Raw genomic sequence first — 57,671 nt, forward strand, 5'->3', positions numbered from 1 at the left:
GGACGACCTCGATCACGCCGTCGTTTGCCACACGATAGAACACTATATGGCGTGGGCTTTTGACCGTCCCATGAAGGTGTTTGGCTTGCTGGCGTGAATAGACGAGGTGATAGCTGCGAAGACCCGGTGCAAGCTCATCGCGCTTGTGGCTGCCAATGCGATTAGGTGTGTCGGCAAGCGCTTGCAGCGCCGCGAGGATCAGCGCCTGGTAGCGCTGTCGTGCTTGATCGCCGAACTGCGTCTGGGAGTGCCGGAGGATGTCGACAATGTCGGTGCGCGCCGGGTTGGAAATCCGACACTGCGGCATGCTCAGTGTTTCTCTCTCGCGGGGAGGGTTGCCTCAAGGCTCAAGCCCTCGAGGTAGTGCTCCAGATCCCCTCCGTTCACCCGAGTAAAGCGCCCGTGCTCAAGATCCATGATGCCGATCGAGGTGGCCTGACGCAGTGCCTCAATTTTGGCGTCGTCTTCGGCGATGCGCTGTTCCAATAGCCGCAAACCTTCCCGCATCACTTCGCTGGCATTCTGATAGCGGCCAGACTGCACCAGGTCATGGATAACCTGTTCCTGGTGAGGGGTGAGCACAACGTTTCGCGTTGCCATAGTGAACTCCAACCTTCGGTAAACACTTTCTTTCGATCATTGGCATATTATGCCATTTTGCTTGTGAACACATGGTGTGAGGTTGGACCTGACGAATTGCGTCGTATGGGGTCATCCTTCGCTCCGAACCGCGTGCTGACCCGACTGCATGCGCACAAAGTCAAAAAAGGCTGTCGCAGGGGGGACGTCGTAGACAGCTTGATTTGTGTGGACCTTGGACCTTCAGTTTGGCCAAGCCTTGTTTAATGTGTCCGGCGTTCTCCCCGATCGTTTGCAGCGCACTGCGGACGTTGTCGCCGGTCTCCGTCGCACCCTGGCGCTCGGCCCTCAAGGTCAACTCCATTACGGCCGTATCTAAGGCGAGCTGGTTTTGGTACAGGCGGTCAAGGATATCAGCTAGATAATATTCAGTAGGCTTTGTTTCAACTCCAATGAAAGAGTTGAAAGCTTAGCAGTGGGGAGGGCGGACGTCCTAAGGCACGCGCTAGGTAAGTGCACGAACTGGCTTGGGGTAGGTGATAACGACCCGAAGCAATCCTTAGGGAAAGTATAGAAAATCCAGAGGCGGTTCATGCGCTGTCGTGCGACGAAGCTCTGTTGATGAAGATGGCTTGTGAAGTCGTCTGGCTGCCCCCATCTTGAGTGCAAGACAATCACAGGCGTGGAATATAACGTTGAAGCTCAACGATGTAATTAAAGACTGTATAACCCTAAAGCTCGATGGCCGCGCGACTGATGGCGCGATACAAGTCTTCGGTGGCAATTTCCTTTCCGAACAAAAACCGGTATTGCCGATTGAGGTTCGGAGCAAGGAAACGCTGTTGTGGATGATGGAAGGGGCAGACGACGTTCATATTTACGTGGTCTCGGGAGTCTTTCATTTCAACGCCCTCTACAAACCGGCCGACAGGTTTCCTGCGGCGAGAATTTATTACCTAAAGACCGGAAACTTGCTCGACGTCGGCATCATTGGGGTATTTCTTGAGAGAAACGGATTTACCCTCAAACCGATCAACGACGCTGGTTTTTCCAAGGTTATCGAAGATCGTGACTATCCTCAGCGCTTCAGCAACTGGCGCCAGGAGCGCGACAGTGAGACCAGCTCATTTGAAGGGCTTTTTAAGGGTCGTCGCAAAAATACGGCGGTGGACGGAGCGATCTGGCTTTCGTCCAATGGCAAGTGTTTGGTGTGCGGAGCAGAAACAGACCGGGTGTCAACGACCACGGTACAGGGAGGCGCAGGTCTGTTGATCGGATTGCAACTTTGCTCGACACATGAAGCAGAGGCGCAAGAGCAATCAACGTTGCTGAACTACGTCGCTAAGCATCTGGGTGGGATGGTGATGTTCGACAATTTTCAGCAAGTAAGCGTGAGTGAGGCACTGGAACTGGCGTGCGAAGTCCTCAAAACGGAACTCGACTGCACTGTTGAGAAAGTGCAGGACCAAGCCATCACGGCCCGAAGGCCTTCCGGGGTGGCCGTTATCGTCAGGTACGTATCGCCCATGAATTACGCTTACAACGTTCAAGCGCCTGACGGAACGAATTTGTCGCGAGTCGACTCGGCGAACCATCATAAGGTGCCCTACGGCCCAGACCATCTCCATCCTGACCTGAGAAAGTCCAAGAAGAAGATCGTCGAGTCGAGCTTTACCTATGGGAACGTTGGGATGGATGTGAAGCTGATCAGAAAGATGATCCTGGACGCCGAATCTAAATTGATGGTTTTGAGCGAATGATCTGTACGTTGGCCTCGCGCGCGAATCAAGCAGCATTTTGATCGCCGTCAGCGAACGGTCAGCGAATTCGAGCAGACTACGGGCGGGGTAGGTCGGACTCCGATCGAACCTTGATTTTACCCCGATTTCCCGTGGAGGAAAGCTTCCAATCACTGTTTGAGCGCCCGAGGGTTCAGTTACAGAAGCGCTCCGCCGCGGGACTAAATGAGCGAATTTCCGGCTGTCAGTATTCTTACACGAGCGCCTGTAGGCTTGGGTATGGGGGCCAGATGCAAGCGTCCGCATTCGCCCCCAAAGCGGACGGTTGCGAAATGCAGAAATTGTCCGTCACCAGAAGTTATTGCCTACTCATGACATAAGCGGATACAAGATTTAGGGCTGGTTCGACACGAAACGAGGCTTTCTTACGCTAGCAGTGGCAATCTTCTACTTTCGGAGTGTTGCAGTCGGACTACAAGCGGCTTACTTTCAAACAGGCAAGATGCTTCACCAAGAGTTGAGGATTTTCCATACATCGGTTTTTGGTATATTGGACCACTTAGAAGGAGTTAGCTTGTGGCTATTAAGCTCAAACGCAGTAATTTGCAAGAAGAAAAATACACCTATACTTGGAAGCGTGACAACGGTGATGGCAAATACATCGGCCCCGCCGATAGAAACAAAGTCGACAAGGATGAAGGTTACGAGGTTTTGGAGTTTATCGAGAACCTGATGAATGCCCACTCTAAGACTACGTTGGCTCAAGTGCATGCTGCCGAAGACGCTTTGCATAAACCCTTGCTGAGTAAAGTCGTGTTACGCACAGAGCTTAATGCGGCGGTGAAAAAAGCGCTGGGCTGGTAAGCAGCGCGTTGGGGCGCCAATCGAATCGGCGTCCCGACGTTTCAAAGAAGTCCTCAAGTGTTCTATTAGCCAACCTTAGCTACGGCGATAGTAATGGCGCCACGCTCTGCTAATCCAAGCCACAGCGATGATAGGCATTAGCGGTAGCATCAGCGCTGGCCAATTAACAGGCGCGACACACATCAGCATCGTGGCACACGTGTGAAAATTCCTAAGCCCATCTACAGCGTAAATAGCTCAAGATGGTACTGTCGAAATCCTTCACCACGGATGATCCGAAGTACCTGCGCATCGCTTATCAGTGCACCGGCAAGTGGCACCGTCAAGGTCAACGGCCAGGAGCCCTATACGTGGTTGCGCCATGTACTTGGGCGACTGTCGCAGACTTCGTCGGTTGAAGATTATGAAGTCTTGCTGCCGTGGAACTGCTCGCCGGAGATGTCACGGTAAACCGTTAACCCACTGTTGAGCAGGTGGGAATTATGGATCGCCCAACAAGCTGCCGGATTAACACGACAGCCACATAATAGAATGGCTTGTTTTGCGATCTGGTGGTAAGCACCCGATCAATCCAGGTTGAATCCCATCTGTCCATCGGTTACCTGGTATGAGTTCTCACCGGTGCTGATCTCAGATTCCCAATGTTCTAGCGACTGGAAGCGCACAGGGTTCGTCAGCTTTTGAATCCGACCCTCAGCAACTGATTGCTTGAGCCAATCAATGATCTGTTTCTTGGATATGCCCCAGCGCTCGTTCAGCTCTTCTGCAGTTGCTGGGCTATCAAGGTATGCCATTTTTTTCAGGAAGAATTGATAAAAACTCAGCTCGCCAAGGGCGGTTGCTTGAGGTGAAGTCGAGTTCAAATTCTGACTGCTCGTAACTTTAATCTTGGAGAGTTGCTTTGGCGCGTCTTCTCCAGTGGTATCTGGTCTGAGGGGGGCTTTTTTCGAGTTCAAAACTTCATGGCCAGCAAGTGCTAACCCGGAAACCTGATCTGGTTCAGGTTCAGGCTTGACTTGAGCACTCAGGCTATGCACGTCCACATTGGCCGCTGCTGATTCCAGCCATTGCGCGCCTTCCGACACCAACGCGTAATTCCCAGAGTCCGGGTTTACATCCTGCTTAACCCACAAGGGTACCCACGCTTTTTTCAGGTTTTCGATGGCACCGTTCCAAGTTCCGCCTTTGGTTTCAGAGCGAACTACCACTGCAGCCTGGCTCAGACAGTAAATGTACTTGTTCCGGGCCATTGCGTTGCCGGCGTTGAATCCTGCCTCGGGAAAAAATGGTGAGACCAGCACTAGCTTGTTGTTCATCAACCCATTGCGCCATTTGCTGGCTAACGTTGCTGTCAGAAGGCTATCAGCCATAATGCCGATGACTGTTCCTTCCTGTTTCAATCCGCCCTGCATCGCAGCCTCATCAACGCCCCGTGCGCCACCTGATACCACGGACATGCCGGCCATTGCGATGCGCTCTCCGAGAGAGGAGGCGTAAGCAAGGTCGGCATCATCCGCCTTGCGTGCACCGACGACACCAATTCCACGTTGATTCAGCAGTAACGGATTTCCGCAACCGAAAAGTACCGGTGGCGCACTGTTGCGTAGGTGATGCTTGAGCGCCTTGGGATAGTCAGCGTCAGACCGAGTCAGCACCCACAATCCAGCCCGGGTCCACTTCTCCAGCGCCAGGGCCAGAGCATGGCCGCGCTCAAGCAATTGCTCAACGCGGTGCAGGGATATCTTGTCATCCTGCCACCCCTCAAGCACCGCGTGTGGCTCAGCCGTCACCAAGTCTGCTGGCGTCTTCCCCTGAGCATTGAGCCATTGGGCAAATCGGCCCCATTCCGTTGGGGAGAGCGGTTTGGCACCACCTGCAGATTTTGAGAAGTAAGACGTCAACAGGAGGATTGACTGAGTATTGGTATTTATCATGCGTTGCTTGCCGTAGATGAGATTGCCAGCGGAAAGACGTGGTCGCTGCCCGCTTGTTTGAGCAGTGCAGCAATGACGGTCATCGTCCAGCCTGAGTCGATCATGTCATCAACCAGCAGCACCGGCCCAGCGGGAATGTTCGCGTTGACGGCGAACACACCGTCTAGGTTACGGCACTGGTGGAAGCGATTGTTCTGCCACTTCTGTGGCTCGTTTTCTCTCACCTTAATTACACAGTTGACGAAGGGAATTCCTAATGCATTCGCCAAGCGCTGAGCAAAGTCAGGTACCAACATTGGATGCCCTAGGGACGGCACGCAGCACAACCAGGTAGGACCGGGATTTGGCTGCCAGCGCGACCGGATCATTTCCGCCATGGCTGTAACCAGAGCATCGTCAAAGTAGCCACGCTCCTTACCGTCAGCCGCTAGTTCTCCCCAGCCTCCATCACGCCACTGCGACAGTACTCGACCTTCGGCCGCCTGAAGGTTGGGAGGGAGGTTGGTTGGGAAACCGTAGAGCTCAAAGCCTCCCTTGGCGATCTGCTTTCTGGGCTTTATCGGAAATTCGGCCTGGCGAATAAAGGTCGCCGCTTGATGTACCAATCTGGGGTCTACCTTACTTGATACCAGCTCTCTGGTCAGGCAGCGCTCGCATTTCCCGCAAGCATCATTTTCCGGATCATCCAATGCGTGTCGTAGGAACGCCATCAGGCAACTTGGTTCATTCAAGTATGCTTGAACCTGTTGCCATTCATGCTCGCGCAGCTCGGTAAGCCTGTTGATACGGTTTTCATCCAATTCGTAATGGATTGGAGTGCGTAGCCACTTACTTTCGTGTTTGATGAGCGGCGCTGGGCTTTCGACACTCAGAAACTTGAGGATTTTTTCTATCTGACCATGGGAAAGGTTGCTGTGCTCTTCCAGCTCACGAATCGTTAGCCCATTGGACTTATCCAAGACCCGGAGTAAATGATTGACTTGCTTAGCAGGCGGGAAAGCTGCACGTCGGAAAAACGCATGAATTTGCTCGTCTTCCTCCCCCGACATGAGCAGGCCCAGAGAGTAATCGATGGCCCGTCCTGCCCGGCCGACCTGCTGGTAGTACGCAACAATTGAGCTCGGTGCTTGATAGTGAATGACGAAGCCCAGATCGGGCTTGTCGTAGCCCATACCTAGGGCAGTGGTCGCCACCAGCACCGTGAGGTTGTTTGCAAGCAGTTCGTCTTCCAGATGCTGTCGATATTGATCGCTAGTGCCAAAGTTAGGGTGGGCTACCTCACTGTGATAGGCTGCAGCATTGATTCCATTAGCACGAAGCCAGCGGGCGACTTGCTCACTGTCGCGTTGGGTGAGCGCATAAATGATGCCCGTACCCTGTAAGGTCGGGATGGTTTGGGCTAGCCAAGCCAAGCGGCTAGCTTGATCCGGCATGACCAAATTTTGTAACGACAGACTTTCACGTGTCAGAGGGCCACGGACGATCTGGATATCTCCAAACTGGGCCCGGATATCGTTTACCACCCGCGTGTTTGCAGTCGCAGTAGTGCCCAAAAGAGGCGTGTTGTCCGGCAGGAAGCGAAGAATATTGACGATACGGCGGTAATCGGGCCGGAAATCATGCCCCCAGTCAGAAATACAGTGCGCCTCGTCGATGACCATCAAACCGATACGATCCGCAATGGGCTGCAGAATTGCTTCCATAAAATCGTCGTTTGCCAGTCGTTCTGGCGAGATCAACAAGCAATCCACCCGGTTGGCTAGTACGTCCTGGCGGGCCTGTTCCCATTGCTGAGTATTGGTGGAGTTGATGGTCACGGCATTTATGCCGATCCGCCGAGCGGCCTCAATCTGGTTGCGCATTAAAGCCAGCAATGGCGAGATGATGATGGTTGGACCTTGTCCTCGATCCCGCAGTATCCGGGTACTGATGAAGTAAACAGAGCTCTTGCCCCAGCCGGTACGTTGAACGACCAACATTTTCTGGCGTTGGTTGACCAAGGCATTGATCGCCTCCCACTGGCCGTCCCTGAACGTAGCAGTTTGATTATTGATGGCGACTTTTAACAGCTTCTCAGCATCGTCCCGTTGCATAAATTAATTCCTTTTCATTATTCCTTCCCAAGATATGGTTTCCTGGGGCAGGGGAGAGCTTTCATTACGATTAGGTGGAATTTCGCTACGCCACTTAGGAACTTGGGCTGTGGAATAGCCCTATGGGCGTGTTTCCTGACCTCACTGATTACAGATGCCAGGAGCAGGGCTGACATCAGTGGCTGCTAGTCATCGCCTACCGGGGTAGTGTCTCCATCGGGCACGATGGCTTTTTTCCCCAGCTTGATGAGCTTGAACGTCACGTCTGCGGTGGCTTCAAGGTAGGCGGGCTCGCTGTCATCGAACGACGCAGCCACGATACTTTGTACCCCCTCCAGCTTGTTAAGGCATTTGAACAGGGCTCGCTGGCTCTTTGTGGCCATGGAGTGCTGCCCGGGCTCATCAAACATCAGGAAGCCAGGGTGATTGCCCTTGACGGTTTCATGTGCAGAAGTTTCATAAATTGACAGGATGTAACTCCAGATCAGACGGACAAAATCGCTCGCACTAGATTCGGATCCTATGTTGGTGCTTTCGCGTGATGTGCTGCGAGTAGATGCCTTTTTAAGTTCGCTAAACTTGCTGTTTTGAATCTCTCTCAGCTCGATTTTTTCAAGCTCCGGAAGCAGGTTGTCAATGTTGAACTTAACGTCCTTAACTGGGGCACTTTGGTAGTCGAATTCGCCCACATAAGATCTGAAGAATTTTTCAAACAGATTGTACTTTTTCAAGTCATCATCGGTATATATGTCGCTTGGTAGTTTTGCTCGAGCGTCCTGGTTGATAGCGAACTGTTTAGCGATGTCTTCCAGCTGGACAAGGTGTTCATCAATGCGCTGCGAGAACTTTCCGATATCTTCAAGATTGATTTCAACCTGAAGCTGGAGGCGCATGTTTGCCTTGGAGACAACGGATGTCGTTGTCAGGTCAGATCTCAGAGCACGAAGCCTGCTCTTCGAATCGGAAATTTGCTTTGCGAAGTGTTCATTGGCAACTGCTACCTCCCGCATCGAACGTTCAATCGCAACATTATCACGCTCAAGCATAGTGATTTGCGACTTCAGGTAGTCAATGTTTGTTTCGATGTCCATGTGCGGCATTTGCTCGGATAGATCTATAAGGGATTCACCCACGCTTTGATAGCATGCCGGACAAACGTTCTTCGAAATATTGAGGTCGAGCGAGGCACCGTACTTGACCAGCTTATGAGTGGCCTCGTTCTTGATCAGCTCATCTTCGGCTTGCTTGATATGGTGAAGATTTGCATTTTTTGAGGCCCGGTGGAGTGTGAGGTCTCCAAGCGACGACTCATAAGCCACGGTCAACCGCTGCAGGTGCTCAGTTTCGGCATCGATAGCGCGGAGTGTTTCCGCAGGAGTCGTATCCTTCCACGCAGTTTCGTCCTTTTGAAGTTTGGTTAGGGTTTGCAGTTGCGCGTGCTTGTGTTCGCCCAGGGCAATGTTGTTACCGTTGGCCATCACCTTGAAAAGCTGGACGCTACGGGGGGCAAACTCCGTGACCGGAGACTTGGGAAGGTGAGCCACCTTCACAAGATTTTTGAGGGCGTCGCTATGAATGGATTTGGTAATGTCGGCCCAAAGGTTGTGAAGCATCAGAGCTTCGACATCGAGTCTGGCTTTCTCGGTCTCCAGTTCGAAGACATTGGTACCGACCAGGTAGTCAACGACCTTTATGCGCGCATCCCGAATGCCGAAGTAGGGCAGGTTGGCAATGTAGTCTGTCCAGCCCCGTTTTTGCTCGATGGCCATCGCTGCAAAGACGTATTGCAGGTACAGCTTTCTCGGGTTGCCATTTTTGTCTGGAACCGAAGGAAGATTAAGCCCAAGGAATTTTTCAAGGTAGGTGTAGTACCCATCATTGTAGATAGCGCTGCCGGGGTCATGAAGAAACAGAAACCGACCCTCAGCAGTCTGGTCTTCAGTGAGACCGGCACATTCCTGCACCTCGATGAGGCGAGTGTCGAAACCCTCATCTTTGATTTTGCGCGTTACCGTGATGGTCTTTCCAAGTGACTCCATTTCCATGGTGACCCAGGAACGGATGATATTGCAGCGCAGGCCATCATTGTCGACATAATCTTTCAGTACGTAAGTAAGCGCTTTGTCGTTTTGGGCCCCGAGGATCTGCTCCATGCCGAGCGCATAAAGAATGCTCTGCACAATGGTACTTTTGCCCGCAGAGTTCCGGCCACGAATAATGTTGAGGTTCCGGTTAAAAAACGCGAGAAAGCCGTAAGGGCCATCGTCTGTTTCGATAGAGATTCTGATGCCTTTGATGAACACGTTTTAGTCCCATTCCTTGGATACGGTCTTAACCATATCTTCCGTAATTTTTCTACCGATAGCGATGAGTGCAGCCTTTTCGTCTGTCATCACGGTGCCGTCAGACATTATCTTCTTAACCAACTCCCGCCCCTTGTCCGTGAGAATGAAACCGGTTTTGGTGGGCTCGATCAACTGGTCGCCGCAGGCCAGCTTCAGGGCAATCGAGAGTGCTGGGTCAAATCCCCATATTGGCAAGGTGATTTCACCCAACTCTGCTGCCAAAATCATGGTGTTCACGTGGCGCTGTTCTTTGATCGCCCAGTTCATCAAGTGGAGCTTCACTAAGCTGCACTTTCCTTTATAGCCCGTTCTGTCGAGTATGAGTAAGGCTTGGCATATCTTGTACATCGGCCTGAGGTCGACAAGTACCGGCATTGGACGTGATGTGAATTTTAAGGTTGCCATTTTTACCGGAAGTCCATTTGGCAGACAGCGAGCCAGCGTGCCACGGTTCTCTTGGCGATGTCGTCCGCCATGGTCGCATCAATACTCAATAGCTTGTCATCCTTGAGGTGTTGCGTGAGGCTCGTTCGTATCGTGCTGACCAGATTGTCAGGGTCGCCGGTGAGCTCATAACTCATTTCCTCAACTCTCTCCTCAAGCCCGTGCAATGTCCGCGCGACTAGCCAGTAGGTATGTGGGTGGGAGTTGTACAACTGGTGGAAGAATGGATCATGATCCAAAAAAGCACGTCGAGTCAGTTTGAGTAGCCCCTCGAAAGCAGTTTCACCTTTATCCCCGGCGCGCAACTTGGTTTTGCGCTCCAAATTGCCTTCGTAGTCTGTCTTTTCGTCGTTCAGTTCCGGGATCTTCGGTGTTTCGCGGGCGATCGTGATTGGCGCACCCTCAATTTGGCGCACCTCATTAATCTCGTTCATGTAGTAGCCCGCGTCGTGCACATAAACGGTGAATTCTTCGTGCAAGTGCGGCAGGCCCCAGTCGCGCACCTCGTTTTGCTTTTTGACCGCGTGCACGATGAGATCTTTGTTAATGACGTCAGGTGTAATGAGATACCAGTTTTTTATTCGTGTATCGCCGAGTATCGATTGAAGACCGGTTGCATAATTTCTCAAGCTGTTCAGGTCGTTTGTTATTTTTGTGCGCTGATGAGCATAGAGCTCTTTGCGCTCATAGTGAAAGTCTGGGCAGTAGCATTGAAACGCATGACCGGTTTCTCGGGTAAATCCCTCAATGCCGAAATCACCACCTGAGGCCGGAACATGCTGATAACCCTCAGCAGTATACTTTTTTTTAAGAACGAGCTGCATCAGTGCTTCCCAACTCGGCCCGTTGAATGCCCCAATCGATGTGTTAATCAAAACTAGACCGCCCCGCCTTTTACCGGTTAATCCATTCCGAGATTGAGCTGTCGCGCGCCGTCCCGGTGTCGCTAAATTGCACTCGACGCTATCAAAATGCTGGCACAGGGTCTAGCATGCGCTCGATTTAGCAGATTATTAATACTGTTTATAAATACAGTTTTTATCGTGCAATGAACTGAAGCACATCGTGGGCAGCTGCAACACCGTTGCTGATGCCAGGCCGGGTTTGCACTTTACGTATGTCAATGAACGGAATGCTATGGCTGTTTACGTTTGCCGCGAATGTGTGACCGAGCGTTACTTGCAGGACGCACTGGATTTTCAAGTGGAAGCCCAATGCAATTTTTGCGGACGAGAACTGGACGTTGTAGAGCTGGACGAATTGGTTAACCACTGCGAGGCCGCGCTTCATGCCAGCTTCCGCTATGTCCATCAGCCTGACTCGGTACTGATCTATGATCGCGAGCCCTTCGGAGAGCACCTACACCAAGTCCTGGACAAGATGCTGAAATGCTCCGATGACCTGGTGGTGGCCATTGCCGAGGCACGTCCCGAGGCGTGGAGTGACTGGGATGACGATGATCCCTTTTTCAACGAGGGCATTTCCCCAACCTCCGAGATGTCTTCAGCCTGGGCGGAGATGGAACGCAGTTTGCGCGACGAAGCCAGGTTCGTGAACCCCACAGCGGCTCGCGTGCTTGAGGAGGTATTCGGCGGGATTGAGCAGCTCCAGATAGAAGGCTCGGCGTCTATTTTGACGATTGGCCCGGGGCTTTCGACCGATCGCTTCAAGCGGGCCCGAGTCTTCTCCAACGATGATGCCGTGGCCGGACGCGCTGTCGCATCCTGAGCGTTCCCTGGGCGCTCCTCCTCCAGGAGTAGGTGGTGCGGGTCGGATGAATGCCAGGGGCGTATCTGTATTTTATGGCGCGACCAATGTCCAGACGGCCATTGCTGAAGTTCGCCCGCCGGTGGGAAGCCTGGTGGTGTCAGCCACGTTCAGGGCGACCCGTGAGCTTCGCCTGCTGAACCTCGGCGCCTTGAACGATATCTGTCCGAATCAGGCACTGAGCTATTTTCAGCCGGAGCGCATGGAGCAGGGGCAGCGCTGTGCTTTTCCGGCAGCGTTACGCGAGCAGTTGTTGTTGCCGGTGATGCCTGAAATGGTTGACCAGGGTTATCTCATTACCCAAGCGATAGCTGATTTCTTGTCTACCCACCCGAAGCTGAACCTGGACGGCATCCTGTTTCCATCGATTCAGGTGTCCCAACATGGCGACCCCCCAGCAGGGCACAACGTGATCCTCTTCACCAAAGCGTCAGGAATGCATCGGTGTGAAGAAGCCTATGCGGCAGGTCTGGTGAGTCTCTGGGACTCTACCGAAGATGGCACCTTCTTTACCCCCCCGAGTTCTGGCCACGGAAAGATCAGCCCGACGGGGCAGTGGATGGCCTCAATCCGGGGCATACAACCCAAGCGCTACCCGCCGGCGATTGAGCTCATTCGTAGCGAGATTTCCATCCATCAGGTGAAGGGCGTGCTCTCCGATACGAAGGACACGGAAGTCGATTATCACGGCGACTCGGCTCGGTGCCACTTGAAGGGCTTCTGAGGGGAAATTGAACAGTTGTCAGATGGCCTCGAACCTATGAAAGCGCATCAAGAAACAGTCCATTGGGCAATACCTGTCGACTATCCGATCGATGATTTGGAGCGGGTCATCCCGATGCTTCAGGAAACCGATTTTCTGCTGCCGAGCTTCAAGCCGCCGTAGCTTGGTCTGTACCATCCGGTCGGTTACGTCTGGGCCCAGGGGAGGGCGTGAGTACGATCATCTTGCCGGATCGCAATGTCGCGTCCCGCATCGCTCAGTTGGCCCAAGGCAAAAAGACCGTAAACGACAAGCAGCTCAGGCCCTGTGCCGCACTGCTGTCCTTTGCACATCTGCTTGGGATCCAGTTCGAACCGGGTATAGCGTTCCATGAGCTCGCCCATCGCGCCGGCAATGCCGAAGCTGAGCAAGAACTCGGCTGGTTCAGGGCTGCCGACAATGCTCCGCCCCAGGACATGTTGAATGTGGCACTGGGTCGATGCGACGGAGTTTCGCGTACCTACGCGTCTTGCGCGGTGCAAATGCCCGACATGGCCAAGGCACTGAAACGATGGAACAGGAACTACATTGCTGCGTTGAAAGTCTTGGAGCTCGATGTGGCCAAGGGTAAAGCGCTCGACAAAATGCTTCACCTCCTGGATTGGATGGGCAGCAGCCTCATCTTCGCCGGGCCTGCAGTCATGCTCGCCTGCGTCTACCTTGGAACACACTCGCCGTCGCGTAAGAACGTGTTCAAGGACAAGAACTCAAAAGACCGTGCTGCTGCGATAGCGGGCGTGAAGAACGCGGCTTGGGACATCACCCACCTGAGCGACTTCATTCGCCTGGTCAATAAAGACCCACACCGCACAGAAGCACAGTATCTGTTCGCGAGCTTCGACACCCACCTCAGGCTGGCGACCAAGCTGCTGCTTGAGATCTCCAAGCTTGGTTACGGGGTCGACCAGATTGCAGGGCAGCTCACGCAGTGGTGGTCGGAGAAGGACGCGATGCGCATTGCTCACGAGATCAAGGCCCATCTGGATCGCATCAACAGCCCCTCGCATGTTCCCAAGACATCCGACGATCCGGACTTCATTCCCAAGATGATCGAGGCGGGCGAGCAGCGGCTGATCGCGCTTTGAATTTTTCCGCCACTGGCTGAAGTTGCTGGCTGAAGCTCGCGGCGTGAATAGTGATGCGTGAATCAGAGAGGGGTGCAAATGTACTCTTGCCGTTCATCCAGCACTTGTCGCTTTACGAGCTGATGAGAGACGCGGGAGTTGCGCAGAAACCCAAGAAGGTGTCTGTGAGTCGACGCCGGATTTGGCACCTGCGCTGTATTTGGTACTTGAGATAAATTATAGCTAAATCAAAATGTTGAGCTATTATTCGATGCCAAAGAGCGCGCTAAGGAAAATTGCGGATTTTCGTCATGCCCACCCATTTTTGCGGGCTCCTTGGCACTCAAAATCGTCTCTACCCCGCATCTTTCCTGGAGGTGCCAAAGACGGCGCTTCGAGGTGCCAAATCCACCGCCTCCTCACATGGCACCGCAAGTCTCCCCGGTGAAGGCTTCTCTGCGTGTGGTTTCTCGGACTAAACACCTAGCTCTTCTTTAATGCCTACAATCTAGCCGAGCGGCGGCATGATGCTTGGGCCTGCACCTGCTTTAGTTCTTTTGGGGCATGGGGTCAGCGGCGAGCGATATATTCGCCGGACAGCCGGCGCGAATTACATAGGAGGCGACGTGGCTATCAAAGCAGTTTTTGTGGGTATCAACTAACACCTCGCCCCCTCAATCCCGGAGCTGAGCGGGGCCCGGCGCGACGCGACGGCGTTGTGGGCCTTGTTCACCGACACCGTTCAAGGCCTGGTTGGTCGACTTCTTGTCGATGAGGCTGCCACGCATGCAGAGGTGTCGCAGGCCATCCTTGGAACGCTGTCGGCCGCAGGTCAGGAAGACGTCGTGGTCATCACATTTGCTGGCCATGGTTCTCCCGACGGTAATCTGGTCCTGTACGACACCAGTGCAGCCGATCTATCCGGTTCTGGCTTGTCAATGGCGGGCCTGGCCGAAATGATTGTTTCCGGCGAGGTAGTCCAACGTTTGCTGGAAAGCTGCTAGAGTCAGCATCAACTGCGAGTCTTCCGATCCGGTCTCAATCACAACGCGATTTGCATCAACGGTCGTGATACGGAAACGGGCGCTACGCGACGGTGTTTGCAGTTCCTTGCCTTGCGGGCGGCTGATCAATGCCCAGAAAGTGTTGTCGACTTGAATGATGTGCTGCATGGGATAATTCCTTCGTTGCTGAACGGACGCTAGCTTTAACGTGAAGCGACTTATGGAATCTTGATACCCAACGCATTCAACGATGGCGTATCCATCCGGCCATTCACGGTCAGCCCACTGTCCATCTGAAAGGCCATCAACGCACCACGTGTCGCCTTACCCATCACCCCATCAATGTTGCCTTGATAATACTGGCGCACCATCAGCGCAGTCTGCACACGTGCAACCAGATTGCTTTTCTGCTCATTGGTCGCGCGGCCCTTTGAAGTACTCGAGCTTGTCCCGCTGGTAGTGCCAGACGACTGATAAAAGCTATTGCTGTTTGAGGTGCTGCTCGAAGCACTCGGCGCGCTGTAACTCCGGGTATTGAGGGCGGGTGGGCTGTAGTAGCGAGGTGCGCTATAACCACCCGAGCCGCTGTAGTGAGAACTATGCGAACTGTGGGATCGGTGTGAACTATGCGAACGATGTGCCGCATAGATGTTGACGGTGCCTGGCGCATTGAGCGTATCGGCAAATACTGGGGGCTGTAGTTTGTCGTTGGGTTGCCAGTTCGCATCGGCGAGCGAGAAATGGCCCGCCTGTGCCAGGGTGGTACCTGCCATTGGCAGCAAACTGATCCCACTGATCAGGACTTTCCAGCGATCGAGCAATTTCACTGTGCACTCCTTGCATAGGCGCTAAAGGCCTCGGTCGATAATAGTTGTACGCCGCGGCTCTGCCAGCGGTCGGTGTGGGATTTGAAGAAGCCAGAGCAATGTTTGACGGCAGCGCATTGCTGGCAGGTATCGATGAACAGGCTCTTCCAGTCCGAGATGCTCTGACGGGCGAAACGCGAGAGGTGGGCGGGGATCAGGCACAGGGGCAAGTTGTAGATCGAAACCGGCACTCCGCGGTTGAACAGGAAATACACGGCCTGGCTCAACAACTCCTGATAGTCCAGCGGGTCAATCCACAGTTCTTCGTAGTTCTTCCTCGCCAGGCCGGTACTTTCGATACCCATCAGCGCAACATGCCGCACGAAGGGCAGGTTTCTGAATACATAGTGGGCGAGCTCTGGCAAGCGTGGTGTGGTCAGACGATTGAGCACAACGCGAATTTCGATGATCTGGTTGGCGCGCGCCAGGTTGTAAAGACCTTGCAGGGTTTCGCTGAACGCGCCTGGAGCTTGGACCACATGGTCATGGTCTTCGGCATTGTCGGCATACAGCGGGATGCCCCAGCTCAACTGAGGGTGGCCGATGGCAGAGAGCGCTGCGATCCAGCTCGGGTCCTGGAACAGACGCCCGTTGCTGAGTACATGAATGGATTTCTGTGGCAAAACGGCTTTGCACTTGGCCAGGATTTCCAGCAGCCCGTCGCGATAAAGCGTTGGTTCTCCACCGCTGATTCCCAGATTTTCTTCGCCCGGGTCCATCAGGTCAATCAGCCGTAGGTTCTCTTCGATGTGCCAGTGGTCATCGATATTTTTGGGCGGCTGCGAGCACATCAGGCAGAGGCTGTTGCAACGATCGGTCATGAACAGCAGGTTGCTGTCTGAGCCTCGCCGATAGAGCACTCGCACCAACGCGTTGCCTGGTGTAATGGCAATGATATCGCCGGGCTGCACGACATCCGCATCTTTAGGGGTGTGCAGGTGTGGTCGCGCGCTATCGAAGTAGCCGATCAATGGCTCCGGGGTCAAAAATCCAGCGACTGGTAATGAGAGCAGATGCGGGTTCCGTAGCCGCTCTTCGTTTGGCAGCCAAAGCAGCAGGTCACCGAACTCAGCACTTCCGGCACAAACAGCCAGGCCTTGTTCGATAAACTCATCCACAGAGATGACTTTGAGCAGTCTCGACTCATTCAGATGGTTGATTTCGAAGTGGGTATCTTTGCGTAGCATCACCATCAACCCCTGTAACCCGGGAATCGAACATCGCTGTAGGAACGCCTGTTCAACCAGGACAGCAGCACCCTCTGGACGTCGTCGTCACCATCGCGCAACAGGCCGAATAAATGCTTCAGCAGCCCCATGTTCTTCTTGCAGAAGCTGCTGAACACCCGGTGTCCGATCGGATCGCCTTGGCGCGCATAGTGTTCAATCGGGTCTGCTCCGCAGTAGGGAACCAATGCGCAGTCCGAACAACCAGGCAGTGACTCTGCAACACCACTTGCAAGCAATGCCTCCATGACGGGCGATGCCAGCAATTCAGGCAAGGGTTGCTGGACGGTGCCGAGTCTCAAGCCGCTTTCGCCCATCTCCAACAACATTCGGGCTTCGTCCGAGGGATAGACGTAACCGTCATAGTTGTAAACAAGCGCAGCGGTACCGGCACCGGCGGGGGAGCGCAAGTCTACGTAACCGGAGGAGAAAGGCGTGAGTACGTTCTTCAACAACAGGCTCGTATAACTCTCCGACAGGTACACGCCTTGCTTGTTGATATCCAGCAAGTAAGCCAATGCTTTCTGGTAGAAGGCAAGGTATCGCTCAATCGAGTAATCAAGGCGGCGGGTACTCTTAGTGGCGAACCCATAAGGGCTGAGCGGCCGAAGCGAGATGCTGGAGAAGCCTTGGTTTACATACTCATCAATTATCGCTTCAGGGTGTTCGAGGCTTCTCGAGGTGAGTGTGGTTAGCGCTGAAACCGCATCATGGCCAAGACGTTCACGGATCCACTGGATGCCTTTTACAGTGCGCTCGTGGGAGTCCCGCGTCGGGGTAGGACGGTTGACATTATGTAAGAGCGCCGGTCCATCGAGAGAGGTAGAAAACTGGATGTGATGCTGTTCTGCGAAGTTGAGTATTTCTTCCGTGAGGTGGTGCAGCGTGGTGGTGATGACGAACTGGATATCTCGCTGCTCGACCACGTTCCGTTCTACTACCCATTCGACAATCTGGCGCACGCGTTCGAAGCCCAGAAGTGGTTCGCCACCTTGAAATTCCACGGTCAGGGCGCGAGCATTCGATTCGAACAGGCGATCGACCGCAGCGTGTGCATCCGCTTCCGACATGTCGTGGCCGGATCCGCCCAGAGGGGCCCGCGACACCTGACAGTACTGACAGGTATGGTTACAGCGCAATGTAACCACGAACAAGTGCAGGGCAGGGCCCTGAAAAAGGAAGTCCTTGCGGCTGCGATACTGCGCGGCCATTTCGGGTAAAGGGTCGTGACGGCCTTGTTCGTAGATGAAGTGGCGAGCCAGCAGGTCTTTGTAAAAAGGCGTGCCTGCTTCAACGTTGAAGTAACTGAGGGCTCGCAACTGCTCGTCGCTCACGTGCATGTACTCACCCGTATCGGAAGTGAGCAGAATGTCACGGTCATGCCCCGTGTTCATGCGCATGAATCGAAAAGGCAGCAAGCGGTAGTGCTTGGCGTCGGATGCAATCAGTGTCACTGCAAATTCCCAGATCCAGCGAGCGCGGCTCGGGCCAGAACTTCGCGCAACCCAACTGTTTCGCGGTTGATGTGATCGCGCAGGGCGAAGTCGTTTAGATGTTGGAGAATCAGCGAGTTTGCCTGCTCCGAAGAAAGCGTCAGCGTTGTCTCTGCCGGGAAGGCCGTCAGATGAATCTGACTGGCTTCGATAGCTACTTGGATCGCGACGATATCGGCCAAGGAGTAAGCGGCACGTTGCACCACACTGAGAGGGTAGGCTGCGCTGTCAACTTTCAGCGTGACTGGCCATGTCATCGGAACCGGTCCTTAAAATCCGTTGGAAACGTGTGGATTTTGCCGGTTAATGAGGCATTGTGCTATTACAATTTTTACGCTTGTGCATTTGTCCGAGCGTGGCGGTTCCTGCGCTCGCCCGCGGCTCTGCCATCGACAACGGGTAGCGCAGGATACCGTCCGACAACTGCGGCGCCGCCCAGCGGGCATTACAAATGCCGAATGGATTAGATAAACCACCTGCCAGTCAAGCCTTAGAGGCTGTCCGGGTCGCCAAAAAACATCTGAATCCGCGACCGCAACCAACGCTCCCCCGGATCGTTATCCTGTGATCCACGCCAAGCCATATGCAGCTCAAACGTACGCGTCGGTAGCGGCGGATCCTCCGCCCGCACGCCGCCGGCAGCCGTCAGTGCATCAGCGGTGTAATCCGGCACGGTCGCAACAATGTCAGTGCCCGCGAGTAACGTGCTCAACCCATTGAACTGCGGCACGGCCAGCACCACGTGGCGCTTACGCCCGAGTTTCTCCAGCTCTTCATCAATAAAGCCACTGAGGTCACCGGCGAACGACACCAGCGCATGCGGACGTGCGCAGTAGTCATCCAGACTCAGCGGCCCTGGCACGGAGTCGGCGCGCAGCAGTTTCGGCTGGCTGCGCCGCAGCACCTTGCGCTTGGCGTTGGCCGGCAGGTCGGTGGTGTAGCTGACGCCGATGGAGATTTCGCCGGAGGCCAGCAGGCCCGGCATCAATATGTAGTTGACCCGACGCACGACGAGGACAATGCCCGGTGCTTCGGCGCGCAGGCGTTTGAGCAGCATCGGCAGCAGGGCGAATTCGACGTCGTCGGACAGGCCGATGCGAAACACCGAAGTGCTGGTGGCCGGGTCGAATTCCGCCGCGCGGCTGACAGCTGTTGAAATCGAGTCGAGCGCCGGGGAGAGCAGGGCGAAGATTTCCACCGCGCGGGCGGACGGTTCCATGCTGCGTCCGGTGCGCACGAACAACGGGTCATCGAACAGGCTGCGCAGGCGCGAGAGCGCCGCACTGATCGCCGGCTGGCCAAGAAACAGCTTCTCGGCGGCGCGGGTCACGCTGCGTTCGTGCATCAATGTTTCGAATACGATCAACAGGTTCAGGTCGACACGACGCAGGTCATTACGATTCATCTGGAGTCCTGGCAGAGTCATCAAGCTTGACGAGAGCGACCATATGAGAACAATGGCCGGCATGAATATTACGGGGAAAGGCTGGTACTCTGCACCGCTAAATTCAGCTTTACCGGGCCGGTTGCGGTATTTTTTCATCGATTTTGCCAATGCCGTTCATACTGCGGAATCAATGACAGGCATGTCGACTATTAATAGCCACTGATAGTCTTGGGTCAAAAGCCCAGATAGAGTTCAGGGCATTAGAGGTTACTTTGACGAGGTTTGCGATGTCCCGCACGATCCGTTTTCACAAGTTTGGTCCGGCCGAGGTGCTCAAATGCGAAGAGCATGCGGCCGCTCAGCCAGGTCCTGGCGAAGTGCAGGTGCGTGTCGAGGCGATCGGCATCAGCTGGTACGACATTCTCTGGCGTCAGAACCTGGCCTCGTCCCAGGCACGCCTGCCGTCCGGTCTCGGCCATGAAATGGCCGGTGTGGTGACCGCCGTCGGTGACGGTGTGGATGATCTGTCGGTGGGCGACAAGGTGGCCAGTTTTCCGGCCGAAAGCCCGAACGACTACCCGGTGTATGGCGAGCAGATCGTGCTGCCACGCACCGCGCTGACCCGCTATCCGGATGTGCTCAGCCCGGTCGAAGCCAGCGTGCATTACACACCGCTGTTGATCGCCTATTTCGCCTATGCCGATCTGGCGCGGGTCAAACCCGGGCAGTTTGCCCTGGTCACTGATGCCAGCCATTGCGCCGGTCCTTCCTTTGTCCAGCTGGGCAAGGCCATGGGTGTACGGGTGATTGCCGCGACGAAAACCTCAGAGGAACGTGAATACCTGCTGTCCCTGGGCGCCGAGAAAGTCATTGTTACCGAGGAAGAAGATCTGTTGATGCGAATCAACAAGATCACTGACAACCGTGGTGTCGATGTGGTGTTCGACGGTCTTGGTGGTCCGCAGATGTCGTTGCTCGGCGATGTGCTCGCACCGCGTGGCAGCCTCGTTCTGTATGGCCTGCAAGGCGGGAACCAGACACCTTTCCCGGCCTGCGCGGCGTTCCAGAAGAACATCCAGTTCTTCGTGCACTGTATCGGTAATTTCACCGGTAAACCCGAGTTGGGCATTGTTCAGGATCACGTCGCCTTGCAACGTGCCCTGCGTGATATCAATCAGTTGACGGCTGACCGCGTGCTGCTGCCACTCAAGACTCGGGTCTTCCCGTTCAACGATTTCGTCGAAGCACATCGCTACATGGACGAATGCCCATGCCGTGAACGGGTCGCCCTGCAGGTCGAACCCGCGTAATTCCCTCCGAACAGAGTCCGTGACCCCCACGGACTCTTGCGTTTTACCCCTCGCAAATAATCAGACATACCGAGCATGGTGCGTGGCCGGTTGTACATCTGAACCGGTTTTTGTCTGCCATCTGTATCTTCTAATCGTCATATAAGCCCTGATAATTGAATGATTACTTTCATCTCAAGGAATGAGCCATGTCTGTGCATTCTGTTTTCCGTTGCGCGTTTAATATGTTCTCTCGTGGGCGATATACCGATTTCTGTTTAATGGCCGTAGGTTATTTCCTATTGTCGTTCTGCTTTTCTTGTACTCAATATTCGTGGGACGCTGTAAGAAGTTTCCTCAGATATTTTTGTGCCCGGAAAAACTCAATGGTGGCGGGGGTTTGCGTCACCTAGGGTGGTGGCTCTACCGACTTCTTCGCGTCAAGTGTTTCAAATAACTACAAAACCATAAGTGTTAGTATTTGATCGTCTATTACTTATTGATGAATTTATTGCGCCAGCGTCATCGCTGATGCGCGATATGAATTTTTTACGCCGGGTAAAGTACTGATGAGCACGATCCATGATCAGGCAATGAACTATGTCTACCAGCAGGTATTGCAGCGTCTGTTGAGTTTCTTTTCCAGAGCCGAACGGACAGCGCTGCAATTGCTGATTCAACGGCTGGTGGTCGCCGCCGGAGGAATGGAGCGCATGGGTGACTACAAGGTCATGGTGACACCGTCCGGTACCCGTGACAGTTGCTACACCCTGGCGCTGCTGCGCGCCGCGCAGCTGAGTATCGCCGGCCGCGCACCGGCCACTTTTCAGTTGCGTGTGGCCATGTTGCGCAGGAGCGAATCGGGGGCGGCATCCAGCAATATGCACCGCAGTTTCGCTGCCCTGTTCCTGTATGACGACCCGCGTGTCGAGTTGCTGATGGTGGATCATCGTCACGTGTTGCCATTCGATCACCTGGCGCCACCTGACAAGGACAGTACGCAAGCCAATCGCACCAACCTGCTGATGATGGGGCATCGACGGGCCAGGGACGAGAAGCTCGAGTTGTGGGACGACGCCTGCCTGGCCTGGGCGGAGTTTTGCGGGCAGATCGCTCGCTGGGGCAACGGTGTTGATGCCTGGGTGGCGAGTGAGTCGTTGCGACGCCAGAAACAATTCATCGACAACCTCGATCGTGCGGTGCAAAAGGCAGGCATCGGTGCGCTACCGCCAAATACTGGGACATTCGATGAATTGTTCGCCCTGCTCGACGGGCTGGGAGGGGACTTGTACCGCGGTTTTTACGCCGAAGCCGAACGGTTGTGCTGGCGTCCCGAGGACAGTTTCGAGTCCTGCCGCCGCACCACGTTTGTCGACATTCACGACATGGCGGTGGGCAACCTGGAAGAGCGCTGGCCGCTGCTCAGCGAGTTTCTCGGGTTCCAGGCCGAGGAATGGGTGTTCCACCAGGGTGGGGGCGAATACGCCGACCCGTTGATCGAGGCCCATTTGCGCGGGCTGGAGGCCGAGTTCGTCGATGGCCGCAGCTATGAAGCCGGGTTTTCGCAACATGTTCAGCACATGCTGGTGACGATGCAGCAGCAACGGGTTCCGGAAGCGGTATGCGAGCAGATGATTGCCCGATTGGGGCAGCCACCAGCGCTTGATGAGTTGCGCGAGTCGGCGGCGAACTGCATTCAAACGACGTACGGCTTGAATGAAACCCAATGGGTCTGCCTGTTGTTCTCGCCTTTTATCAACCGTGGAGCCAGCCTCGAACGGTTCCTGCGCAGCTGTCATCCCGGCATGTTGGTGGCGATGCCCGATCTGCATCGGGCCATGCAGGGGCTGCACGGCCCGGAGCAAGTGCTGCAGTGGATGACGGATGTCAGCGGATTGCCGGTCAGGCTGATCTGTCGTCTCTACGCCATGGAGTCATTGCCGGTGCGCGGGGCAGGTCTGCACGCAACGGATACCGCACTGCAAACTGCAGGACACGATGGCATCGACGCCAGTATGGGTGACCGGTCAGCGGAACGTTGAGGTGAGTGATCAACTTTTCGCCGCATCGGTGTCAATGGTATTGGGCTCATGAAAGCAGCACGGGAGTCGGGTTTCGCTTATCAGGCCGTCTATCGCTACTTGATACGACTGATCGCGGATTCGGCCGAAGCAGGCAACCTCAGGCTGCCGTCACTGCGGCAGTTGGCAGATCGCCTGAACGTATCGATCTCGACCATTCAATACGCGTATTCGCTGCTGGAGAAAGAAGGGCGGGTCTATTCCGTCGCCAAGTCCGGGTACTACGCCCAAGCGGTTGTCGGGCTGACACCTCAGGCCGTTGGCAACGATCTGCTTGAGGCGCTTTACGTCAATGCGCGACGCCCGGGGATGCGCTTGTTGAGCGCAGAAGATCCGGTTTCAGTGCAATCGCTGGACAGTCCATTGCTGTTGCTGGAGCGCGAACTGCTGCGTCAGTACCCCCGCAAGCCGCCGTTGCTCGATCAGCCCTGCGGTGAGCTGGAGCTGCGCGCCGTCCTCGCGGCTCGCTACACCACCTCGCCGAGACAGTGCTGGCACGCCGAGGATGTCTATATCGGTGCGGATTTGCGCGGAGTACTGGAGATCCTGGTGGCTGTTCTGCAGCTCAAACACGCCACCATTCTGGTCGAGTCGCCCTGTGACTGGGTGATATTGCGATTGCTGCAGGCGGCAGAGGTGCGGGTGATCGAACTGCCGTTGCAGGCCTGTGGAGGGCTGGAACCGCAACGCCTGGAAGCACTGCTCAACACTGAAAACGTACGGTTGATTCTGCTGTCTTCGGGCTTGTCCATGCCGCGCGGTACACAGGCTCCTGCGGAAAACCGCAACATCATCGCCAGCATGCTTGCCGAACGTGGCACCTGGGTGCTGGAAAACGATTGCTACGGCGAGCTGGTTGAGGCCTTGGACGGCGAGCGTTTGCGTGATCGGCTGGATCCCGACCGGCTGTTGATCTTCTCTACATTCGAGAAAACCATCGGCATCGAGGCGCCTTACGGGTTCGTACTGTCGCGCCAATGGAAAAGCGAACTGTTGCGGCATTTTCTGATGCGCTCGTTCCGACTGTCACCCATCCGCCAGAAGGCGATTGCCCGACTGTACGCAAACGGTCGGGTTGATCAGCATCTGAATGTGCTGCGCCGGCTGCTCAAGGAGCGTCGAACCCCGATGATCCACTTGCTGCGCGAGCGCTTGGGTGATGCGCTGCAGGTTGTCGAGCCGCAGGGCGGTGCGACGGTCTGGGTGCGGGCGCTGCGTCCGGTGGAGATGCGCGATGTGTTTCAGCGCCTGCTCAGGCAACAGGTATTGATCGCGCCGGGCGAACTGTTCAGCTTGCAGGGATTGCACCGTCGTCATCTGCGCCTGAACCTGCTGGATCATGGCGAAACCGGGTTGGCCGGAGCGATCGCCTTGTTGGGTGATGCACTGCGGCTGGCACCGCTTGAATGAACGTTGAAATCTGTCGGATAGATCCCGTCGCGCTGCGGTCAAACTGCCAGTAAACTGCGCTGTATTTCCTGAACCACTCTATTTCAGAGGTTTTGCATGACTATCAGTCCTTTTGCGGGCAAACCGGCACCGGCAGAATTGTTGGTCGATATCCCGCGACTGGTAACGGCTTATTACACCGGCCAACCGGACGCTTCGATTTCCACCCAGCGTGTGGCGTTTGGTACTTCCGGTCACCGCGGCAGCTCTTTCGATCTGAGTTTCAATGAATGGCACGTTCTGGCAATCAGCCAGGCGATCTGCCTGTACCGCGAAGCCCAGGGCATCGATGGCCCGTTGTTCGTCGGTATCGACACCCATGCGCTGTCGACCCCGGCCGGCGCCAGTGCGCTGGAGGTGCTTGCGGCCAATGGCGTGACCGTGATGATCGCCGAAGGTGACGAATACACGCCGACACCTGCGGTTTCACATGCAATTCTCTGCTACAACCGTGGCCGCACCTCGGGCCTGGCCGATGGCATCGTGATTACGCCGTCGCACAACCCGCCACAAAGCGGGGGTTACAAATACAACCCTACCAACGGCGGCCCGGCCGATACCCACATCACCAAGTGGATCGAAGCCAAGGCCAACGAACTGCTGGCCAACAAACTGGCAGGTGTCAAACGCATCAGCTACGAGCAGGCGCTCAAGGCCAGTACCACCCACCGTCATGACTATCTGAACACTTACGTCGCTGACCTGATCAATGTGATCGACTTCGATGCCATCCGTGATGCCAAGCTGCGTCTGGGCGTAGACCCGTTGGGCGGAGCAGGGGTGCGCTACTGGTCGGCGATTGCCGAGCATTACCGTCTCGATCTGGATGTGGTGAACAAGCAGGTCGATCCGACTTTCCGCTTCATGACGGTCGACTGGGATGGGCAGATTCGCATGGACCCGTCGTCCAGCCATGCCATGCAAGGTTTGATCGGCCTCAAGGAACGTTACGACGTGGCCTTCGCCTGCGACCCGGATCACGATCGTCATGGCATCGTCACCCCGTCGGGTGGTCTGCTGGCACCGAACAACTATCTGGCGGTGTCCATCGACTATTTGTTCCAGAACCGTCCGCAATGGCGCGCCGACGCCGCTGTGGGTAAAACCGTGGTCAGCAGTGGCCTGATCGATCGCGTGGCCAAGCGCCTGGGGCGTCGTCTGTACGAAGTGCCGGTCGGTTTCAAATGGTTTGCCGATGGCCTGTTCGATGGCTCGCTGGGTTTTGGTGGCGAGGAGAGTGCTGGCGCTTCGTTCCTGCGCAAGGATGGCGGCGTCTGGAGCACCGACAAGGACGGTCTGATTCCGGCGTTGCTGGCGGCCGAAATGACCGCGCGTACCGGCCGTGATCCAAGCCAGGCCTATCGCGCCCTGACCGATGAACTCGGCGAACCTTTCTCGGTGCGCGTCGATGCCAAAGCCAACCCTGAGCAGAAAGCCCTGCTGAGCAAGCTGTCGCCGGAGCAAGTGACGTCGACCGAGCTGGCAGGCGAGAAGATTCAGAGCATTCTCAGCCATGCGCCGGGCAACGATCAGGCCATTGGTGGTCTGAAGGTGATGACCGAAAACGGCTGGTTCGCCGCGCGTCCTTCGGGCACCGAAGACATCTACAAGATCTACGCCGAAAGCTTCATTGGCGACGACCACCTCAAGCAACTGGTGGCTGAAGCGCAAACCCTGGTGGATGGTGCTATTTCTACGAAATAGTACTAATCACCGAAAAACTGTGGCGAGGGAGCTTGCTCCCGCTCGGCTGCGAAGCAGTCGCAAAAACAGGGACGCTTCGCGCCCCGGCGGGAGCAAGCTCCCTTGCCACAAGGTTGGCGGCCGTTAAATCACGTGTAAAAAGGGTGACCCAATTGGTCACCCTTTTTCATACCCGCAATCTAAGCCAGATCCACCAAGACGATTTCGCTGTCTTCCAGCGCCGTCACCGTGAGCACCGACTCATGCTCGACGGCAACGCCATCGCGAGCTTGTGCGCGCAAGCCATTGACTTCAATCACGCCCGTAGCGGGCACCAGATAGGCTCGGCGTCCCGTATCCAGCTGATATTCAGCAGTTTCGCCAGCCTTGAGGTTGGCCGCGACCAACCGCGCATCGCCGCGAATGCGCAGGCTTTGGTCGTCCCCATCCTTGCCGCTGGCCAGGGTCACGAAGCCTTCGCGCTGACCTTTGGGGAATGGTTTGGCACCCCATGAGGGCGGCGCGCCGGTTTCGGTTGGCAGAATCCAGATCTGGAAAATTCGGGTCTCTTTGTCTTCCAGGTTGTACTCGCTGTGAGCGATGCCGGTACCGGCGCTCATGACCTGCACGTCGCCGGCTTCAGTGCGTCCCTTGTTGCCAAGGTTGTCCTGGTGGGTAATCGCACCTTCACGCACGTAGGTGATGATTTCCATGTCGCGGTGCGGGTGCAGCGGGAATCCGGTGCCGGCGGCGATCACGTCATCGTTCCACACCCGCAGATTGCCCCAGTTCATGCGCTGCGGGTCGTAGTATTCGGCGAACGAAAAGTGGTGATGGGCATCCAACCAGCCGTGATGAGCGCCGCCCAGCGAGTTGAAAGGTCTGAGTTCAAGCATGATCGTCTCCTCAAAAGGTTCGTCATGGGGCGTAACGCCAGAGCCACGAAGCGAGACCGTCGGTTAATGACGGGCATCATCCATCAGTCAACCATCGAGAAAAAGCGTAAAAAGTGCGGCATTCTCATCGAATTCGTTGATGGGAAACCGGCTCGGAACGATCTCACCCAACTTTCAGTTCATCGCCTAAACCAATGACCTGTAAGCATTTCGCTAGAACTCACGGGCAAATACGGCCACCATAGCCGCAACAGCCTTACACACTGGAGCTCCTCAGCGTGGCGCAACACACTCCCGATCTTCCACCCGAACTTCGTCCATTGGCCGAAATGCCTTGGTTCAAGCGGCTGGCCGCGCGCTTCTTCGGCCATGGCCTGACGCGTTTGCGCGCCCAGCACCGTGCCTCTTGGCTACACGGCCAGGCTGACGGTTTTCGCAGCGGCCACACTGCGGGTGTGGAGTACGGTTTCAAGGAGGGAAAACTTGAAGGGCTGGAGGAAGGTCGCCAGGTTCTATTGATTCGTGACAGTCGCAGCACCGAGCATCGTCCGCCGAACGTCGACAACCATTTGTTCGACGACTGGCGTTTGCCACTCAGCGCCGAGCTGAAGAAACGCATGAAAGCCGACGTAGCGCGCCTGCTGCCCGCGCATGCCCAGCCAAGCCTCGCACAATGGAAGATGATCTTCAGCGACACTCCCTCGACTTCGGTGATCGCCGGGGCCGGGGCAGGCAAGTCGACCACGCTGGTGCTGCGAATCCTGTTGCTCACGCATTATCTGGGCTTTGAGCTGGATTCGATGACCGTGGTGACCTTCACCCGTGAGTCGCGCAAGGATTTCATCAATAAGCTGATCGAGATGTTCGCGCTCTGGGACCAGCCATTGAGCCTGCAACAGGCGCGGGAACTGGTGCGCACCTTTCACTCACGCATTCTGCCGATGGTACGCAGCCTGCCGGGGTTCGAACGCTTGCAGGCTTTTGAAAACCTCAGCAATCGGCCACAAGGCGCTGACGAGGAGGTCGACAGCAACCCGTTCGATCTGCGAATCAATGATGCCCAGCGCCAGCAGCTCAACGCGTGCTACCACAGGTTATTCAATCAAGATGAACGTTTCCGCCAGTTGATTCAACCGCTGGCCAAAGCTGCCTTGCAGCTCAAGGAGCTGGAGCGCGATCACCCGGACGTGCAAAAGCGCATGGCGGTGACCGAACTGGCAGCCAAACGCGACGAAGAACTGTGCGACGCCATCGAAGACCTGTGGTTTCGTGCCGGTGCCTGGCCGATCAAAGGCATCGAACCCAGCCGTCAGACCTTCGAGATCAATGGGTCGACCTTTCACTGCCATGGCTACATTCCCAGCCTTGATGCCTGGGTGGTGCTCGGTTTCGATCCCCGGGAAAACCCGCAAATCTGTCGCCCCCATTCCAAACTCAGTGTGCGCGCTGAATGGGCTGTGAAGCGCACTCTGTTTCAAGCTTTCTGTCGTAAGCCATTGATTTGGCTGGACAGTTACGAAGCATCGAAACGGGTTTTGTCGACATTGGCCGGCGACGCGAGCGCAGGTCCAGGCTTCGATTACAAGGTCAAAGGTGAACTGGTCTCGGCGCCGCTACTGGACTGTTTTGTCGCGGCGGCCGGCTTCATCGAAAACCTTGGGCTGGACGTGCCGGATGCCGTCGGCCGCATGAGTTTTGCCAAAGACGATCCCGACCGGTTTTTCTTCGAAGCGCTGAGCCTGTTCTGGCGTGCCCTTGAAGATCATCTGCTCGATCAGAAGCCGCCAGTGATGACCTACAACCGCATGTTTGCGCTGTTCAGCGAACATTCGCCGGAGAATCTCAAGCTGCTCAGCAATGAGCTGCTGCGACCGATGTCGCACCTGATGATCGACGAATTTCAGGACGTATCGCCGCAGATCGTCTCGTGGGTCCGCGCCAGCCTGGCGGAAATCCGCAGTCGTGGTCCGGCCATGCATGTCGGGCGGGGTGCGCAACGTTCGTCGTTGCTGTGCGTCGGTGACGACTGGCAATCAATCTACGGCTGGCGCGGCAGTTCGCCGAGTTACTTCATGGAGTTCAACAAGGAATTCCCGTCACCAGCCACCACGCGAGTGATGCTCAGTGACAACTATCGCAGTCACCAGCACATCATTGATGCCGCCGAACACATCGTCCGCGCAGCGCCGGCAATTCCTGGCAAGAAGGCCAAGGCCAGCGGGGCCCCCAAGGCATTGCAGCCAGTCAATGTGCTGGAACGCGATGATCAGGCTTTGGGGCAGCGCTTGGCTGAACATTACAATCGCGGCGATTCAATCTTGATGCTTTATCGAAAAAGCAGTGATAAGCCATTGATTGAACAACATATTCAGCCTGTAGTTAATGTGGATTCGAGCTTGCCGTACGAAGCCCGGCGCCTAAAGCAACTGACGTACCACAGTGCCAAGGGTCTGCAAGCCGATGCGGTGTTTCTGCTGGGTGACTGCCAGCATCTGACCAGTTCACCCTACAAGAATCAGGTGTATCGCATGGCCGGGCTGGGCAAGGCCGGCGACAGCGAGCCTTATGACTCGGCCCAGAAGGACGAGATCCTGCGGCTGGCCTACGTTGGCATCACCCGGGCGGTCAGCCATTGCTACTGGTATGTCGAGCCGCAGGACACCCAGGCAGTCAACATGCCCAGAGCGTCTGACCGCGTAGCCCAAGGCAAGGCGTTCTTCGTCGATCAGCGAAAACAGCCGCAAACCGCGTAACACGCACGCGCAAAAAAGCCCGCCGGAATTGGCGGGCTTTTTTATTAAAAACAGCAGGTTAAGCGTAACTCCTGAAGGATTCGGGAGGAATGAAAGCCTCCAGTTCATCTTCCACCGCTTCGATAATGCGCTCGACGTCTGCCGCGTTCATCACCGTGGCACACGGAATGCCGGCAATCGCGATCATGGTTTCGCCGCTGGCACGATCAAACAGACGAGCAATCATGCTGCCCGGTGCATCCATCGTCGCTTCGAAACCCATGGGATGAAAATGCCAGCGCATCAGCTGGCACGCGTTAGGGAACGTGACTTTACTGGAACCTTTGTTCATGTGTTGCCCGCCTTCTTCATCGAGCGCTTCCGTTTGCTCATGTTAGGTGGGAAGAGCCTTCATTGGCTCAACCGGTCAGTGAGGTTAAAAGTAGCATCCGCATGTGAATTTTCCGTGAGATTTTTCAGTTCATTTTGCGATTGCTTCGCATTTTTTGATGTAAGTCACGCCTTGAACAGTCATCGCCAAAAGGTCACTACGGTTTGCTCGTTGATCGTTTGGATGAAGTTGGGCAAGCTCGGTTCTTTTGCTCAGAGCCCTTTATGCACGCCGACGATGACGGCCCAGAACAGACCCCGGCCACGGCTGCCACAGTCATGCGTTACCACCTGAGCTGGAAACACCGTGATCTGGACAGCGTCATGGCGCTGTATCACCCGGACGTCCAGTACAACGATTTCTTCCAGAACCGGATCCTCGGCCTCGACGAATTGCGCGAGTACGTGCGCGTGAGCATGCCGCGAGAATCCGACGAAGCGCTGGAGCATTGCGACCGGATTCGCGTGGATGGCAACACCGCCTTCATTCAGTACGAAGTGACCCTGCGCGGCGGCGACGGGCTGGTGTCGTTCCGTTCCAGCGAAGCGATCACGGTCAAGGACGGATTGATCTGGCGGGTCAACGAATACGCTTCGCTGGTTCGCGCACAAACCAATGGCGCCGCCGCACCGAGTGAGCGCCCGGCGGTGAGTCGCCTGGGGCTGTCACCGCGCCAGATCAGTTTCATGGCCGAAGACCTGCAGCAGTACTTCGAACGCCAGCAACCGTATCTCGACCCGGAACTGGACCTGCAACGGGTGGCAAAGGAGTGCGGATACAGCCGCAATCAGATTTCCTACCTGCTCAATCAGGTGCTGGGTCAGAGCTTTTACCGCTACGTCAATCAGGCGCGCCTGCAGCACTTGCTCAAGTCGCTGGATCAGGCCACGCCACCGCTGCGTATCGACGAACTGGCGTTTGCCGCCGGTTTCAACTCGCTGTCAGCGTTCTACAGTTGTTTCCGCCAACACACCGGTCAGTCGCCGAAGGCCTACGCCAAACAAATTTCTTTGCGGGCACGCGCGCAAGACAGTCATTGAAGTCACGCACTAGGATCGACGCCATCGAAGGTTTTCAGTGGCGGAGTCTTGCATGCCGGCGTGGCGCACTATCAGTTTGTGGATGGATCAACTCGACGAGCCGTTGATTGCGCGGCCGGCGTTGGAACAGGATCTGGATGTCGACGTGGCGATCATCGGCGCTGGTTACACCGGGCTGTGGACCGCGTACTACCTGAAAAAACTCGCTCCGGGTCTGGATATCGCCATCGTCGAGGCGCAAACCGCCGGATTCGGTGCGTCCGGGCGCAATGGCGGCTGGCTGATGGGCAACCTGCTGGGCGAGGATCGACTGCTCGCCGGGCTCTCTCCAGAACAGCGCCGCGCCTCGTTTGATCTGCTGCACAGCATCCCGGATGAAGTGGAAGTTGTCCTCGAACGTGAGGGTATCAACTGCGATTACCGCAAGGGCGGGGTGCTGTACTGCGCCGCCCGTTACCCGGAGCAGGAAGCCAGCCTGCGCGAATACCTCGACAAACTGCACGCCCAGGGCCTGACCGACAACGATTACCGCTGGCTGAATCCCGAGCAACTGGCGCAACAGATTCGCGTGGCGAAACCCTACGGCGGCATCTATGCGCCGCACGTGGCGACCATTCACCCGGCGAAGTTGGTGCGCGGTCTGGCGCGTACCGTGCAGAACATGGGCGTGAAGATCTACGAAAACAGCCCCGTAACGCATTGGCAGTCCGGCAGTTTGCGCACGGCCAGGGCCAGTGTGCGCAGTCGCTGGATCGTGCCGGCGGTCGAAGGCTATTCGGTCACGCTGCCACCGTTAGGTCGCTATCAGTTGCCGGTGCAAAGCCTGATTGTCGCCACCGAACCGTTGTCGGCAGCGACCTGGGATGAAATCGGCCTCAACCGTGGCCAGGCGTTCAGCGAGTTCAGCCGTCAGGTCACCTATGGCCAGCGCAGTGCCGACAATCGCCTGATCTTCGGCGCCCGCGGCGGTTATCAGTTCGCCGGCAAGTTGCGCCATAACTTCGATCTGACCCGTGATGAAGTCGAGCTGCGGCGTTATCTGTTCGGCGAACTGTTCCCGCAACTGAAAAACGTGCAGATCACTCACGCCTGGGGCGGCAACCTCGGCATGTCGCGGCACTTCAAGCCGCACATGCTCTGTGATCGCGCCAATGGCATCGCGCTGTCCGGCGGATATGGCGGGGAGGGTGTGGGGGCCAGCAATCTCGGCGGCCGCACCCTGGCCGATCTGATTCTTGAGCGTGATACCGAACTGGTGCACCAGCCGTGGGTGCTGCCGGACGGTGGGGTCCATGCGCTGCGCGCCTGGGAGCCGGAGCCATGCCGCTGGCTCGGTTACAACGCGATCATCAAAAGTTTTGTCCACGAAGACCAGACCCTGGCCAACCCGGCCAGCGCACCGTGGCGGCGCAAGCTGGCCAGTCAGGTCGCGGGCTTCATGGAAGGTTTCATGCACTAACCGCCGTTTTCTTCACAAGACAGGTCTCACCATGAGCATTACGCAGTTCAAGAACACCGCCAGCCTGCAACTGGATGAATCCAACCCGGTCGCCGTGCCAATCGGCGAGCCGGTCGCGATTGCCTCGACCACCAGCGTCGAGCGCGATGACGGCGTCGAAACCGGCGTCTGGGAATGCACCCCGGGGCGCTGGCGCCGGCAGATCACCGCGCAGGAGTTCTGCCATTTCATTTCCGGGCGTTGCACGTTCACCCCGGACGACGGCAGCGAAACCCTGCACATACAAGGTGGCGACGCACTGATGTTGCCGGCCAACACGCTCGGCATCTGGGATATCCAGGAGACCGTGCGCAAGACCTACGTCCTTATTTTCTGATTGTTTGATCCTTTGATTGCCTGCCAACAAAAATAGCCACTACAGGAATCACCTCATGATCCAGAAAACCCTCGCTCTGGCGCCGCTGCTGCTGGTCGCCTCTATCAGTCATGCCGCCGAAACGGTGAAGATTTACAACTGGTCCGACTACATCGCGCCGGACACCACGAAAAACTTCCAGAAAGACACCGGCATCGGCGTCACCTATGACGTCTACGACAGCAACGAAACCCTCGACGGCAAGTTGATGACCGGCAAATCCGGGTACGACGTGGTGTTCCCGTCCAACCACTTCATGGCCCGACAGATCCAGGGCGGGGCGCTGAAGAAGCTCGACAAGAGCCAGTTACCGAACTGGAAGAACCTCAACCCGGTATTGCTCAAGGCCTTGCAGGTCAACGACCCGAACAACGAGCACGGCTTTCCGTATCTGTGGGGCAGCACCGGCATCGGCTACAACATCGCCAAGGTCAAAGCGGTGCTGGGTGACAACGCGCCAGTGGATTCCTGGGACCTGATCTTCAAGCCCGAATACATGGAAAAACTGCAGAAGTGCGGCGTGGCGATTCTCGATAACGGCCCGGAACTGCTGCCGGCAGCGCTGAATTACCTGGGCTTGCCGCCGCACAGCAAGAACCCCGAGGACTACAAGAAAGCCGAAGCCTTGCTGATGAAAGTGCGGCCGTATGTCAGTTACTTCCATTCCTCGAAGTACACCAGCGACCTGGCCAATGGCGATATCTGCGTGGCGGTCGGTTTTTCCGGTGACATCCTGCAAGCGGAAAACCGCGCCAAGGAGGCGAAGAACGGTATCGACATCGGCTATGCGATTCCCAAGGAAGGCGCCGCCATCTGGTTCGACATGGTCGCCATGCCCGCCGATGCACCGGACGAGAAGGCCGGTTATGCGTTCATGAACTACCTGCTGCGCCCGGAGGTGATGGCCGGCATCAGCAATTACGTGCACTACGCCAATGGCAACCAACAGGCCGACAGCCTGATCGATCCGGCGATCAAGAATGACACCAAGGTCTATCCGAGCCCGGAGATGATGGGCAAGCTGTTTGCGCTGGAGGCCATGCCGCTGAACATTGATCGGATCCGCACGCGGGTATGGAACAAGATCCGCACCGGTAGCTGAGCCAACCCCCAACCTTGTAGGAGCTGCCGAAGGCTGCGATCTTTTGATCTTGAACCCCCAAAGATCGCAGCCTCGTTCCACTCGACAGCTCCTACAGGAATAGGGGGGCAGGCCTTATTAAATAGTTGATATCAATACACTGGCATCGCACTAATAGAGTGCAGGAAAGTGAGACGTACCCATCAAAAAGCAACTTACCAATATTTAATATTTAAATAGAAAATCGTCAGACAATTGGGCGATGCCTAATCCGTTAAAACAATCTTTTGACCCCGCAGGCTTTGTTTACGGCAGTTTTGCGCAACAGTGCAATTTGATCTCAAAAAAACGCTAGACGACAGATTTCAAATTGTGTCAGGTTTCTTACGCCTTCATTGGGCGAGTGATAGGACGATCTCGCCAGGGATTGTCGCTATCTGACAAAAACTGTTCCATTGCTAAACAAGGAAGTGTGTTTATGTCGAAAGTAAAAGCTAATGCTGTTGATATCACCGCAGACACATTCGTGCCTGTCGGCGCAGCGCAATCTCTGGCTGCGACCAGCTCTGCCTGGAACCAGATCAACAGCTTCAGCCATCAATACGATCGTGGCGGCAACCTCACGGTCAATGGCAAACCCTCCTTCTCGGTGGATCAAGCCGCCACTCAACTGTTGCGCGACGGTGCCTCCTGGCACGACCTCGACAACAGCGGCAAGATCGAACTGACCTACACCTTTCTGACCGCCAAAACCGCTAACTTCAGCGGCCTCGGCGTCACCGGTTTCAGTCAGTTCAGTGCCCTGCAGAAGGCCCAGGCCGTGCTCGCCATGCAATCCTGGGCGGATGTCGCCAACGTTACGTTCACCGAAGCATCCCGCGGTGGCGACGGTCACATGACCTTCGGCAACTACAGCGGCGGCCAGGAAGGCGCGGCGGCGTTTGCGTTCCTGCCAGGTACCGAGCCAGGCTATGACGGTCAGTCCTGGTACCTGACCGGCAGTGGCTACGACGTCAACAAAACCCCGGGTCTGAACAATTACGGGCGTCAAACCCTGACCCATGAAATCGGCCACACCCTGGGCCTGTCTCACCCTGGCGACTACAACGCCGGCGAAGGCAACCCGACTTACAAGGATGCTTCCTACGGGCAAGACACCCGCGGTTACAGCCTCATGAGTTACTGGAGCGAAAGCAACACTGCCCAGAACTTCAGCAAGGGCGGTGTGGAAGCCTATGCCTCCGGCCCGCTGATGGATGACATCGCAGCGATCCAGAAGCTGTACGGCGCCAACCTGAACACCCGTGCCGGTGACACCACCTACGGCTTCAACTCCAACGCCGGGCGCGATTTCCTCAGCGCCTCGTCGTCGAGCGACAAGCTGGTGTTCTCGGTGTGGGATGCGGGCGGCAAGGACACCTTCGACTTCTCGGGTTTCACCCAGAATCAGAAGATCAACCTTAACGAAGCCTCGTTCTCCGACGTTGGCGGCATGATCGGTAACGTGTCCATCGCCAAGGGCGTGACCATCGAGAACGCCATCGGCGGTTCGGGCAACGACCTGCTGATCGGTAACAGTGCGTCCAACGAGCTGAAGGGCGGTGCCGGCAACGACATCATCTACGGCGCCGGTGGTGCGGACAAACTGTGGGGCGGTGCGGGTTCGGACACCTTCGTGTTCGCGTCCAGCTCCGACTCCAAGCCGGGTGCAGTCGATCAGATCCTCGATTTCGTCAGCGGCCTGGACAAAATCGACCTGAGCGCCATCACCAATGGTTCCGGCCTGCACTTTGTCAGCAGCTTCACCGGTTCGGCCGGCGACGCGATTCTGACCTCGTCGGGCGGCAACAGCCTGTTGTCGGTGGACTTCTCCGGGCACGGCGTGGCGGACTTCCAGGTCAGCACCGTGGGCCAGGCAGCGACCAGCGACATCGTGGCGTGATGTGAAACAGGAAAGCGGCGCTTGATGCGCCGCTTTCTTTACTTGCATCGTGTTGGCCGCTGGGCAAGGCTACGGGCCGGAGCGAATTTTCTGATGATCTATAAAGCTTTTACCTACAAGGCAATGGCGTGGCTTTCGGCGGCGCTGATCATGATTTCTGGAGAAACAACCATGGCAAGCAGCCTCAGACTTGAAGATCCATCGGTGTTTGCCGGGCAATGGCAGGCCGTATTGACTGCGACGGACGACGCCCCGCAGGCGCAGGCATTACAGGACAAGCCGTCGAACACCTGCCTGATTGATCTTGAACCGAACCAGACGCTGGGCAAGGGCACCGAATGCCTGGGGGCATGGCTTGAGCAAGCGCCGATTGGCTGGTTCCCTGATCCGGACGGCCTGTCAATTACCGGCAAGGAAGGTTCAAGAATCCAGTTCTTCAGCCGACAACGTGATGGGCTTTATCTGAGCACTTTGAAGTCGGGGCTGGTGATAACGCTCACGCGCCATACGCCACAACCGTGAACAGCGGGACCGACTGAGCAGTTGAATATAAGGTTTGATGTTGCAGTTATAAGCAACAGTTCAATGCAACGAATGGCGTTTGAAATGTTGAAAGTTGTTATTGAAGTGTAAATGCAAGTTGCAAGAACCCGTCCGATCTGCGCACGGATAATTATTGGAAGCGTCTCGCCAAAGAATGGCGGGGAAATTATTGCAGGAATAATCAATGAAGATGGCGAAGGCCCCAGCCACCGCTCCCTTATTCAAGGCTTTGGGTGACTATAAAAGCATTCTGATCAGCGTCGGGTGCTTTACCGCACTGATTAACGTGCTGATGCTGGTGCCCTCGATTTATATGCTGCAGGTCTACGACCGCGTGCTGTCTTCGCAGAACGAAACCACCCTGGCCATGTTGTCGTTGATGGTCGTCGGGTTCTTCGCGTTCATCGGCATGCTGGAAGTGGTGCGCAGTTTCATCGTGATCCGCATCGGCAGCCAACTGGAGCGCCGCTTCAACCTGCGGGTGTATCAGGCGGCGTTCGAACGCAACCTGTTCAAGGGCGAGGGCAACGCCGGGCAATCGCTGGGCGACCTGACCCACATTCGGCAATTCGTCACCGGGCCGGCCCTGTTCGCGTTTTTCGACGCACCGTGGTTCCCGGTCTATCTGTTTGTCATCTACCTGTTCAACGTCTGGCTGGGCGTGCTCGCCACGGCAGGGGCGCTGCTGCTGATCGCTCTGGCATGCCTCAACGAATACATGACCAAGAAACCACTGGGCGAAGCTGCCGGTTACTCGCAGAAGTCCAGCCAACTGGCGACCAGTCACCTGCACAATGCCGAAACCATTCAGGCCATGGGCATGCTCGGCGCGCTGCGCAAGCGCTGGTTCGGTGTGCACTCGCGGTTCCTCGGCCTGCAGAATCAGGCCAGCGACACCGGCGCGGTGATCAGCTCGATCAGTAAAACCCTGCGTCTGTGCCTGCAATCGCTGGTGCTGGGCCTCGGCGCGTTGCTGGTGATCAAGGGTGACATGACCGCCGGGATGATGATCGCCGGTTCGATCCTGATGGGCCGCGTGCTGAGCCCGATCGACCAGTTGATCGCCGTGTGGAAACAGTGGAGCGGGGCGAAGCTGGCCTATCGTCGTCTGGACTCCTTGCTGCAGGCGTTCCCGCCGAGTGACGACGCCATGGCGCTGCCGGCGCCAAAGGGCCAGATTGCCTTTGAGCAAGTCAGTGCCGGCCCTCCGGGGCAACGCGCGGCGACCCTGCACATGGTCAATTTCGCGATTGGCGCGGGCGAAGTACTGGGTGTGCTCGGTGCCTCCGGTTCCGGCAAGTCGACCCTGGCCCGGGTGCTGGTCGGCGTGTGGCCAACCCTTGGTGGCACCGTGCGTCTGGACGGTGCGGACATCCATCGCTGGAACCGCGACGAGCTCGGCCCGTATATCGGCTACCTGCCACAAGATATCGAACTGTTCAGCGGCAGCATCGCCGAGAACATCGCCCGTTTCAGCGAGGCCAACCCGGAGAAAGTCGTGGCTGCCGCGCAACAGGCCGGCGTGCACGAGATGATTCTGCGGATGCCACAAGGCTACGACACGCAACTGGGCGAGGACGGCAGTGGCTTGTCCGGCGGCCAGAAACAACGCGTCGCTCTGGCGCGCGCGATGTATGGCGATCCGAGCCTGGTGGTGCTCGATGAGCCGAACTCCAACCTCGACACCGTCGGTGAAGCCGCGCTGGCCAGCGCCATCGCCCAGCTCAAGGCCAAGGGCACCACCGTGGTTCTGGTGACGCACCGGTCTTCGGTGCTGGCCCAGGCCGACAAGTTGCTGGTGCTCAACGACGGACGCTTGCAGGCCTTCGGCAACAGTCAGGACGTACTCAAGGCGCTGTCCGGCGCCCAGGAACAACAACGGGAAAAATCTGCGCAGGCACCGGGCGGGCTCAGCATGAGCCGGCAGTACCAGCCCACGACAAGGAATTCGGGTGTATGAGCAGCGCCAGCATGAACACTGAAAACGAAGCCTCCATGGAACACGCGTACGTCACCGAGCGCCCTGAGCGCGATGCGAAATTCTTCGCCCGCATGGGCTGGATTCTGGCCATCGTCGGCGCCGGCAGTTTCTTCACCTGGGCCGCACTGGCGCCTCTGGATCAAGGCATCCCGGTGCAGGGCACCGTGGTGGTGTCGGGCAAGCGCAAGGCTGTGCAGTCAATGAGCGCCGGCGTGGTCAGCCGGATTCTGGTGCGCGAAGGCGAGATTGTGAAGCAGGGCCAGCCGCTGTTCCGCCTCGACCAGACCCAGGTCGCGGCCGACGTGCAGTCGCTGCAAGCCCAGTACCGCATGGCCTGGGCCAGCCTCGCGCGCTGGCAGGCGGAGCGCGATAACCTCAAGCAGGTGACCTTTCCGGCCGAGTTGAGCAACGACCCGGATCCGCGTCTGGCGCTGGTCCTTGAAGGCCAGCGTCAACTGTTCAGCAGCCGTCGCGAAGCGTTCTACCGCGAGCAGGCCGGTCTGCGTGCCAGCATCGAAGGTGCCACCGCGCAACTGGCGGGCATGCGCCGCGCCCGCACCGACCTCAACGCCCAGGCCGACTCGCTGCAACAGCAACTGAGCAACCTGCAGCCGCTGGCGGACAACGGCTACATTCCGCGCAACCGTTTGATGGAGTACCAGCGTCAGCTGTCGCAAGTGCAGCAGCAACTGGCGGAAAACACCGGTGAAAGCGGCCGGGTGGAGCAGGGCATCCTCGAGTCGCGCCTGAAGCTGCAACAGCATGGCGAGGAATACCAGAAGGAAGTGCGCACCCAACTGGCCGACGCGCAGCTCAAAAGCGTGACCCTGTCGGAGCAACTGACTTCGGCCGGTTTCGACCTGCAACACAGCGAGATCCTCGCCACCGCCGACGGCGTGGCGGTCAACCTCGGCGTGCACACCGAAGGCGCCGTGGTGCGTCAGGGCGAAACCCTGCTGGAGATCGTCCCGCAAGGCACCACCCTGGAAGTCGAAGGGCACTTGCCGATCAACCTGATCGACAAGGTCGGCACGCATCTGCCGGTCGATATCCTGTTCACCGCGTTCAACCAGAGCAAGACCCCGCGTGTACCGGGTGAGGTCAGCCTGATTTCCGCCGACCAGATGGTCGACGAAAAAACCGGCGTGCCATACTACGTGTTGCGCAGCAGCGTCAGTGATCAGGCGATGGAAAAACTCCACGGCCTGGTGATCAAGCCCGGTATGCCGGCGGAAATGTTCGTGCGCACGGGCGAACGTTCACTGCTCAACTACCTGTTCAAACCGCTGCTCGATCGGGCCGGCTCCGCGTTGACCGAAGAATAAGGATGTTCGGCTGTATGAATAAGCTTTCGATGTTGGGAGCAGCGTTCGCGCTGCTCGCAGGAAACAGCGCGCTGGCGGCCATGGGGCCATTCGAAGTCTACGAACAGGCATTGCGCAACGATCCGGTGTTCCTCGGCGCGATCAAGGAGCGCGACGCGGGCCTGGAAAACCGCCTCATCGGCCGTGCCGGGCTGTTGCCGAGACTGGGCTACAACTACAACCGCGGTCACAACACCTCGAAGGCCACGCAACTGACCGCTCGCGGCAACCTCACCGAAGACCGCAACTACAACAGCTATGGCTCGACCCTGACCTTGCAGCAACCGTTGCTCGACTACGAAGCCTACGCGGCGTATCGCAAAGGCGTGGCGCAGTCGCTGTTCGCCGACGAGGCGTTTCGCGGCAAGAGTCAGGAGCTGCTGGTACGGGTGCTGGACAACTACACCAAAGCCTTGTTCGCTCAGGATCAGATTGACATCGCCCAGGCCAAGAAGAAGGCTTACGAGCAGCAGTTCCAGCAGAACGAACACATGTTCAAACAGGGCGAGGGCACGCGCACCGACATTCTGGAAGCCGAGTCGCGCTACGAACTGGCGACCGCCGAAGAGATCGAGGCGCGCAACGAGCAGGACGCCGCGCTACGTGAACTGGGCGCGCTGGTCGGCGTGCAGACGGTGGACATCAGCGAACTGGCGCCACTGGATCAGAATTTTCAGACCTTCGCGCTGATGCCGGCCAACTACGACACCTGGCATGAGCTGGCGATCAGCAACAACCCCAACCTGGCGTCGCAACGCCAGGCGGTGGAAGTGGCCAAGTACGAAGTCGAGCGCAACCGCGCCGGGCACCTGCCGAAAGTCAGTGCCTATGCGTCGATTCGCAAGACTGAATCGGACAGCGGCAACACCTATAACCAGCGTTACGACACCAACACCATCGGCTTTGAAGTCAACGTGCCGCTGTATGCCGGTGGCGGGGTGTCGGCCTCGACCCGTCAGGCCAGCCGCACCATGGAGCAGGCGGAATACGAGCTCGACGGCAAGACCCGCGAGACGCTGATCGAACTGCGCCGCCAGTTCAGCGCCTGCCTGTCGGGCGTCAACAAACTGCGCGCCTACCAGAAGGCCCTGGCCTCGGCTGAGGCATTGGTGGTGTCGACCAAGCAAAGCATTCTCGGTGGTGAACGGACCAATCTCGATGCGTTGAACGCCGAACAGCAACTGTTTACCACCCGCCGCGATCTGGCCCAGGCGCGCTACGACTACTTGATGGCCTGGACCAAGCTGCATTACTACGCGGGGACCTTGAACGAACAGGATCTGGCACGGGTGGATGAGGCGTTCGGACAAGGCCCGAAAAGCAACTCGCGTTAATGCTTGGCACCGAACCTGTGGCGAGGGAGCTTGCTCCCGCTTGAGTGCGTAGCGCTCACAAGATTTTGGGCTGCTGCGCAGCCAGCGGGAGCAAGCTCCCTCGCCACAAATAGACTCGCTCGATAGTTCAAGAAGTGCTCGCCCGGCGAAACGGGTCATAACAAAAACATAAGAAAAGTGAGTGGTGAACATGGACGTACGCATCAAGCCGGCAGCGGTCGGCAGCCTGTTGCTCGCAGTTTCCATCGCGCAGGCCAACGCGCAATACCTTGAAACCGGCAAGCCCGGCGATCCCGCCAGTTGGCGCAGCGCCGAATTCCAGCGTGACTGGGGCCTGGCGCGGATGCAGGCCGATCAGGCCTATGCGGCCGGGATCACCGGCAAAGGCGTGAAGATCGGCGCCCTCGACTCCGGCTTCGATGCCGCCCACCCCGAGTTCGCCAGCGAGCGCTATCACCCGGTAATGGCCTCCGGCAGTTACGTCGATGGTTCGCTGTTCAGCGTCAATGGCACCCTTAACGCCAACAACGATTCCCACGGTACCCACGTGGTCGGCACCATGGGCGCCAGCCGTGACGGCACCGGCATGCACGGCGTGGCGTACAGCGCGCAAATCTACGTCGGCAACACCAACAACAACGACAGCTTCCTCTTCGGCCCGAAACCCGACCCGCGCTATTTCAAAGCCGCGTATGACGCTCTGGCCGCTGCCGGCGTGCGCGCGATCAACAACAGTTGGGGCAGCCAGCCGCCGGATGTCAGCTATCGCACCCTGGCCGATCTGCATGCCGCTTACGCCCAGCACTGGAATCAGGGCACCTGGCTCGACGCGGCGGCGGACGTCTCGCGCCGTGGCGTGATCAACGTGTTCAGCGCCGGTAACAGCGGCTACCCGAACGCCAGCGTGCGCTCGGCGCTGCCGTACTTTCAGCCGGATCTTGAAGGTCACTGGCTGGCAGTCTCCGGGCTGGATCAGAGCAATCAGCAAAAGTACAACCAGTGCGGCATCGCCAAATACTGGTGCATCACCACGCCGGGGGCGAAGATCGACAGCACCATTCCGGGTGGCGATTACGCCATCAAGTCCGGCACCTCGATGGCCGCGCCGCACGCCACCGGGGCACTGGCGCTGGTGATGGAACGCTATCCGTACATGAACAACCAGCAGGCACTCGAAGTGCTGCTGACCACCGCCACGCAGCTCGACGGTTCGGTCACCGATGCACCGACCGAACGGGTTGGCTGGGGCGTGGCCAACCTCAACCGGGCGATGCACGGGCCGGGGCAATTGCTCGGCGCGTTCGATGCCAATCTGGCCGCCGGGCAGAGCGATGTGTGGAGCAATGACATCTCCGACAAGGCATTGATTCAGCGCCAGCGCGAAGACCTCGCCGAACACGGCGCCTGGCAGCAGACCCTGCAGGACAAGGGCTGGCAGAACGGTATTCCGGCCGGCGCCAGTCAGCAAGATCAGACCGACTACGCGGTCGGTATGGCGCGCGATGCTGCAGCGGCGACGCGGGTCTATCAGGGCAGCCTGATCAAGTCCGGGGCAGGGCGCTTGCTGCTGACCGGCGACAACACCTTCCGTGGCCCGACCACGGTCAATGGCGGCTTGCTCAGCGTCAACGGCTCGCTGGCCTCGGCGGTGACCGTCAATGACAGCGGCACCCTTGGCGGTTCCGGGCGGATCGCCTCGTTGCTCGCCAACAGCGGTGGCCGCGTGGCACCGGGCAATTCCATCGGCACTTTGAACGTGGCGGGTGACGTGACCTTCACGCCGGGTTCGACCTACGCGGTCGAGCTGTCGCCGACCAGCAGCGACCGCATTGTTGCCGGCGGCATCGCAAGCATCAGCGGCGCCACGGTCAGCCTGTCGCTGGAAAACAGTCCGACCCTGCTCAGCACCACGCAAGCGCGCAGCCTGCTTGGGCATTCGTACGACATTCTGCAAGCGGCCGGCGGCATTCAGGGCCGGTTCGGCGCGGTGCTGCCGGATTACCTGTTCATCGGCGGCAACCTCGACTACACGGGCAACGCCATTCAGCTCGACATCCAGCGCAACGCGACCTCGTTCGCCAGTGTCGGGCAAACTCCGAATCAGCGTGCGGTAGCGGCTGCCGTCGAAGGCCTTGGCGCCGGCAACTCGGTGTACGAAAGCCTGCTGCTGTCGGCAGATGCTACCTCGGCGCAACAGGCCTTCCAGCAATTGAGCGGGGAGATCTATCCGGCGCTCGGCTCGATGCTGATCAATGACAGCCGCCAGTTGCGCGACGCGGTCGGCGAGCGTCTGCACGATGTAAATGCCACGCAAAGCAATGGCTGGATCAAGGCCCTCGGCGCCTGGGGCTCGACCGATTCCGGTAACGACACCTCGCGCTACAGCACCTCGATCGGCGGCTTGCTCGCCGGTGTCGACGGCGCGCTCGACGAGCAGACCCGCATCGGTCTGGTCACCGGTTACAGCGACAGCTCGCTGAACATGGGCTCGGACACGCACTCGTCGGCCAAGGTCGACAGCTATCACCTCGGCGCTTACGCCGGTCATGACATCGGCGCCTGGCGCCTGAGCACCGGCGCGGCCTACAGCTGGCACCGCGCCGATGTGAAGCGCGATCTGCAATACGGCGACGTCAGCGCCAAACAGAAAGCCAAGGTCGATGCGGCGACCACGCAAGTCTTCGGCGAAGCGGCTTACCGGCTGAACCTGCAACCGCTGGCACTGGAGCCGTTCGCCAATCTGGCCTATGTGCATCTGGATACTGACGGCTTCACCGAAAAGGGCGACGCGGCGGCGCTGAAGAGCTCCGGCGAGCAGCGTGATGCAGTCCTCAGCACCCTCGGTGTACGGGCGGTCAAGCGCTTCAATTTGTCGACGCAACAGGCACTGGACGTCAGCGGCCACCTCGGCTGGCAGCACAGCCTGAGCGACATCGACGCCGAACAGCATCTGCGTTTTGCCAGCGGCAGCACGCCGTACGCGGTCGAGAGTTCGGCATTGGTGCGTGATGCGGCACTGGTCGGCGTACAAGCCAGCCTGGCGTTGAGCAAGGACGTGCGGGTCAACCTGGATTACAACGGACAACTGGCCAACCGCGAGAAGAGCCACGGCGTGGGGCTGAGCCTGAATTGGCAGTTCTGACGGAGGGTGAATACGTCCCCTGTAGGAGCTGCCGAAGGCTGCGATCTTTTGATCTTGAAAAGCCAAGATCTCAGCCTGCGGCAGCTCCTACAGATTCAGTGAGCACACACCTGTGGCGAGGGAGCTTGCTCCCGCTCGGCTGCGCAGCAGTCGCAAATCCGCCAAGCCGGGTTCGACTGGAAAATGCAAAGGGCCGCTTCGCGCCCCAGCGGGAGCAAGCTCCCTCGCCACAAAAAGCAGTATTCATGAGATTGAAGTACACGGATTTTTCGCAACATCACTAAGGAAGGTCGCTGGATGAATAACAACAATACCCCCGCGCAAACGGGTGGTCGCTTCGCCATGAAAACCCTCAATTGCGCGGTGCTCTGCGCGCTGACCACTTGGGGCACCGCGCACGCGGCGCCGTATGTGGAAAACGGCCGCAGCGGTGATCCCGCCAGTTGGCGCAGCGCCGAGTTCCAGGCGGAATGGGGGCTGGGCGCCATTGGCGCGGATTACGCCTACGCCGCCGGTTACACCGGCAAAGGTGTGAAACTGGGGATCTTCGACCAGCCGGTGTATGCCGCGCACCCGGAGTTTTCCGGCGCCAACAAAGTCATCACCCTGGTCACCAGCGGGATCCGCGAATACACCGACCCCTACATCCCGGTCAAAGCCGGCGATGCGTTCCGCTATGACGGTTCGCCTTCGGTCGGTTCCGACGGCAAGCTCGGTGCCCACGGCACCCACGTCGGTGGCATCGCTGCCGGTAGCCGTGACGGTGGGCCGATGCACGGGGTGGCGTTCGGTGCGCAGATCATCAGCGCCGACAACGGCGACCCGGGCCCGGAAGACGGCATCGTCCGTGGCAACGATGGCGCGGTGTACAAGGCCGGTTGGGATGCGCTGATCGCCAGTGGCGCGCGGATCATCAACAACAGCTGGGGCATCGGCATCACTGACCGTTTCGACCTCGGCGGCCGCGACCCCGCGTATCCGCACTTCACCGTCAACGACGCGCAATTGCAGTTCAACGAAATCCGCACGCTGCTCGGCACCAAGCCCGGCGGTGCCTACGACGGTGCCATCGCCGCCGCCCGCAGCGGTATCGTGACGATCTTCGCCGCCGGCAACGATTACAACCTGAACAACCCGGACGCCATCGCCGGCCTCGGCTACTTCGTGCCGGACATCGCGCCGAACTGGATCACCGTCGCCGCATTGCAAAGAAACCCGGACCAGGCCAGCGCCAATCCGTACATCATGAGTACGTTTTCCTCGCGCTGCGGCTACACCGCGAGCTTCTGCGTCTCGGCGCCGGGCACGCAGATCTACAGCTCGATCATCAGCGGCACCAACGCCGACAACCTGACCACCGGCTACAAAAACTACAACGGCACCTCGATGGCGGCGCCGCACGTGGCCGGCTCGATGGCGGTGCTGATGGAGCGCTTCCCGTACATGACGGGCGATCAGGTCGCCACGGTACTGCGCACCACCGCCACCGACCTCGGCGCACCGGGCATCGACGCCTTGTACGGCTGGGGCATGATCAACCTGCGCAAGGGCATCGATGGCCCGGCGATGTTTGTCACCGAGCAGGACATCCCGGAAGAATTCCGCATTCAGGGCGCCTACGGTTCCGGGCAGTTCGTCGCGGACCTGCCGGGCATCGGCGCAATCATCGACAAGGGCAAACCGACCGAGCGCGTCTGCACTGACATCACTTGCGGCCTCGACACCTGGCGCAACGACATTTCCGGTCACGGCGGCCTGACCAAACAGGGCATCGGCACACTGGTGCTGACCGGTAACAACACTTACAGCGGCCCGACCCTGGTCAATCAGGGGCGTCTGGCGATCAATGGCTCACTGGCTTCGGCGGTCACAGTCAACGACAGCGGCATCCTCGGCGGTAACGGCCGCATCGGTGCGCTGACTGCGAAAAGCGGCGGTACGGTGGCGCCGGGCAACTCGATTGGCACGCTGAACGTCGCCGGTGACGTGACCTTCGAGCGCGGTTCGACCTACGCGGTGGAAGTCTCGCCGACCAGCAGCGACAAGATCGTTGCCGGTGGCAAAGCGCTGATCGATGGCGCCACGGTCAGTCTGTCGCTGGAAAACAGCCCGACCTTGCTGACGACTGCTGAATTGAAAAGCCTGCAGGGTGCTCAATTCAACATCCTGCAAGCGGCCGGCGGCATTCAGGGGCAGTTCGGGCAAGTGCTGCCGAACTACGCGTTCCTCGGCGGCACCCTGGCGTACACGGCAAACGGTGTGCAACTGGACGTCGGGCGCAATGGCGCGTCGTTCGCCAGTGTTGGTCTGACGCCGAACCAGCGTGCGGTCGGCGCGGCTGCCGAGGGCCTGGGCGCGGGCAATGCGCTGTTCGAAACCCTGCTGTTGTCGCCGAACGCGGCGTCGGCGCAACAAGCCTTCCAGCAACTGTCCGGCGAAATTCACCCGGCCATCGGTACGATGCTGATCAACGACAGCCGCTACCTGCGTGAAGCGGTGGGCGAGCGTCTGCGTGAGCGTGATCTGTTCAATGCCAACGCACCGACCGACGACCGCAGCAACGCCTGGGTCAAGGTGCTCGGTTCGTGGGGCAAGAGCGATGGCGGCCATGAAAACGCCGACTCCAACAGCTCCATTGGCGGGCTGCTGGCCGGGGTCGACGGTTTGATTGCTGAAGATACCCGTCTGGGTTTCGTTACCGGTTATAGCGACAGCTCGTTGAACATGGGCAGCGACACGCATTCGTCGGCCTCGGTCGACAGCTACCACCTCGGTGCGTACCTGGGGCATCAGATCGATGCGCTGCGTCTGACCGCCGGTGCGGCGTATAGCTGGCATCGCGTGGACGTGAAGCGTGATCTGCAGTTCGCGGGCGTCAGCGGCAAAGAGAAAACCAAGCACGATGCGGCGACCACTCAGGTGTTCACCGAAGCGGCTTACGATCTGCGCCTGCAACCGATGAACCTGGAGCCGTTCGCCAATCTGTCGTACGTGCATCTGAACACCGACAGCTTCACCGAGAAAGGTGATGCCGCGGCGCTCAAGAGCGGCGAAGACAACCGCGACGTGGTGCTGTCGACCCTTGGCGTACGCGCCAAGCGCAGCTTCGCGCTGTCGGAAAAACATCAGCTTGAACTGGGCGCAACCCTCGGCTGGCAGCACAACCTGAGCAGTGTCGATGCTGACAGCCACCTGGCCTTCGCCAATGGCAACAGTGCGTTCACCGTGCAGAGTGTGTCGATGGATCGTGATGCGGCAGTGGTCGGCGTACGCGCCGGGCTGGCGCTCAATCGCGATGTCCGGGTCAACCTGGACTACAACGGACTGATCGGTAACAACGAGAAAGACCACGGTGTGGGTCTGACCCTCGACTGGCAGTTCTGATGGAGTACTGGCAGTCTCGCGGGAGGCTGCCAGTCCTGATTGAAGGAAGAGAGAGCACAACATGGGATTGTTCGATTACAAAAATGCCGATGGCAAAGCGCTGTACAGCGACGCCATCGCGCTGACGCTGTATGCCTACACGCCGACCGGCCAGCCGTTGCCGGCCACCGCCTGGAAACCGCTCAGCGCCACGGCGCTGGGTTATCAGGGCAAGGTCGGCGCGCAAGGCACGTTCTTCGGCGAGAAGGATGGCTTCACCAGCGCCGAGGCCGAAGTGCTCGGCAAGTACGACGCCGGCGGCAAGCTGATCGGCCTCGGCGTGGCCTTTCGCGGTACCGGCGGGCTGGGTTACAGCGACACCTTCGGCGACATGAAGAACAACCTGCTGGCCGCCATCGGGCCGTCGGATTATGCGAGCAACTACGCGAAAAACGCCTTCGACAACCTGCTCAAGTCCGTTGCCGCGTTTGCCATGGCCAACGGCATTGCCGCCAAGGACGTGCTGTTCAGCGGCCACAGCCTCGGTGGCCTCGGGGTCAACAGCGTGGCCGAGTTGAGCGGCAGCAATTGGGGCGGGTTCTTCAAGGACGCCAACTACATCGCGTTCGCTTCGCCGACTCAGAGCAGTACCGGCAACAACGTGCTGAACATCGGTTACGAAAACGATCCGGTGTTCCGTGCGCTGGACGGCACCACGTTCAGCAGCGGTTCGCTGGGCAAGCACGACGGGCCGCATGAGTCGACCACCGACAACATCGTCAATTTCACCGACAACTACGCGTCCACCGCGCAGAACCTGGTGCCGTTCAGCATCGTCAATCCGCTGAGCTGGTCGGCCCATGGCTCGCTGGGCTATGCCGATGGCCTGAACCGGGTGATCGATTCGAAGTTCTACAACCTCACGCACAAGGACTCGACCCTCATCGTCTCCAACCTTGAAGAAGCGTCCCGGGGCAAGACCTGGGTCGAAGATCTGGGGCGCAGCGGCGAGCCGCACACCGGCAGCACCTTCATCATCGGTACCAACAGCAACGACTGGCTCAAGGGCGGGGCGGGTAACGATTTCCTCGAAGGCCTGGGCGGTGATGACCGGTTCCGTGATGACGGTGGTTTCAACATCCTCCTCGGTGGCCAGGGTCATAACACCTTCGAGTTGCAGAAACCGCTGCAGAACTTCAGCTTCGCCAACGACGGTGACGGCACGCTGTATGTGCGCGATGCCTACGGCGGCATCAGCATGACCCGCGACATCGGCGCGCTGGTGAGCAAGGAGTCGGGTTCGTGGTGGGGCAGCAAGGAAATCACCTGGGGCGTCACGGCCAAGGGTATGACCAATGGCAATGAACTGACTCAGTACACCCGTTCGCTCAACGGCGATGCGTACGGCAATGCGCTGCACGCCACGGCGGACGGTGACTGGCTGTTCGGTCTGGGCGGCGATGACAAGCTGATCAGCGACAAGGGCCACGTGACCTTCGTCGGTGGCGCCGGCAACGACGTGATGACGGCGGTGGGTGGCAACAACACCTTCCTGTTCAGCGGCGCGTTCGGTTTTGATGCGATCAACGGCTACCAGGGCAGCGACAAACTGGTGTTCATGGGCGTCGAAGGCGCGGGGCAGGGCTACGACTACAAGCAGCATGCTGCACAGTCCGGCGCTGACACTGTGCTGAAGATTGGCGAGTATGCCGTGACCCTGATCGGGGTGGGAGTGGCTAACCTGTCGGACTCGTCTTTCGTCTTCGCCTAGCTCTAATGTGGGAGCGAGCTTGCTCGCGAAAGCGGTGTGCCAGCCAAGCAAATGGCAGCTGACACTCCCTCTTCGCGAGCAAGCTCGCTCCCACAGATTTGATGTGTAAGTAGTGAAAATGCTCCGGGGCGTGCCCGCGAGGGGCGCCCTGGCTGTGAGCTATCTCTGACAATTCCAACAAAAGAGAGGCAATAGCAATGGGTGTGTATGACTACAAGAACTTCGGTACAGCCGATTCCAAGGCGCTGTTCAGCGATGCCATGGCGATCACGCTGTATTCCTATCACAACCTCGATAACGGCTTTGCCGCCGGTTATCAGCACAACGGCTTCGGTCTCGGCCTGCCTGCCACGTTGGTCACCGCGCTGCTCGGCGGTACCGATTCGCAAGGGGTGATTCCTGGTATTCCGTGGAACCCCGACTCGGAAAAACTCGCCCTCGACGCCGTGAAAAAGGCTGGCTGGACACCGATCAGCGCCTCGCAACTGGGCTACGACGGCAAGACCGACGCCCGCGGAACCTTCTTCGGCGAGAAGGCCGGTTACACCACCGCTCAAGTGGAAATCCTCGGCAAGTACGACGCCCAGGGCCATCTCACGGAAATCGGCGTTGCCTTTCGCGGCACCAGTGGTCCGCGGGAAAACCTGATCCTCGACTCCATCGGCGACGTGATCAACGACCTGCTGGCCGCCTTCGGTCCCAAGGACTACGCCAAAAATTACGTCGGCGAAGCGTTCGGCAATCTGCTCAACGATGTGGTGGCGTTCGCCAAGGCCAACGGCCTCAGCGGCAAGGACGTGCTGGTCAGCGGCCACAGCCTCGGCGGGCTGGCGGTCAACAGCATGGCTGACCTGAGTGGCGGCAAGTGGGGCGGATTCTTCGCCGATTCCAACTACATCGCCTACGCCTCGCCGACTCAGAGCGGCACCGACAAGGTGCTCAACGTCGGTTACGAAAATGATCCGGTGTTCCGCGCCCTCGACGGCTCGACCTTCACCGGCGCCTCGGTGGGCGTGCACGACGCGCCCAAGGAGTCGGCCACCGACAACATCGTCAGCTTCAACGATCACTACGCCTCGACCGCGTGGAATCTGCTGCCTTTCTCGATTCTCAACATCCCGACCTGGATCTCGCACCTGCCGACCGCTTACGGCGACGGCATGAACCGGATCATCGAGTCGAAGTTCTACGACCTGACCAGCAAGGATTCCACGATCATCGTCGCCAACCTGTCGGACCCGGCGCGGGCCAACACGTGGGTGCAGGACCTCAACCGCAACGCCGAAACCCACAAGGGCAGCACCTTCATCATCGGCAGCGACAGCAACGACCTGATTCAGGGCGGCAGCGGCAACGACTACCTCGAAGGTCGCGCCGGCAACGACACCTTCCGCGACGCTGGCGGTTATAACGTCATCCTCGGCGGCGCTGGCAACAACACCCTCGAGTTGCAGAAATCGGTGAACAGCTTCGACTTCGCCAACGACGGCGCCGGCAACCTGTACATCCGCGACGCCAGTGGCGGGATCAGCATCACCCGCGACATCGGCAGCATCGTCAGCAAGGAGCCGGGTTTCCTCTGGGGTCTGTTCAAGGACGATGTGACCCACAGCGTCACGGCCAGCGGTTTGAAGGTTGGCAACAACGTTACCCAGTACGAGTCCAGCGTTAAGGGCACCAGCGGCGCCGATACGCTGAAGGCGCATGCCGGCGGCGACTGGCTGTTCGGTCTGGACGGCAACGACCACTTGATCGGCGGTGCCGGCAACGACGTGTTTGTCGGTGGCGCCGGCAATGACCTGATGGAATCGGGGGGCGGGGCGGATACGTTCCTGTTCAACGGCGCGTTCGGTCAGGATCGGGTGGTGGGTTTTACATCGAACGACAAACTGGTGTTCCTTGGCGTGCAAGGGGTGTTGCCCAATGACGACTTCCGCGCGCATGCCTCGATGGTGGGGCAGGACACGGTGCTGAAGTTTGGCGCTGACTCGGTGACGCTGGTTGGGGTGGCGCTTAATAGCCTCAGTGCCGATGGAATTGTGATCGCCTGATGCATCCGTAACCTGTGGCGAGGGAGCTTGCTCCCGCTGGGTCGCGAAGCGGCCCTGAAGACTTTGTGAGCGCTACGCGCTCAAGCGGGAGCAAGCTTCCTCGCCACAACTCGGTATCGAAAGTGACTCAACAGCCACACCCTGACTCAAAAGCTCTGCAAACAGCAGAAGCGGCCTAAAGCCAGCACGTGCACACACGTTCTACAGCTAGCCGCCATTGAGTACAGGAGATGCACACGTGAGAAGGTTCAAGGGGTATGTCGGGATTTTCGGACTGGCGCTGTTATCGGCCAATGCCTGGGCCGATCTGCCGCCAACCTCGATTCTCAGCCGTTACGGGATCAGTACCGATCAACTGCCGAAAGCGCAAAAGACCGAAACGATCGAGCCGGTCGAAGAGAAAAGCCTGTTTCAGATCCAGCCCGAACAGCCCTTCGTCACGTTCCGCCGCGGGGACGACAAACAGGCACAAGCCACCGGCAACCTGAGCATCGACCGCATGACCCAGCAGGATCTGGAGCGTTGCCGACGTCTGCAAGCCGAGCTGGCGCGGCGCGGTGAGCAGTATTTCAGCTGCGATCACAGCATTGTGGGCCTGCCGGCTTTCGAGTAATTCTCCAACGTTCCCCCTGTAGGAGCTGCCGAAGGCTGCGATCTTTTGATTTTGTTTTTAAGATCAAAAGATCGCAGCCTTCGGCAGCTCCTACAGGGGTTGGGGGGTCAGTCTTCCTTGCGCACCGTCGCCACTTCGTCAGAGCGGACTTTCACTTTGGTCCCGGAAATATCCTCGAACTCATAGAACCCGTCCTTGGTCTTGGTTTTCGGCATGTCCTTGGTCAAATACTGGGTGCCGTTCTGCAAGGTGACCACGGTCGGCGTCGAGCAGCCGGCCAATGCCAGCAGGGCCGCTACCGCCAGAGGAATACCCAGAGTCTTGATCTTCATAGCCACCTCAAATACCTCATTCCATATCAATTGACCGTATCCGGTCTCTAACGCGGTTGGTGCCGTCGAACCGGGAAAAGTTCGATGGCCCCCTGAAAAAATCCCGATTGCCGCTGCCATTGATCTTTTTCCGTTTGCACCCGACAGGGCAGAGCTGGTATCTGTACGCATAACCAGTATTTGCTCGCCATGGCCCTGAATTCCCGTGACTGCCAACCCGCTCGACGATCCGTTCTATTACCTCAACAACTTCCGGCAAGTGCTTGATTGGCTTGAGCTTCGCTATGCCGATGTGATGAGCGAATCCGAGCACGGCTTTATCCGCGACTTCAAGGCCTTGCCGCACGCTTCGCAGGGTCTGCTGGTGCGCATGGTAATGCGTAAGGGCGTGCATTTCCGCCTTGGCAAACTCAACTACCCGGAAATTGGGGACATCAGCGACGCCGCGCAGCCGTTGCTGAGTCACGGCTGGCTCGACGATCAGGCTCTGTTGAGCGTGGCCGAAGTGTTCGACGTGTTGCTCAAGGCTGAACTGCTGCAGGCACTCGGCAGCTTTATCGAACAGCCCAAGGGCCGCAAGGACGACTGGCTGCCGGTGCTGGCCGAGCAATTCAGCGAATCGCGCAGCCTCTGCGACTGGGCGCCGACGCTCGGCGAGCGCTTGCTCAGCCTGACCATCATGGAACTTTGCGACCGCCTGCGCCTGATGTTCTTCGGCAACCTGTATCAGGACTGGTCGGAATTCGTGCTCGCCGACCTCGGGATCTTTACCTACGAAAAAGTCGAGTTCTGCGCCGACTCCCGTGGCCTGCGCAGCCGTGAAGACGTTGACGCCTGCCTGTTCCTGCATCACTGCCAGCAACGCTTCGAGGCCGGTGAACCGTTGGAAACCATTGTCGAGCAGGTCAGCGCGCTGCAGTTCGACAACCCGTGGCTGCAACGGCGGCGCGGCAAGGTGCTGTTCCAGATCGGCCAGTATTGCGAGCGCATCACTGAGTTTGCCCTGGCCCTGAGCATCTACCGCGATTGCGCCTACCCCGGCGCCCGCCAGCGCATGATCCGCGTGCTCGAGCGCTGCAGCGAATACGCACTGGCGCTGGAGCTCGCGACGCTCGCCGAACAGGCGCCGGAAAGCGCCGCCGAGCAGCAGAGCCTGCAACGGATGCTGCCACGGCTGCGACGCAAACTCGGCGGGCCACCGCTCAAACGCGCAACGCCACGTCCGGTCGAGCGCCTCGATCTGCAATTGCCGCGCACTGATCCGGCGCTGTCGGTGGAGTTCTACGTGCAAGCGCATTTGCACGAAGACAGCGGCCCGGTGCATTACGTCGAGAACAGCCTGATCAACTCGCTGTTCGGCCTGTTGTGCTGGCCGGCGATTTTCGCGCCGTTGCCGGGAGCATTCTTTCATCCGTTCCAGCGCGGGCCGGTGGATCTGCTCAACGAAGACTTCCAGCAACGCCGCGCCGAACTGTTCCAGGCTTGCCTCGACCAGCTCGACGATGGCCGTTACGTCGCAACCATTCGTGAATGCTTCGCCGCCAAGTGGGGCGTGCAGTCGCCGTTCGTGTTCTGGGGCGCGTTGAATGAGCAACTGCTGGAGCAGGCGTTGGCGTGCTTGCCGGCGGAACACCTCAAGCACTGGTTCAATCGCCTGCTGCTCGACATCAAGGCCAACCGCGCCGGCATGCCCGACCTGATCCAGTTCTGGCCGCAGCACAAGACCTACCGGATGATCGAGGTCAAAGGTCCCGGTGACCGCTTGCAGGACAACCAGCTGCGCTGGCTGGAGTTCTGCCATCAGCACCAGATGCCGGTCGCCGTGTGTTACGTGCAATGGGCGGAGCAAAGCGCTTGAGCTACAGCATTGCAGTCCGCGCGCTGTGCGAGTTCACCGCCAAGACCGGCGACCTCGACCTGCGATTCACGCCCTCGCCGACAGCCCTCGAAGGCATGCTCGGCCATCGCACCGTGGCCTCGCGGCGCAACGACAAATACCAGAGCGAAGTGGCGCTGGAAGGCGAGTTTCTGCAACTGAAGGTCAGGGGCAGGGCGGACGGCTACGACCCAGCGCAGAACTGTCTGGAAGAAGTCAAAACCTATCGCGGGGACCTCAGCAAGCAACCGGCCAACCATCGCCAGTTGCATTGGGCGCAGGCGAAAATCTACGGCTGGCTGATGTGCCGCAAGCTGGAACTGGCGCAGATCAATCTGGCGCTGGTGTATTTCGACATCGTCAGCGAGAAGGAAACCTGTCTGGTCGAAGCGTTCAGCGCGCAGGCCTTGCAGTTTTTTTTCGAGCAGCAATGCCACTTGTTTCTCGACTGGGCCGAGCAGGAAATGGCCCATCGCGAGGCACGCAATCTGGCGGCGCAGCAATTGAGCTTTCCCCACGCCGACTTTCGCCCCGGGCAGCGACATCTGGCCGAATCGGTGTTCAAGGCGGTCAGCACCGGCCGTTGCCTGATGGCCCAGGCGCCCACCGGGATCGGCAAGACCCTCGGCACGCTGTTCCCCATGCTCAAGGCTTTGGCGCCGCAGCAACTGGACAAGGTGTTCTTCCTGACCGCCAAGACTCCGGGGCGCAAACTGGCGCTGGATGCCAGTCAGGTGTTGTTCGATCGATCGCAAAACCTGCCGTTGCGGGTGCTGGAGATGGTCGCCCGCGACAAGGCCTGCGAACACCTGGACAAAGCCTGTCACGGTGAATCCTGCCCGTTGGCCCAGGGCTTTTATGATCGACTGCCCGCCGCTCGGCAAGCGGCCAGCCGGATCAATCTGCTGGATCAGGCGGCGATGCGCGAAGTGGCCCGTCAGCACACGGTTTGCCCGTATTACCTGAGCCAGGAAATGGCCCGTTGGGCCGACGTGGTGGTGGCTGACTACAACTATTACTTCGATTTCAGTGCGCTGCTGTTCGGTCTGGCCCAGCTCAACCAGTGGAAAGTCGCGGTGCTGGCGGATGAAGCGCACAACCTGGTCGAACGCGGGCGCTCGATGTACAGCGCCAGTCTTGATCAGGCCGCGCTGGCCAGCGTGCGCAAGAGCGCTCCAGAAGTGCTGAAAAAATCCCTGCAACGGGTCAACCGCGAGTGGAACGCGCTGCACCAGCCGCAACTGGCGCCATATCAGGCCTACGACAAGCCCCCGGAGAAACTGCTGCAAGCCGTTTCCCTGTGCAGCTCGGCGATTGGCGATTACCTCAATGATCATCCGCAGGGGCTCGACAGCGCGCTGCAAACCTTCTATTTCGACATGCTGCAGTTCGGCCGGGTGGCGGAGCTGTTCGACGAGCATTATCTGTTCGACATCAGCAAGCGTGACCTCGAGCGCAAGCGACCGCTGTCGCAGCTGTGCCTGCGCAACGTGGTGCCGGCGGCGTTCATCGGCCCGCGCCTGAAAGCGGCGCGCAGCAGCGTGCTGTTCTCGGCAACGCTGAGCCCGCGGCGCTATTACGCCGACCTGCTCGGCACGCCCGCCGACACGGTATGCATAGACGTCGAATCACCCTTCAGCGCCGAACAGCTGCAAGTGCAGATCGTCAGCCGTATCTCCACGCGCTTCAATCATCGGCAGGCGTCGCTGGAGCCGATCGTCGAGCTGATCGCCCGTCAGTTCAGCGAGCGTCCGGGCAATTACCTGGCGTTCTTCAGCAGTTTCGATTACCTGCAACAAGTGCTGACGCTGCTCGCCGAACGCCATCCGCAGATCAATCTGTGGCAACAGTCCCGGGGCATGGCCGAAGGGCAGCGACAGGCCTTTCTCGATCAGTTCACCGCCGACAGCCAGGGCATCGGCTTCGCCGTGTTGGGCGGTGCGTTCGGCGAAGGCATTGACTTGCCCGGAGCACGGCTGATCGGCGCATTCATTGCGACTCTGGGGCTGGCCCAGCTCAACCCGGTCAACGAACAGTTGAAACGGCGCATGGCAGCGATTTTCGGCGCCGGCTACGATTACACCTACCTGTATCCGGGCGTGCAGAAAGTGGTGCAGGCCGCCGGGCGGGTGATCCGTACGCGGCAGGATCGCGGTGTGGTGATGCTGATCGATGACCGCTTCGCCGAACCGCGCATTCAGCAACTGTTGCCGCGCTGGTGGTCGCTCGGTACCGACTCGCCCTCAATCAACCCGTTGATCACGCCGTGAATAGAAGCGCGTTTGCACCTTCCCATGGCGCCGGATTGCCGCATACTTGCGCTAATGAAAACCAGCGGTGAACCTGATGAGTGACAAACCGAGCAAAACTGCCGCGATCGAGGAGATGCGTTTCCGTCTGCTGATCGATGCGGTGGTCGATTATGCGATTTACATGATCGATCCGCACGGCATCATCACCAGCTGGAACTCCGGCGCCAAACGCTTCAAGGGCTACGAAGAGGCGGAGATTCTCGGCGAGCATTTCTCGCGCTTCTATACCGCCGATGATCGTGCGGCTGGCCTGCCGCAACGTGCGCTCGACACGGCGCTGCACGAAGGACGGTTCGAAGGTGAAGGCTGGCGGGTGCGCAAGGATGGCACCAGCTTCTGGTGCCATGTGGTCATCGATCCGATCATTGATCCCAACGGCAAAGTGCTCGGCTATGCCAAGATCACCCGCGACCTCACTGATCGCAAGATGGCCGAGGAAACCCTCAAGCAAAGCGAACAGCAGTTTCGCCTGCTGGTGCAGGGTGTCACCGATTATGCGATCTACATGCTCAGCCCCGAAGGTCGTGTGAGCAACTGGAATCAGGGCGCCCAGCGGATCAAGGGGTACCAGCCGGAAGAAATCATCGGCCAGCATTTTTCGATTTTCTACACCCCTGAAGACCGTGTGGCCGGCGAACCGCAACGGGCACTGGAGATTGCCACCCGCGAGGGCCGTTTCGAGAACAAGAGCTGGCGCATGCGCAAGGATGGCACGCGGTTTCTGGCCCACGTGGTGGTCGATGCCATTCGCGGCGAAACCGGCACGCTGCTCGGATTTGCCAAGATCACCCGCGATGTCACCGAAGCCCATGAGTCGCAAGTGGCGCTGGAAAAGACCCGTGAAGCGCTGTTCCAGGCGCAGAAGATGCAGGCCATCGGTCAGCTCAGCGGCGGCATCGCCCATGACTTCAACAATCTGCTGACGGTGATTCTGGGCAATCTGGAGATTCTGCAAAAGCGCAT

The 57,671-nt window shown here is 58.3% G+C and carries 45 protein-coding genes and 1 pseudogene (2 of these 46 only partly in view); 28 read left to right on the forward strand and 18 right to left on the reverse strand.

What is annotated here, in order from left to right; all coding sequences use genetic code 11:
• From ACIP8I_RS01700 to ACIP8I_RS01710, 3 genes are all read right to left on the reverse strand, one after another.
• On the reverse strand, positions 1-307 hold the 5' portion of the coding sequence (locus ACIP8I_RS01700) for a type II toxin-antitoxin system RelE/ParE family toxin (RefSeq protein ID WP_400758186.1). 50 nt of this gene lie to the left of the window's left edge; 307 of the gene's 357 nt are visible here — the first part of the coding sequence; the start codon lies at positions 305-307; the stop codon falls past the left edge of the window.
• 2 nt (positions 308-309) lie between these two features.
• Positions 310-600 (reverse strand): type II toxin-antitoxin system ParD family antitoxin, encoded by a 291-nt coding sequence (locus ACIP8I_RS01705; protein ID WP_400758188.1) that lies wholly within the window; start codon positions 598-600, stop codon positions 310-312.
• 160 nt (positions 601-760) lie between these two features.
• The gene (locus tag ACIP8I_RS01710; RefSeq protein ID WP_400758555.1) at positions 761-1,033 is read right to left on the reverse strand and encodes a hypothetical protein; all 273 of its coding nucleotides are present in this window, start codon (positions 1,031-1,033) and stop codon (positions 761-763) included.
• Between the two features lie 241 nt (positions 1,034-1,274).
• Between ACIP8I_RS01710 and ACIP8I_RS01715 the strand changes: the two genes are divergently transcribed.
• The 3 genes and pseudogenes from ACIP8I_RS01715 to ACIP8I_RS01725 form a co-directional block, all read left to right on the forward strand.
• Positions 1,275-2,339 (forward strand): DUF6516 family protein, encoded by a 1,065-nt coding sequence (locus tag ACIP8I_RS01715; RefSeq protein WP_400758190.1) that lies wholly within the window; start codon positions 1,275-1,277, stop codon positions 2,337-2,339.
• Between the two features lie 555 nt (positions 2,340-2,894).
• Complete coding sequence (locus ACIP8I_RS01720; RefSeq protein ID WP_400758192.1) at positions 2,895-3,182, forward strand: hypothetical protein; 288 nt, start codon at positions 2,895-2,897, stop codon at positions 3,180-3,182.
• A gap of 318 nt (positions 3,183-3,500) precedes the next feature.
• Positions 3,501-3,632: pseudogene (locus ACIP8I_RS01725) on the forward strand (transposase domain-containing protein); the annotation flags it as partial.
• A 116-nt stretch (positions 3,633-3,748) separates the two neighbouring features.
• On the opposite strand, the gene ACIP8I_RS01730 reads toward ACIP8I_RS01725, so the two are convergent.
• The 5 genes from ACIP8I_RS01730 to ACIP8I_RS01750 form a co-directional block, all read right to left on the reverse strand.
• Complete coding sequence (locus ACIP8I_RS01730) at positions 3,749-5,116, reverse strand: DNA-processing protein DprA (RefSeq protein ID WP_400758194.1); 1,368 nt, start codon at positions 5,114-5,116, stop codon at positions 3,749-3,751.
• Complete coding sequence (locus tag ACIP8I_RS01735; protein WP_400758196.1) at positions 5,113-7,209, reverse strand: RecQ family ATP-dependent DNA helicase; 2,097 nt, start codon at positions 7,207-7,209, stop codon at positions 5,113-5,115. Before ACIP8I_RS01735 ends, ACIP8I_RS01730 begins: the two co-directional genes overlap by 4 nt.
• 185 nt (positions 7,210-7,394) lie before the next feature.
• Positions 7,395-9,512 carry an AAA family ATPase gene (locus ACIP8I_RS01740; protein WP_400758198.1) on the reverse strand — a complete coding sequence of 706 codons (2,118 nt, stop codon included), beginning with the start codon at positions 9,510-9,512 and terminating at the stop codon, positions 7,395-7,397.
• 3 nt (positions 9,513-9,515) lie between these two features.
• Entirely contained in the window at positions 9,516-9,959 is a 444-nt protein-coding gene (locus ACIP8I_RS01745; RefSeq protein ID WP_400758199.1) for a hypothetical protein, read from the reverse strand.
• A gap of 2 nt (positions 9,960-9,961) precedes the next feature.
• Positions 9,962-10,822 carry a hypothetical protein gene (locus tag ACIP8I_RS01750; RefSeq protein ID WP_400758201.1) on the reverse strand — a complete coding sequence of 287 codons (861 nt, stop codon included), beginning with the start codon at positions 10,820-10,822 and terminating at the stop codon, positions 9,962-9,964.
• Positions 10,823-11,135: 313 nt separating this feature from the next.
• Here ACIP8I_RS01750 and ACIP8I_RS01755 point away from each other — a divergent pair, with 313 nt between their 5' ends.
• From ACIP8I_RS01755 to ACIP8I_RS01765, 3 genes are all read left to right on the forward strand, one after another.
• Entirely contained in the window at positions 11,136-11,726 is a 591-nt protein-coding gene (locus ACIP8I_RS01755; RefSeq protein WP_400758203.1) for a HEPN-associated N-terminal domain-containing protein, read from the forward strand.
• The gene (locus ACIP8I_RS01760) at positions 11,695-12,489 is read left to right on the forward strand and encodes an RES family NAD+ phosphorylase (RefSeq protein ID WP_400758557.1); all 795 of its coding nucleotides are present in this window, start codon (positions 11,695-11,697) and stop codon (positions 12,487-12,489) included. Before ACIP8I_RS01755 ends, ACIP8I_RS01760 begins: the two co-directional genes overlap by 32 nt.
• A gap of 209 nt (positions 12,490-12,698) precedes the next feature.
• On the forward strand, positions 12,699-13,613 hold the full coding sequence (locus ACIP8I_RS01765) for a hypothetical protein (protein ID WP_400758205.1): 915 nt from the start codon (positions 12,699-12,701) through the stop codon (positions 13,611-13,613).
• A 653-nt stretch (positions 13,614-14,266) separates the two neighbouring features.
• Here ACIP8I_RS01765 and ACIP8I_RS01770 read toward each other — a convergent pair.
• From ACIP8I_RS01770 to ACIP8I_RS01800, 7 genes are all read right to left on the reverse strand, one after another.
• A complete protein-coding gene (locus tag ACIP8I_RS01770) occupies positions 14,267-14,461 on the reverse strand; it encodes a hypothetical protein (protein ID WP_400758206.1) in 195 nt (64 codons plus the stop codon).
• A gap of 66 nt (positions 14,462-14,527) precedes the next feature.
• Positions 14,528-14,764: a hypothetical protein gene (locus ACIP8I_RS01775; RefSeq protein WP_400758208.1), complete on the reverse strand. Its 237-nt coding sequence runs from the start codon at positions 14,762-14,764 to the stop codon at positions 14,528-14,530.
• Between the two features lie 50 nt (positions 14,765-14,814).
• Positions 14,815-15,423, reverse strand: coding sequence for a His-Xaa-Ser repeat protein HxsA (gene hxsA, locus ACIP8I_RS01780; RefSeq protein WP_400758209.1), 609 nt, complete (start codon positions 15,421-15,423; stop codon positions 14,815-14,817).
• Complete coding sequence (gene hxsC / locus ACIP8I_RS01785) at positions 15,420-16,655, reverse strand: His-Xaa-Ser system radical SAM maturase HxsC (RefSeq protein WP_400758211.1); 1,236 nt, start codon at positions 16,653-16,655, stop codon at positions 15,420-15,422. Before hxsC ends, hxsA begins: the two co-directional genes overlap by 4 nt.
• Positions 16,655-18,142, reverse strand: a complete 1,488-nt coding sequence (gene hxsB / locus ACIP8I_RS01790; RefSeq protein WP_400758212.1) for a His-Xaa-Ser system radical SAM maturase HxsB — start codon at positions 18,140-18,142, stop codon at positions 16,655-16,657. The genes hxsC and hxsB overlap by 1 nt, the downstream gene beginning before the upstream one ends.
• Entirely contained in the window at positions 18,139-18,438 is a 300-nt protein-coding gene (hxsD, locus tag ACIP8I_RS01795) for a His-Xaa-Ser system protein HxsD (protein ID WP_400758214.1), read from the reverse strand. Before hxsD ends, hxsB begins: the two co-directional genes overlap by 4 nt.
• Positions 18,439-18,671: 233 nt before the next feature.
• Positions 18,672-19,586 (reverse strand): LysR family transcriptional regulator, encoded by a 915-nt coding sequence (locus ACIP8I_RS01800; RefSeq protein WP_400758216.1) that lies wholly within the window; start codon positions 19,584-19,586, stop codon positions 18,672-18,674.
• Between the two features lie 269 nt (positions 19,587-19,855).
• On the opposite strand from ACIP8I_RS01800, the gene ACIP8I_RS01805 reads away from it, so the two are divergent.
• From ACIP8I_RS01805 to pgm, 4 genes are all read left to right on the forward strand, one after another.
• Positions 19,856-20,878, forward strand: a complete 1,023-nt coding sequence (locus tag ACIP8I_RS01805; protein ID WP_400758218.1) for a zinc-dependent alcohol dehydrogenase family protein — start codon at positions 19,856-19,858, stop codon at positions 20,876-20,878.
• Between the two features lie 548 nt (positions 20,879-21,426).
• Positions 21,427-22,899 (forward strand): hypothetical protein, encoded by a 1,473-nt coding sequence (locus tag ACIP8I_RS01810; RefSeq protein WP_400758220.1) that lies wholly within the window; start codon positions 21,427-21,429, stop codon positions 22,897-22,899.
• Between the two features lie 48 nt (positions 22,900-22,947).
• A complete protein-coding gene (locus ACIP8I_RS01815; RefSeq protein ID WP_400758222.1) occupies positions 22,948-24,348 on the forward strand; it encodes a PLP-dependent aminotransferase family protein in 1,401 nt (466 codons plus the stop codon).
• Positions 24,349-24,444: 96 nt separating this feature from the next.
• Positions 24,445-26,091 (forward strand): phosphoglucomutase (alpha-D-glucose-1,6-bisphosphate-dependent), encoded by a 1,647-nt coding sequence (gene pgm, locus ACIP8I_RS01820; protein WP_007963538.1) that lies wholly within the window; start codon positions 24,445-24,447, stop codon positions 26,089-26,091.
• Between the two features lie 179 nt (positions 26,092-26,270).
• Here pgm and ACIP8I_RS01825 read toward each other — a convergent pair whose 3' ends face one another.
• The gene (locus ACIP8I_RS01825) at positions 26,271-26,966 is read right to left on the reverse strand and encodes a pirin family protein (protein WP_400758224.1); all 696 of its coding nucleotides are present in this window, start codon (positions 26,964-26,966) and stop codon (positions 26,271-26,273) included.
• Between the two features lie 278 nt (positions 26,967-27,244).
• On the opposite strand from ACIP8I_RS01825, the gene ACIP8I_RS01830 reads away from it, so the two are divergent.
• The gene (locus tag ACIP8I_RS01830; RefSeq protein WP_400758226.1) at positions 27,245-29,719 is read left to right on the forward strand and encodes a UvrD-helicase domain-containing protein; all 2,475 of its coding nucleotides are present in this window, start codon (positions 27,245-27,247) and stop codon (positions 29,717-29,719) included.
• 58 nt (positions 29,720-29,777) lie between these two features.
• Here ACIP8I_RS01830 and ACIP8I_RS01835 read toward each other — a convergent pair whose 3' ends face one another.
• Positions 29,778-30,050 carry a DUF1652 domain-containing protein gene (locus ACIP8I_RS01835; protein ID WP_007963535.1) on the reverse strand — a complete coding sequence of 91 codons (273 nt, stop codon included), beginning with the start codon at positions 30,048-30,050 and terminating at the stop codon, positions 29,778-29,780.
• 263 nt (positions 30,051-30,313) lie between these two features.
• Here ACIP8I_RS01835 and ACIP8I_RS01840 point away from each other — a divergent pair, with 263 nt between their 5' ends.
• From ACIP8I_RS01840 to ACIP8I_RS01905, 14 genes are all read left to right on the forward strand, one after another.
• The gene (locus tag ACIP8I_RS01840; RefSeq protein ID WP_007963532.1) at positions 30,314-31,129 is read left to right on the forward strand and encodes an AraC family transcriptional regulator; all 816 of its coding nucleotides are present in this window, start codon (positions 30,314-30,316) and stop codon (positions 31,127-31,129) included.
• A gap of 52 nt (positions 31,130-31,181) precedes the next feature.
• The gene (locus tag ACIP8I_RS01845) at positions 31,182-32,588 is read left to right on the forward strand and encodes an NAD(P)/FAD-dependent oxidoreductase (protein WP_400758228.1); all 1,407 of its coding nucleotides are present in this window, start codon (positions 31,182-31,184) and stop codon (positions 32,586-32,588) included.
• 31 nt (positions 32,589-32,619) lie between these two features.
• Positions 32,620-32,964: a cupin domain-containing protein gene (locus tag ACIP8I_RS01850; RefSeq protein WP_007963530.1), complete on the forward strand. Its 345-nt coding sequence runs from the start codon at positions 32,620-32,622 to the stop codon at positions 32,962-32,964.
• A 55-nt stretch (positions 32,965-33,019) separates the two neighbouring features.
• Positions 33,020-34,105 (forward strand): polyamine ABC transporter substrate-binding protein, encoded by a 1,086-nt coding sequence (locus ACIP8I_RS01855; RefSeq protein ID WP_400758230.1) that lies wholly within the window; start codon positions 33,020-33,022, stop codon positions 34,103-34,105.
• A 457-nt stretch (positions 34,106-34,562) separates the two neighbouring features.
• A complete protein-coding gene (locus tag ACIP8I_RS01860) occupies positions 34,563-36,026 on the forward strand; it encodes a serralysin family metalloprotease (RefSeq protein ID WP_007963528.1) in 1,464 nt (487 codons plus the stop codon).
• A 93-nt stretch (positions 36,027-36,119) separates the two neighbouring features.
• On the forward strand, positions 36,120-36,548 hold the full coding sequence (locus ACIP8I_RS01865; RefSeq protein ID WP_400758559.1) for an AprI/Inh family metalloprotease inhibitor: 429 nt from the start codon (positions 36,120-36,122) through the stop codon (positions 36,546-36,548).
• Positions 36,549-36,753: 205 nt separating this feature from the next.
• Complete coding sequence (locus ACIP8I_RS01870; protein ID WP_007963526.1) at positions 36,754-38,529, forward strand: type I secretion system permease/ATPase; 1,776 nt, start codon at positions 36,754-36,756, stop codon at positions 38,527-38,529.
• Positions 38,526-39,875, forward strand: a complete 1,350-nt coding sequence (locus tag ACIP8I_RS01875; RefSeq protein ID WP_007963525.1) for an HlyD family type I secretion periplasmic adaptor subunit — start codon at positions 38,526-38,528, stop codon at positions 39,873-39,875. Before ACIP8I_RS01870 ends, ACIP8I_RS01875 begins: the two co-directional genes overlap by 4 nt.
• 2 nt (positions 39,876-39,877) lie before the next feature.
• Complete coding sequence (locus ACIP8I_RS01880; protein ID WP_045122086.1) at positions 39,878-41,248, forward strand: TolC family outer membrane protein; 1,371 nt, start codon at positions 39,878-39,880, stop codon at positions 41,246-41,248.
• A gap of 190 nt (positions 41,249-41,438) precedes the next feature.
• Positions 41,439-44,390, forward strand: a complete 2,952-nt coding sequence (locus tag ACIP8I_RS01885) for an autotransporter domain-containing protein (RefSeq protein WP_400758233.1) — start codon at positions 41,439-41,441, stop codon at positions 44,388-44,390.
• A gap of 297 nt (positions 44,391-44,687) precedes the next feature.
• Positions 44,688-47,774 carry an autotransporter domain-containing protein gene (locus tag ACIP8I_RS01890; protein ID WP_400758235.1) on the forward strand — a complete coding sequence of 1,029 codons (3,087 nt, stop codon included), beginning with the start codon at positions 44,688-44,690 and terminating at the stop codon, positions 47,772-47,774.
• Positions 47,775-47,835: 61 nt separating this feature from the next.
• The gene (locus ACIP8I_RS01895) at positions 47,836-49,524 is read left to right on the forward strand and encodes a polyurethanase (RefSeq protein ID WP_400758237.1); all 1,689 of its coding nucleotides are present in this window, start codon (positions 47,836-47,838) and stop codon (positions 49,522-49,524) included.
• Positions 49,525-49,721: 197 nt separating this feature from the next.
• Positions 49,722-51,575 (forward strand): polyurethanase, encoded by a 1,854-nt coding sequence (locus ACIP8I_RS01900; RefSeq protein ID WP_400758238.1) that lies wholly within the window; start codon positions 49,722-49,724, stop codon positions 51,573-51,575.
• 238 nt (positions 51,576-51,813) lie between these two features.
• Complete coding sequence (locus tag ACIP8I_RS01905; RefSeq protein ID WP_400758240.1) at positions 51,814-52,188, forward strand: hypothetical protein; 375 nt, start codon at positions 51,814-51,816, stop codon at positions 52,186-52,188.
• 107 nt (positions 52,189-52,295) lie between these two features.
• On the opposite strand, the gene ACIP8I_RS01910 is transcribed toward ACIP8I_RS01905, so the two are convergent.
• Entirely contained in the window at positions 52,296-52,520 is a 225-nt protein-coding gene (locus tag ACIP8I_RS01910) for a YgdI/YgdR family lipoprotein (RefSeq protein WP_007967004.1), read from the reverse strand.
• 205 nt (positions 52,521-52,725) lie between these two features.
• Between ACIP8I_RS01910 and ACIP8I_RS01915 the strand changes: the two genes are divergently transcribed.
• From ACIP8I_RS01915 to ACIP8I_RS01925, 3 genes are all read left to right on the forward strand, one after another.
• Positions 52,726-54,378 carry a VRR-NUC domain-containing protein gene (locus ACIP8I_RS01915; RefSeq protein WP_400758242.1) on the forward strand — a complete coding sequence of 551 codons (1,653 nt, stop codon included), beginning with the start codon at positions 52,726-52,728 and terminating at the stop codon, positions 54,376-54,378.
• Positions 54,375-56,666: a helicase C-terminal domain-containing protein gene (locus ACIP8I_RS01920; RefSeq protein WP_400758244.1), complete on the forward strand. Its 2,292-nt coding sequence runs from the start codon at positions 54,375-54,377 to the stop codon at positions 56,664-56,666. Before ACIP8I_RS01915 ends, ACIP8I_RS01920 begins: the two co-directional genes overlap by 4 nt.
• A gap of 76 nt (positions 56,667-56,742) precedes the next feature.
• Positions 56,743-57,671: the start of a PAS domain S-box protein gene (locus tag ACIP8I_RS01925; protein WP_400758246.1), read on the forward strand. 994 nt of this gene lie beyond the right edge of the window; 929 of the gene's 1,923 nt are visible here — the first part of the coding sequence; its start codon is at positions 56,743-56,745; its stop codon lies off the right edge, out of view.

This window comes from Pseudomonas sp. NPDC088414, assembly GCF_044753325.1.
Classification (GTDB): Bacteria; Pseudomonadota; Gammaproteobacteria; order Pseudomonadales; family Pseudomonadaceae; genus Aquipseudomonas.

What these genes read in the sequence shown, in the direction of transcription:
- ACIP8I_RS01705 (WP_400758188.1), bottom strand. Translation starts at nt 600, where the DNA reads ATGGCAACGCGAAACGTTGTGCTCACCCCTCACCAGGAACAGGTTATC.
- ACIP8I_RS01730 (WP_400758194.1), bottom strand. Translation starts at nt 5,116, where the DNA reads ATGATAAATACCAATACTCAGTCAATCCTCCTGTTGACGTCTTACTTC.
- ACIP8I_RS01735 (WP_400758196.1), bottom strand. Translation starts at nt 7,209, where the DNA reads ATGCAACGGGACGATGCTGAGAAGCTGTTAAAAGTCGCCATCAATAAT.
- ACIP8I_RS01745 (WP_400758199.1), bottom strand. Translation starts at nt 9,959, where the DNA reads ATGGCAACCTTAAAATTCACATCACGTCCAATGCCGGTACTTGTCGAC.
- ACIP8I_RS01750 (WP_400758201.1), bottom strand. Translation starts at nt 10,822, where the DNA reads ATGCAGCTCGTTCTTAAAAAAAAGTATACTGCTGAGGGTTATCAGCAT.
- ACIP8I_RS01755 (WP_400758203.1), top strand. Translation starts at nt 11,136, where the DNA reads ATGGCTGTTTACGTTTGCCGCGAATGTGTGACCGAGCGTTACTTGCAG.
- ACIP8I_RS01760 (WP_400758557.1), top strand. Translation starts at nt 11,695, where the DNA reads ATGCCGTGGCCGGACGCGCTGTCGCATCCTGAGCGTTCCCTGGGCGCT.
- ACIP8I_RS01770 (WP_400758206.1), bottom strand. Translation starts at nt 14,461, where the DNA reads ATGGCCAGCAAATGTGATGACCACGACGTCTTCCTGACCTGCGGCCGA.
- ACIP8I_RS01775 (WP_400758208.1), bottom strand. Translation starts at nt 14,764, where the DNA reads ATGCAGCACATCATTCAAGTCGACAACACTTTCTGGGCATTGATCAGC.
- hxsC (WP_400758211.1), bottom strand. Translation starts at nt 16,655, where the DNA reads ATGGTGATGCTACGCAAAGATACCCACTTCGAAATCAACCATCTGAAT.
- hxsD (WP_400758214.1), bottom strand. Translation starts at nt 18,438, where the DNA reads ATGACATGGCCAGTCACGCTGAAAGTTGACAGCGCAGCCTACCCTCTC.
- ACIP8I_RS01800 (WP_400758216.1), bottom strand. Translation starts at nt 19,586, where the DNA reads ATGAATCGTAATGACCTGCGTCGTGTCGACCTGAACCTGTTGATCGTA.
- ACIP8I_RS01805 (WP_400758218.1), top strand. Translation starts at nt 19,856, where the DNA reads ATGTCCCGCACGATCCGTTTTCACAAGTTTGGTCCGGCCGAGGTGCTC.
- ACIP8I_RS01810 (WP_400758220.1), top strand. Translation starts at nt 21,427, where the DNA reads ATGAGCACGATCCATGATCAGGCAATGAACTATGTCTACCAGCAGGTA.
- ACIP8I_RS01815 (WP_400758222.1), top strand. Translation starts at nt 22,948, where the DNA reads ATGAAAGCAGCACGGGAGTCGGGTTTCGCTTATCAGGCCGTCTATCGC.
- pgm (WP_007963538.1), top strand. Translation starts at nt 24,445, where the DNA reads ATGACTATCAGTCCTTTTGCGGGCAAACCGGCACCGGCAGAATTGTTG.
- ACIP8I_RS01825 (WP_400758224.1), bottom strand. Translation starts at nt 26,966, where the DNA reads ATGCTTGAACTCAGACCTTTCAACTCGCTGGGCGGCGCTCATCACGGC.
- ACIP8I_RS01835 (WP_007963535.1), bottom strand. Translation starts at nt 30,050, where the DNA reads ATGAACAAAGGTTCCAGTAAAGTCACGTTCCCTAACGCGTGCCAGCTG.
- ACIP8I_RS01840 (WP_007963532.1), top strand. Translation starts at nt 30,314, where the DNA reads ATGCACGCCGACGATGACGGCCCAGAACAGACCCCGGCCACGGCTGCC.
- ACIP8I_RS01845 (WP_400758228.1), top strand. Translation starts at nt 31,182, where the DNA reads ATGCCGGCGTGGCGCACTATCAGTTTGTGGATGGATCAACTCGACGAG.
- ACIP8I_RS01850 (WP_007963530.1), top strand. Translation starts at nt 32,620, where the DNA reads ATGAGCATTACGCAGTTCAAGAACACCGCCAGCCTGCAACTGGATGAA.
- ACIP8I_RS01855 (WP_400758230.1), top strand. Translation starts at nt 33,020, where the DNA reads ATGATCCAGAAAACCCTCGCTCTGGCGCCGCTGCTGCTGGTCGCCTCT.
- ACIP8I_RS01860 (WP_007963528.1), top strand. Translation starts at nt 34,563, where the DNA reads ATGTCGAAAGTAAAAGCTAATGCTGTTGATATCACCGCAGACACATTC.
- ACIP8I_RS01865 (WP_400758559.1), top strand. Translation starts at nt 36,120, where the DNA reads ATGATCTATAAAGCTTTTACCTACAAGGCAATGGCGTGGCTTTCGGCG.
- ACIP8I_RS01870 (WP_007963526.1), top strand. Translation starts at nt 36,754, where the DNA reads ATGAAGATGGCGAAGGCCCCAGCCACCGCTCCCTTATTCAAGGCTTTG.
- ACIP8I_RS01875 (WP_007963525.1), top strand. Translation starts at nt 38,526, where the DNA reads ATGAGCAGCGCCAGCATGAACACTGAAAACGAAGCCTCCATGGAACAC.
- ACIP8I_RS01880 (WP_045122086.1), top strand. Translation starts at nt 39,878, where the DNA reads ATGTTCGGCTGTATGAATAAGCTTTCGATGTTGGGAGCAGCGTTCGCG.
- ACIP8I_RS01885 (WP_400758233.1), top strand. Translation starts at nt 41,439, where the DNA reads ATGGACGTACGCATCAAGCCGGCAGCGGTCGGCAGCCTGTTGCTCGCA.
- ACIP8I_RS01890 (WP_400758235.1), top strand. Translation starts at nt 44,688, where the DNA reads ATGAATAACAACAATACCCCCGCGCAAACGGGTGGTCGCTTCGCCATG.
- ACIP8I_RS01895 (WP_400758237.1), top strand. Translation starts at nt 47,836, where the DNA reads ATGGGATTGTTCGATTACAAAAATGCCGATGGCAAAGCGCTGTACAGC.
- ACIP8I_RS01900 (WP_400758238.1), top strand. Translation starts at nt 49,722, where the DNA reads ATGGGTGTGTATGACTACAAGAACTTCGGTACAGCCGATTCCAAGGCG.
- ACIP8I_RS01910 (WP_007967004.1), bottom strand. Translation starts at nt 52,520, where the DNA reads ATGAAGATCAAGACTCTGGGTATTCCTCTGGCGGTAGCGGCCCTGCTG.